Origin of the sequence: Pseudomonas sp. SWI44, assembly GCF_002947915.1 — a bacterium.
Taxonomy (GTDB): domain Bacteria; phylum Pseudomonadota; class Gammaproteobacteria; order Pseudomonadales; family Pseudomonadaceae; genus Aquipseudomonas; species Aquipseudomonas taiwanensis.
In genome coordinates this window covers 4,955,231-5,011,806 of the sequence record NZ_CP026674.1, presented here as the reverse complement: position 1 = coordinate 5,011,806, position 56,576 = coordinate 4,955,231, and the positions used below count along the sequence as shown (strand labels likewise).

Below are 56,576 nucleotides of genomic sequence, written 5' to 3'. Positions count from 1 at the left end.
GCGCCCGCGCCCTCGCCGAAACTCAATACCGTGGAGGTGGTATTGCGGTAGCCCATCTTGTGCAGCAGGCCGGCCAGGGCCACGTCATTGCGGGTGCCCAGCGCGCCATCGGCGTCGACGTTGAACTTGGGCACCACGAACAGCGAAATGCCTTTCACCCCCGCCGGGGCGCCTTCGATACGGGCCAGCACCAAATGCACGATGTTCTCGGTGAGTTCATGGTCACCGCCGGAGATGAACATTTTCTGCCCGAACACCCGGTAGGTGCCGTCTTCAGCCGGCACGGCGCGGGTGCGCAGGTCGCCCAGCGCCGAGCCTTGGCCAGGTTCGGTCAACGCCATGGTGCCGCTGAAGCGCCCGGCGAACATCGCCGGCAGGAAGCGCTGCTGCACTTCAGGCGCCGCAAAGCTTTTGATCAGGTTGGCCGCGCCAATGCTCAGGAACGGGTAACCGGTGGTGGCGATGTTGGCCGCGTTGAAATATGCCATGCAGGCGCGCAGCAGCACTTCGGGCAGTTGCAGGCCGCCGTCGGCAAAGTCATGGTGTGCCGCCAGGAACCCGGCATCGGCGAAGGCATCCCAGGCGTGCCGGGTTTCCGGGATAAGTGTCACCCGCTCGCCATCGAAGGTGGGTTCGTGCTGATCGGCCTTGTGGTTGTGCGGGGCGAAAAATTCCGCCGCTACCTGGCGGGCCGTGGCCAGGGTGGCGTCGAAGACCGACCGGTCGTGCTCGGCGTACCGCTCACGCTCCAGCAAGGCCTGGGTGTCGAGGAATTCGTAGAGCAGAAAGCTCAGATCGCGTTCGTTGAGCAACATAAAGGTAAGTCCCGCCGAGAAAAGTCATGAGCGAAAACGACCATCATGTTGTAACAGCGCCCGCCCCCGGCTGCGTCGAACCGGGGGTGGAGTTTGGGATGGATTCTGCCTGCAAGGTGGGTGGAGTACCCTGCCCCGTCAGCTCAACAGGCCGACACTGCGAGCCTTGCGCAGGGCTTCGTCGCGGTCGTTGACCTCAAGCTTGCGGAACAGGTTGTTGATGTGGGTCTTGACCGTGCTCAGGCTGACGAACAGCGACTCGGCGATTTGCGCGTTGCCTTGGCCGCGTGCCATGCGCTGTAGCACTTCGCGCTCGCGACGAGTCACGGGTTCGATTAGGCGCTGGGCGCTCTGCAACGGGTTCACCAGTGAAGGCAGCCATTGCTGCAACTGCCGGGCATCGGGCAACGCGCGCTGCAGCTCATACTGTTTGCGAGCCTCCGGGGCCAGCAGTTGCTGAAACAGGTCGCTCAGGGCCGCGCCTTCGTAATGCAGCAGGTGGCCGAACTGGTGCTCGCAGGCCAGGGCCACCGCCTCGTCCAGCAGGTGCATGGCCTGTGGCTGGTCGTGCTGGTCCAGGGCCACGCTGGCCTGCAGCAGCACAATGTCCAGGCGCAGCCGGTGGTGTTGGTGCTCCCGCGCCAGCTCACCGAGCGCCTGCACGCGCTGGTTCACCACAGCCCGCTGGCCCAGGTGGCGTTGCACCCAGGCGTAGGCCAGCAACTCGTCGGGTTGCAGGTCTTCCCCATACTGCCGGTTGCACCAGTGCCACTCGTGCAGCCAGCTCAGCAAGAAGGCCTGGTCGCCATGACGCACCGCGTGGCGTACCCGCCATGCCCCGGCCAGGCGGTACACCCGCCATTGGCCAAAGTCCTGTGCAAGGCGCCGCGCCTGGTCCCACTTGGCCACGGCCCGCGGTGCGTCCCCCAGCGCATCGAACAGGCAGGCCTGGTAATGGAAAATCTGCGCCAGCGCCGCGCCGTGGGGGAAGTCCATGGCGATCTTTTCGGCCCGAGCCAGGCTCAGGGCGGCGGCGCTCAGGGCGTTGCGCTGCATCAGCACCAGGCCTTGCCCCAGGTGCAGGAAGGCATCGTAGAAGTTGCCCGCGCCAGGCGCGAGCCCGCCTTCGAAAAAGCGCTGGCGCGCCTGCTCAGTCTTGCCTTGGGCCAACTCGATCAGCCCTGCCTGCAGGTGCAGCCGGTGGGTATAGCCTTTGAAGCCCAGCGCCGACAGCTGCTGCAGGGCCTGGTCATTCTGCAGCCGGGCATCTTCCAGGCGCCCCAGCGCTGCCAGGCAAGCGGCGCTGTTGGCATGCAGGATGGCGGTGGCCGCGTTGGCCTGCGGGTACCGCTCCAAGGCTATGCGCGCCACGTCCACGCCATGGCGCAGGTTGCCGCCCAGCCAGGCCAGGTGGCTGCGCAGGAAAGCGATGGTTTGCATGACCCGCTCGACCGAGGGGCCGCCCAACCGCTTCAACACGCCGATACAGGCGCGGGTGCGTTGGATGTCATTGGTGACAATCAGCGCCGAGGCCTCGGTCATGGCCAGGTTGAGGTGGTCAGTTTCGCTGTCGCGCAGGGCGTGGCCGAGGAAGTCGACGATGGCGTTGATCTCGCCCTCGCGCAGCAGGTCGAAGGTGTGCTGCTCCACGGTACGCATCAGCGCCTCGGTGTTTTTCGCCCGGCCATACTGCGAGACCGCCTGGGCATAAAAGGCATTGGCCAGCAGCCAGTCGGCTGCACGCTGATGCAGCTGCAGCAGCCGCTCGGGGCGCCGCCGGCGCAACCGTTGCAGCACCGTCAGGCGCAAGGCCGGGTGGTATTGATAGCGCAGACGCTCGCCCATCCGCTCCTCGATGAACAGGTCCAGTTGCAGCAGCTTGCGCAGCGGCGCTTCAACCTGGGTATCCTCGGTCAGCACCGTGGCCAGCTCCAGGTCGAACGCGCTGACCACCGAGGTGTGTTCGATGAAACGCACCAGTGCCTGGGGCAAACAGCGCAGCACGTCTTCCTCGATAAATTCGCCGATGTGCTGGTAGGAGCCCTGCACGGCCAGTTCCAAGTGCTCAGCCGACGGGTCGAGCAAGGGCAATTCCCGATACGCCGAACACCAGAACAGCACGCCGCTGATCCAGCCTTCACTGCCCGCCTGCAAGCGATACACGAAGGCCGGCTGCAAGCTAACGCCCTGGGCCAATAGCACCTGTTGGGTTTCTTCACCGTCCAGGGCCAGTTCCCGCGGCCCCAGCAGCCGCAGACGGTTGTCGCGCCGCAGGTGGCTGAGGCCCAGCGCCGGTGCGCCCTCGCTGGCGGCGACGAGGTGCAGGTACGGGGGCGGCTGGTGCAGCAACGCCTCCAGGTAGCCCACCACCCGCGCCGAGCGCAGCAGGTGCAGGTCATCCAGGCACAGGGTGAAGGGCGCGACCAGGCCGTCGAGGTGGCTGCGAATGGCGGCCCAGGCCTGGTCTTTGTCCATGTCCACGGGCACCGCGCGCTTGAGCAGCAGGTGGTACAGGTGGCCGATGAAATGCACGGGGTCATTGTCTGCGCGGTCGATGCGCAGGAACCCCAGGGCGGCGCCGCGTTGCTCGGCCAGTTGGCTGAGCAGCAGCGACTTGCCATAGCCCAGGGGCGCGCGCAGCAGTACCAAGGTGGCGTCGCCCTGCAACGCCGCAGCAATCTGGGCCATGGCCCGGGGCCTTGGGATCAGCGTGCGCGGCATGGGCGCGGGGCGGAACTTGCTGGTATCGATGGGTAACTTCACAGCGACTGCCTTGTACCACGGGTGGTGTTGAAACGATCTTACCCCGAAGGGTCAGAATTGCGCGCGAATCAGTTTCTTGTCCAGTTTGCCGACGCTGGTGCGCGGGATCGCGGCCACCACCCGCACCTCCGTGGGAATGGCCCATTTGGACAAGGCACCCTGGGCGACGAAGCCGGTCAAGTGCACCTTGAGCGCTTCGGCATCCAGGGGCGGCGATGCGGCGGCCTGCACCAGCAGCGCCACCGGCCGCTCGCCCCAGCGCGCATCGGGTACGCCCACCACCGCGCATTCGCTGACATGGGGGTGACGGCTGATCAGGCTTTCGATGTCCAGGGACGAAATCCATTCGCCACCCGTTTTGATCAGGTCCTTGAGGCGATCATGGATATGCACCAGGCCACGGGCGTCGATGCTGGCCACATCGCCGGTGTGCAGCCAGCCATCTTCCCAAAGCCTTTCGCTGTTGATCGGGTCTTTAAAGTAGCCGGGGGTCAGCCAGGGGCTGCGGATCAGCAACTGGCCCACCTGCTGACCGTCCTGGGCCACTGGCTGCTGGTGTTCGTCCACCAGTTTCATCTGCACCAGGGGCGCGATCACCCCGGCACTGCAACGCCAATGCAGCTGCTGCTCGGCCTGCAACTCGGAAAACTCGGCCGGCAGGCAGGTGAGGGAAACGATGGGGCAAGTCTCGGACATGCCATACGCGCCGCGCACGTCCACGTTCATGCCCTGCGCCCTGCGGGCCAGGCCTGCGGACAGCGCCGCACCACCGATCAGCACGTGCCAGCCGGACAGGTCGGCGCCGCTGGCTTGGGCAGCATCCAGCACCATGGCCAGCAAGGTCGGTACGCAATGGGAGTAGTCGACCCGTTCATCGACAATCAAGGACGCCAGCAGCCCAGCCTCGTAACGGCCGGGGTACACCTGCTGGCAACCCATCATGGTCGCAATGTAGGGCACGCCCCAGGCGTGCACATGGAACATTGGCGTGATAGGCAAGTAGACCTTGTCGCGGTTGAGCAATGCCGCCCCGGCACTGGCATGGGCACTGGCCCCCGCCAGGGTGTGCAGCACCAGTTGCCGGTGGGTGAAATAGACGCCCTTGGGGTTGCCCGTGGTGCCGGTGGTGTAGAACAGCGTGGCCACGGCGTTCTCGTCGAACTCGGGGAATGGGTAGTGGCCGGGCTGGGCGGCCAGCAGCGCTTCATATTCACCCAGCACAGGTAACGAGGTGGGCACGGCGCCGCCATCGTCCTCGCACAGCAGGTAGCCACGAACCATGGGCAACTGACCGGCGATGGTCTCCAGCAGGGGGATGAAATCGCGGTGGGCCAGCACCAGAGTGTCTTCGGCGTGGGCCATGGTGAACTGCACCTGCTCGGGCGCCAGGCGCACGTTCACGGTATGCAGCACCGCGCCCAGCATGGGGATGGCGAAGAAGCATTCCAGGTAGCGATGGCTGTCCCAGTCCAGCACCGCCACCGTGTCGCCGGCCACAACGCCCAGCGCGCTGAGGGCATGGGCCAGCTGATGCACCCGGCGATGGAAGGTGGTGTAGTCGTGGCGCACCTGATTGCGGTACACGATCTGGTTGTCGCCGGCGGCGCGCAGGCCGGTCTCCAGCAGCCCGCCAATCAGTAGCGGTGACGGTTTGCAGCTCGCGGTGGCGGGCAGAAACTTGGGTTGATGAGGCAGAGTCATCGGTCCTCCAGTGGCATCGGGTCTTGTAGTTATTGGCGATGTGTATAGCGCGTTGCCGTGGGGGCCATCTTCAACCTGCGGGTGGATATGCAACAGGTGCCGGGTGGACATTTTGCCGCAGCGGCATTTTGCCCAACCCGCGTTCTCCACCCCGCGCCCCTGCAAATTCCACCCGCAGGTTGAAGCCCCGCCACCGCCACTCCCCTCTAATAGCTCCACACCCCTTGTAGCCGCTGCCGCGAGGCGGCCCTGCGCATTTTCAGTGAAGCAAAGGGCCCGCGCAGCCTGGCGGCAGCGGCTACACACCTCAGGAGCCGTACCCATGAGCATCTTCAAGCCCTTCACCTTTGACACCGTCGGCTCGATCGTCGCCGAATGGGGCGCCGCGCGTCGTCTGGGCGAACTGCTGGGCGCCTGGACCGAGCAACGCAACCTGCTGATCGTCACCGACAAGTTCCTGCACACCGCCGGCCTGCTCGATGCGGCCAAGGCCTCGCTGCAAGCAGCAGGCTTCAGCATCAGCGTGTTCGATGACGTGGTGGCCGATCCGCCCGAGGCGGTGCTGCACGATTGCGTGGGCCAGGCCCGCGCAGCGGGCGTGAACCTGGTGCTGGGCCTGGGCGGCGGCTCATCGATGGACATCGCCAAACTGGCCGCGGTGCTGATCCCCTCCCAACAAGCATTGGCCGACCTGTACGGTATCGGCAAGGTCAAGGGCACACGCTTGCCACTGGTGCAGATCCCCACTACCGCAGGCACTGGCTCGGAGGTGACCAACATCACCATCCTGACCACCGGCGAGACGACCAAAATGGGCGTCGTGTCCAACCAGCTGTATGCCGACAAGGTCATCCTCGATGCCGAGCTGACCACCGGCCTGCCACCTTTGATCACTGCCGCCACCGGCATCGACGCCATGGTGCACGCCATCGAGGCCTACACCAGCCGTCACCGCAAGAACCCAGTATCGGATGCGCTCGCTCGCGAGGCCTTGAGGTTGCTGGCAGGCAATCTGGTTACCGCCTGCGAAGACGGCAAGAATCGCCTGGCTCGGGAAGCCATGCTGCTCGGCGCGACCCTGGCCGGACAGGCGTTCGCCAACGCCCCTGTGGCTGCCGTGCACGCCCTGGCGTATCCGCTGGGCGGCCACTACCACATCCCCCACGGGCTCTCCAATGCATTGATGCTGGGCCCGGTGCTGCGCTTCAACTTGAGCGCCGCAGCACCGCTGTATGCCGAGTTGGGTGATGTCTTGCTCGGCCCGAGCACGACAACGATTACTAGCCGTGCCACCCGTTTCGTCGAGTTCATGGAGAACCTGATGAACCAGTCCGGCGCCCCACGTCGCCTGCGTGATGTGAAGGTCACTGAGGACAGCCTGGCGCTGTTGGCCCACGACGCCATGAAGCAAGAACGCCTGTTGATGAACAACCCCGTCGAGGTACGCGAAGCCGACGCCCTGGCCCTTTACAAGAAAGCCTTTTGAGCTGACCGCCCCCTTCTCGCCTTTCTACAAGGAATCGATTCATGTTGAACACAGCACAGAAACCCTACGACATCGTTATCCTCGGCGCAGGCTTCGGCGGCCTGGGCATGGGCGCCCAATTGAAGATGCAAGGCATAGACAACTTCATCATTCTTGAGCGGGGTGCACGCATTGGTGGTGTGTGGCGCGACAACGCCTACCCAGGCGCCGCTTGCGACACCGAATCGCACCTGTACTGCTACAGCTTTCACCCGCACCTGCGCGTCAGCAAGATGTACGCTGACCGCGACGAGCTGCTGAACTACATGGATTCCTTGGCCAACCGTTATGCGTTGATGCAGCACGTCAAGCTCAACAGTGAGCTGAGCCAGGCCAACTGGGACGAGCAGACCAACACCTGGGCCTTCGAACTAGCCGACGGCACGCAAGTGCAGGGCCGTTTCTTCGTACCCGCCTGGGGGCAACTCAACAAGCCTGCCATTCCGGCGTTCAAAGGGCTGGACAGCTTTGCCGGCGACTACTTCCACTCAGCCCAATGGCCGGAAGGACTGGACCTCACGGGCAAGAAAGTCGCCAGCATCGGGGCAGCGGCCAGCGCCGTGCAGTACGTGCCGGAGGTGGCCAAACAAGCAAGCCATCTGACCGTGTTCCAGCGCAGCGCCAACTGGATCATGCCGCGCAACCAGATCGTCTTTACCCCAGAGCAGCTGGACGCCTACGCCGCAGACCCTTCGCTGTTCGAGGAAAGCCGCCGCAACCTGCACGCGTTCCGCGAAAACGGCTTTGCGCGGACCCGCCACGGCACCGAGGCGCAACAGGAAGGCATCGCCATGGCCACCGGTCACCTGGCCGCCCAAGTACCGGATGCAGCGCTGCGTGCCAAGCTGACTCCAGATTATGAGTTCGCGTGCAAACGCATCCTGCGTTCCGATGACTATTATCCCGCGCTGATGCGTAGCAACGTCAGCCTGGAAACCGCCGCCGTCGACCATTTCGTGCCAGAAGGCATCGTCGACAAGAACGGCCTACTGCACGAGCTGGACACCGTGATCTTCGGCACCGGATTTGAAAGCCAGGCCTTCCAAGGTGATCTGCAAGTGACAGGTGCCCAAGGGCAAACCCTGCACCAACGCTGGGAACAAGGCGCCGAAGCCTACCTGGGAATGACCGTGCCGGGCTTCCCGAACATGTTCATGATCTATGGGCCTAACACCAACCTGAACCACAACTCGATCATTACCATGCTCGAGATCCAGCAGCGTTACATCATCCAGGCCGTACAAGGGCTCGCTGACAACCCGCACACCGCGTTGGACGTCAAGGTCGATAACTTCAACACCTACAATGATTCGCTGCAGACCAACATGCAGTCCTCGGCGTTCTCCTCGGATTGCTCCAGTTGGTACAAGAACGCGGCTGGCAAGGTCATCAATAACTGGTCGGGCACCGTGGATGAATACAAGGCCCTGGCCGCCGACTGGAACCTGGATGATTACCACCTGCTGTCGGCCAAGGAGACCGCGCATCCATGAGCGACCTGATAGCCCAGGCTATCCCTCTGGAGCAGGTGGCCGCCGATGCGGTCGGCCTGGTCCAGGCCTTCAGGGATGGTGGTGAAATCTCCTTCCAGGATGTGCCTTTGGCACAGGCGCGAGACAACTATCTGAAAGCCTGCGCCGTCAACGGCCTGGCAGCAGAGCGCGTCGCCGAGGTCCGCACGCTGGACTATCCGGTGACGGGCGGTACAGCAAGCCTTCGTGTATACCGCCCCCTGGGTATCCCCACTGCGGCAGTGACGCCTGTGGTGGTGTTCATTCATGGCGGCGGCTGGGTGATCGGAAACCTGGACAGCCACGACAGCATTTGCCGTTCGCTGGCCAATCGGACCCACGCCACCGTGATCGCAGTGCAGTACCGCCTGGCGCCAGAGCATCGCTTCCCTGTGCCACTGGACGACTGCTTCGCCGCCATTGAGTACATCACCGACAAGGCCTGCGAGCTTGGGGTCGACCCCAAGCGTACGCTACTTGCAGGTGACAGCGCGGGCGGGAACATGGCCACGGTGTTGGCCAATGATCCGGCCTGCCAGGCGCTGGGCATGACCTTCAAGGGGCAGGCGTTGTTCTATCCGGTCACTGACCTTACCGCCAGTCAGCCTTCGTACCAGCGCATCACCCGGGGATTTCCACTGACCGCCGCGTCCATGCACTGGTTCAGGGCGCAGTACACCGCCCCTGGTGAGGATTGGCACGATGCGCGCCTGTCTCCGCTGCTACACGCTGAAGGTCGCCGGCAACCTCCCCTGTTCATCCTCACCGTGGGCCATGACCCGCTGGCGGATGAGGGGATTGCCTACGCATCCGCTGCCGCACGGGCGGGAACCGAAGTGGAGCACCAGCACTTGCCATGGCATGCCCATGGGGTACTGACCAGCGCTGGCAAGATAGCGACCGGCCACCGGATACTCACGCAGGCTGCACGATTTATTGCCCGTAAGCTGGGTACTGACAACTGAAAAAACCGGCGTGCGCAGGCACTCGGGAGCGTGAGATTACGCACCATCAAGGGCAGCGACGAGCTGTCCTTTTTGAACCTGTTTTCGCCTGCGCGCGCTTCATACACTCACCTTGCAGTTGCAAAACCGAGGGCAGTTCCCTCGACCGACGACCGTTTTTGCCGATGGAGGCGATTCAATGCGATTCAACAAAAAAGTAGCCATTGTGACCGGTTCAAGCTCAGGCAACGGCCGCGCAATCGCCCTGGCACTCGCTGCAGAAGGTGCTCAACTGGTGTGCTCGGACCTCTCCAAGAGCGCCCGCCCTGAAGGCTTCGAAAAAGACCTGCACATCGATACCGACGACCTGATTCGCCAAAACGGTGGCGAAGCGATTTTCGTCAAGGCCAACGTGTCCAGCTACACCGACATGGACAACCTGGTTCAAGAAGCCGTCAAACGTTTTGGCCGGCTGGACATCATGATCAACAACGCTGGCGTCGCCGTCGAGCTCAAGACCATCGTTGAGGAAACCGAGGCCGATTACGACCTGACCATGAACGTCAACACCAAAGGCACCTGGCTAGGCTGCAAGTTCGCGATTACCCAAATGATGAAACAGGAAGTCAGCGACTCTGGCACCCGCGGCAAGATCGTCAATATCTCGTCCATCGGCGGACTGGTCGGCTTGGCTCAAGAGGCGTCTTACTGCGCCTCCAAAGGGGCCGTGAACAATCTGACCCGGCAGTTGGCCGTGGACTTCGCCCAGCACAAGATCAATGTCAATGCCGTTTGCCCAGGGTTCCTCGCCACGGCCATGGTCCGCCAGGAGCTGAACGACCCCGAGATCAAGACCCTGCTGGAAGACCTGACGCCCTGGCCGCGCATCGGCAACGTCGAAGACGTATCCAAGGCTGTGACATTCCTCGCCTCCGAGGACGCGCAGTGGATGACCGGTTCGTTGCTGACCGTTGACGGTGCTTATACCGCTCAATGACTCCATCGGCGGTACTCAAAACAAGGAGGCGTCCATTGGGCGCCTCCTTTTTTATTGTAGTTATTTGACCGCCCTATTTGGCCACCCAGGCATTGAACCGTTGTTCAAGTGTCTCGCCATAGTCAGCCCAGAACGGCGTACTATTCTGCACCTGTTGGCTAATGTGATCTTCAGCGGTGGGCAGGCCCTCCAGAATGGACTTGTCAAGCTGTGAAATAGCCTCAAGGTTGGCTGGACCGTAGGCGATAGCCTGGGCAAAACGCTGTTGCTGTGCTGGCTCCAACGTGAAGTTAATGAACCGCTTGGCCGCCTCCACGTTTTTAGAGCCTTTCGGGATGGCCCGGGCATCGAAATCGTAGATACCCCCCGCCCACACCACCTTCAGGCTGCTTTCCTTCTGCGCTGCACTGATACGTCCGTTATAGGCCGCACTCATTACCACATCGCCCGACATCAGGTATTGAGCAGGCTGCGCGCCCGCCTCCCACCACTCAATGAAGGGCTTGATCTGGTCAAGCTTAACGAAGGCCCTATCCTGGCCAGCCTTGGTGGCTAGAATCTGATACACCTCGGCAGGCCGCACGCCATCGGCCATCCAAGCAAACTCCAAAGTGAACTTCGCGGTTTTACGAAGACCTCGCTTGCCGGGGTATTTGCGCAAGTCCCAGAAGTCGGCCCAACCGGTGGGAGCGACGGTAAGCTTGTCGGCGTTATAGGCCAGCACTGTCGACCAGATGAAAAAGGCGACGCCACAAGGCTGTATTGCTCCCGAAACATAGTGCGAGGGCGAGCCGAACAGTTCCTCAGGCAAGCTTTCAAACAGGCCTTCATCACACCCTCTGGCCAACTCCGGCAGTTCGACCTCGACCACATCCCAGCCAACGCTGCGGCTGTCGACCATCACCTTCAAACGGGCCATTTCACCGTTGTACTCACCCGCAATCACTTTGCTTGAGGAATGCTGCTCCCAGGGTGCATAGAAAGCCTTTATCTGTGCGACCTTGTTGGCACCGCCGAATGAAACAACGGTCAGATCATCAGCCGCCACTGCCTGAGCGGCAATCAGTCCTGCCAGAGCAGCGGTGGTGGTTTTCAAGAGAATATGCCTTTAACGCTCCCGACATTCCTTCGTAAGTGCACCACTATCGATTCCTTGCACACACAGTAACAGGTGGCTGGTGGCCACCTCGATGTCCATTTCAGCCTCGTGCAGTCCGCTATGCCTGCAACAAAAAAGGGGCAATCACAGCGTGATGCCCCCTTGGTCAAGCGCGTGGTCCGTCTACCGCATCAGCGTTGTGCCACCGCCAACTTTGCTGCGCGCTCAGTGGCCTCGATAAAGCCATCGACATCCTCGACGGTCATGACCGTCGAGAGGAAAGCCTTACCCGTCTTGGCAATGTGATAGCCCTCAAGCACCAGGTTGCGCTGCAGCGCGCTCACCCACTTCATCTCTTCCTTGCTGGAGTAACCGGAGCGGTAATCTTGGACCTGACGCTGATGACCAAATACCATGAACATGGACGAGAATCCTGTCACCTGACCTGGGAAGCCCGCATTGGCAAAGGCCCGGGTGACGCCTGCTCGCAAGCGATCGCCGAGCACGTCCATGCGATCGGACTCGGCCTGGGTGTAGAGATCCAAGGCAATCTTGCCGGCGGTCATAGTGATCGGGTTGGCCGTGAAGGTCCCGCTCCAGGGCAACAGCGGCTTGCCTTCACGGTGGTCGAACACCTGCATGAACTTGCGCGAGCCGGCCACTGCCCCCACCGGGAAACCACCACCAATGATCTTCGCTAACACGGTCAGGTCAGGCTTGATGTTGAAACGGGTTTGCGCGCCACCGCTGTGAACGCGGAAGGTGATGACTTCATCCAAAATGAACACCGCGCCGATCTCGGTCGAGACGCGGCGAATCATTTCGATGAAGGCTTGACTGACTGGAACGAAACCGAAGTAGCTGGGCGCGGGGTCGATGATGATTGCCGCAATGTCGTCGCGGTTGGCGAGAATGATCCGCTCAGCGGCTTCTGCATCATTGAACGGAATCACCACGACGTCGTTCTTGACGCCGTCAGGCACGCCCTTGGAATAACCCGTGGAGGTAGGGTCAACGCCCCAGTTCTCGGGCGAGGAGTCCAGGCTCACTTCGGCGTAGTCGTAGGAGCCGTGGTACACGCCTTCGCACTTGACGATCTTTGAACGCCCGGTGAGTGCACGCGCCGCCTTGATGGCGCACATCACCGCTTCGGTACCGGAGTTGGAGAAGCGAATCCATTCAAAGCTTTCGGCGCGGGAGCAGATGGTCTCGGCCAGCACCACTTCAGGTTCGGTAGGCAGGGTGAATGCCGTGCCCTTGGTGACCTGTTCCTGAATGGCGGCAACGATGGCCGGGTGCGCATGGCCGTGAATCAGCGAAGCAAAGTTGTTCAGCAGGTCCAGCCGACGAGTGCCATCGACGTCAGTCACATAGGCTCCCGAGCCGCTGCCGGCGTAGACCGGAAACGGTTCCTGCCATGGCAGGATTCGGGTGATGCCGCCGGGCATGACCTTGCTCGCGCGGTCGTACAGGGTTTTGGATTGACTGTGGTTTTCGGGCCATTTGGCAGACATGGGTAGTTCCTTGAAAAGGCAGTAGGCGGAAATCAGAGGTGGCGCTTGAACCATTCGACGGCAGCCGTGCTGGAGGCCTCGAACTCGCTCAGGTAGGGGTCGAAGTGGCCGCACTTCAGCAGCACCAGGTTTTTCGGCTGCAAGGCAGACTCGTAGGCCTTGAGGGCCGCGTCCGGCACAGTGACAGTGTCTTTCAGCGCCACGATCATCTGCAGCGGCGTAGGGCTGATGCGATCTACGGCGTAGCCAGGTTCATACTCGTTGAGCATCTCGATACTCTTGAGCGTGACTTCGTTGCGCCAGGCCGGCGCCACACTGCGCTGGCTACCGGTGAAGAAGTCAAAGCAATCCTGGCCGGGCAAGGCACAGTCGGATTTCGGGTCTTCGTTGACCACTTCCATCACCAGCGCATGGTCGCCGGCATAGCGCGCGGCGCGATCGGCCTCGAAGGCCTCGATCAGGCCAGGCATCAGGTCTGGGCGCACGGCCATGCGCACATCGGCCGAGCCGCTGATGGCCGGTACCTGGGACGACACGCATTTGACCCGACGGTCGAAGGCCGCCACTTGCAGCACGTGGCCGCCGCTGTAACTGGAGCCCCAGATACCGATACGCGCGGCGTCCACGTCATCCAGGCTGCTGACATAGGTGATCGCGTCGCGGTAGTCACGCACCTGCAGCAGCGGGTCGGCTTCCTGACGCGGCTGGCCTTCACTGGCGCCGAAGTTGCGGTTGTCGTACACCAGTACGGCAAAGCCCTGGGCGGCGAACACTTCGGCGTAGCGGTCCAGGTACTGTTCCTTCACCGCGGTGAAGCCGTGGGCCATGACGATGGCGGGGTGTCGGCTTGCGCCGTTCTGCGGAGTAAACAACCAGCCCTTCAGGGTCAGGCCATCGGTGGTCTTGAAGCTGATATCAGTGCGCATGTCGTCCTCCTGCCAAACCAGATTCCTGCCGCACCTGCGGCTCGTTGGGCAGATAGTGAAGGCGCGCTCGCCAGGCGCACAGGTGCACAGTGGCCAAACTCCTGTGGTTGGAAGCCACGCCAAGGGTTGGCCGCGAAAGAACCGCTAGTTGGCCGCCAGCCACCTGTTTCCAGGCCTCAACGCTGCCTACCATCTGGCCATGCTCCCTCCCTTAGCAGGAGCACGTTCTGCCTTTAACGACCGTAGAAGACCATGTCAGCCACTGAAGTCCAGGCACCTGCCAAAATGCGCGAAGTTCCCAGCGGTACCTCACCCGAAATCGTCAAACGCATCATCGATGAAGACGGTGGCGTCATCATCAAGGGTCTGTTCAAGGATCAGGTCGACCGCTTCAACGCCGACATGGACCCGATCGTTGCCGGCTGGGCAGCAGGCTACGACGGCCCGGACTGGATGGCTGAATTCGCCGGCAAGAAGACCAAGCGCATCACCCAGCTGATTCGTCGCAGCAAAACTTTCCGTGAAGAAATGCTGGACCATGAAGTGATGCTGTCCTACATCGACACCCTGATGCTGGAAACCAGTGACGCCTACTGGATGAACGCTGCGCAGATCATCGAGATCCAGCCTGGCGAGAAAGCCCAGTTTCTGCACCGCGACCTGGAAAATTACCCGGTGTTTCGCAACTACGGGCCATCGGGTCCGGAAGTGATGTGCAACTGCATCATCGCCATCTCCGACTACACCGAGGAGATGGGTGCCACCCGCGTGATCCCTGGCAGCCACAAATGGCCGGACTACAACGACCGTGAGCGCATGGACAACACCCCAAGCATTGCCGCGGTGATGGAAAAAGGCGACGCCATGGTGTTCTCTGGCAAGGTGGTGCACGGTGGTGGCGCCAACGTCTCCGACCGTCCGCGCCGTGCATTGACCCTGGCTTTCTGCCCGGGCTGGCTGGTACCGGAGGAAGCCTACCCGTTCGCCGTGCCGATGGAGATGGCGCGTACCCTGAGCAAACGCGCGCAGCAAATGATCGGCTTCCGCTCCATGCACAACCAGAAACTGGGCGGCGGCACCTTGTGGAGCCTGGACTACGTCGAACTGGCCAAAGTCCTGGAACTGGACAAGTAACCTGCAGCCGCTGCCGCCAGGCTGCGCAGGGCCCTGAGCACACTGGAAATTCTCAGCGAGGCACAGGGCCTGCGCAGCCTGCGGCAGCGGCTACGGACCGTTGTAGCCGCTGCCGTCAGGCTGCGCGGGGCTCTGAGTACACTGGAAATCTTCAGCGAGGCACAGGGCCTGAGCAGCCTGCGGCAGCGGCTACGGTGTCGTACCTGACGTAGGGATGCCCTGTCATGCCGCTCAATCCGCTGGCCCAGAAAGACATCGACTACCACCTGCACTCGTACACCGACGCCCGCGCCCACCAGGAAAAAGGCCCGCTGATCATCGAACGCGGCGAGGGCGTGTTTGTCATCGACGACCAAGGCAATCGCTACCTTGAAGCCATGGCGGGATTATGGAGCACCGCCCTGGGCTTCAGCGAACAGCGCCTGGTGGACGCGGCCCACCGGCAGTTGCAAACCCTGCCCTTCTATCACACCTTCAGCCACAAATCGCACCCGGCCAGCATCGCCCTGGCCGAGAAGCTGATTGCTCTGGCGCCGGTACCGATGAGCAAGGTGTATTTCACCAACTCAGGCTCCGAGGCAAACGATGTGTTGGTCAAACTGGTGTGGTACCGCAACAACGCCATTGGCCAGCCGCTGCGCAAGACATTCATCAGCCGCCAGGGCGCTTATCACGGCGTCACAGGCCTGAGCGCCAGCCTCACAGGCTTGGCCTCGGTACACCAGGGTTTCGACCTGCCCCTGCCCGGCTTCCTGCACGTCAGCACCCCGCATTTCTACCGTCACGGCCTACCTGGGGAAACCGAGGAGCAGTTCGCCGACCGCCTGGCCGACGAGCTTGAGGCGCTGATCAGCCGCGAAGGTGCTCACACCATCGCCGCCTTCGTCGCGGAACCGCTGATGGGCGCCGGCGGCGTCATTGTGCCGCCGCGCACTTACTGGGAAAAAATCCAACAGGTGTGCCGCCGGCATGACGTGCTGGTCATCGCCGACGAGGTCATCTGTGGTTTCGGCCGCACGGGTAAGCTGTTCGGCTGTGAGACCTTTGGCATTCAACCGGACGCTATGGTGCTGTCCAAGCAACTGTCGTCGTCCTACCAGCCCATTGCGGCGGTGCTGATCAACGATGCCCTCTACCAGGGCATTGCCGACCAAAGCCACGCGCAGGGCGCGTTGGGCACAGGGTTCACCGCCAGCGGCCACCCGGTGGCGGCTGCGGTGGCATTGGAGAACGTGCGCATCATTGAGACAGACCAGTTGGTGGCGCATGCCGCCCGCATGGGCACATTACTGCATGCAGGCCTGGCAGCCCTGCGCGCACACCCGCTGGTGGGCGACGTGCGCGGTTGTGGCCTGATCGCTGGCGTGGAACTGGTGCGCGACCCCGCCAGCAAGGTCGCGGTCGAATCGGTTGGACGCCTGGGCAAGTTCTTCACTGCCCAGGCCCAGGTCAACGGCCTGATCGTACGGGGTATTGGCGATACCGTCGCGTTGTGTCCGCCGCTGATTATTAATGAGGCTGAAATCGCCCTGCTGCTGGAACGCTTCACACTCACGCTTGAGCAAACGCAGGCCTCGGCCGCGATGGCGTAATCGATCCTGAGGTCATTGGGGCCAGCGCCGTGGCCGCCTGGGGGACACGTATGCGAAGTGCGGGGATGACTTGGCGTAACCGATCGCCGTCAGCGCTATAGTTCACTTGATGGTGTGCTCAGGAAAGGTGAGGCCGCCTAGGCTTATTTCATCGAAGGAATAACAATGACTCAGGAATTTGCAGGCAAAGTGGTAGTGATTTCGGGTGGTAGCCGCGGGATCGGTTTTGGGATCGCCGCCGCGTTCGCCGAGCGCGGAGCCCAAACAGTGCTGGCAGCATCCAGCGAGGACAATCTGCGCGCCGCCGCCGATAAAATCGAGAAAAGCGGTGGCCTGCGCCCCGATACCTGCGCGGCAGACTTGCGCACGGATACCGGTTGCCAACAGGTGTATGAAGGGGTGGCGGCACGCTTCGGGCGCTGCGACATCCTTGTCAATTCGGCGGGTGCAACGCGTGCCGGCGCTTTTCTCGAATTACCCACGGACGCCTGGCAGGATGGCTTTGCGCTGAAGTTTTTCGGCTGCGTGAATCTGTGCCGCCTGTTCTGGCCGCTGCTGCGTACTGCGGGCGGTCATGTGGTCAACATCATCGGCGGTGCGGCACGTACGCCCGATCCTGGATTCCTGATCGGAGGCTCAGTCAACGCTGCGATGCACAACTTCACGAAGGGGCTGTCCGGGCAAGGCAAGCTGGAGGGGGTGAACGTGAACGCCATTCATCCTGGTTTGACCGAAACCGACCGGGTTGAACAGCTTTTCAAGCAACGGGCCGCCACCAGCGGCAAAACGGTCGATCAAGAACGCACCGCACAGGTCGAGCGCGAAGGCCTGGTGCGCCTGGGTAAGCCCGAGGACGTGGCGCAGTTGGCGGTATTCCTTTGCGGTGAACAGGCACGCCACATTCAAGGCACTGCGATCGCCGTCGACGGTGGCGGCACCCCAGGTGTTTATTAAATCCGGACGGCGCCTAACGCCTTGCGAGATAAGCCGGCTGAGACCGTACTACCTGTCATCCCCCAGGTTTTCAGGACGGCCTAACTGACTTCATTTCCCAAGCCGTACCATAGCCTCGCAATGATCCCCAGGGGAGCTTGCACGCCAGCTCCCTTGCCTAAACCGACCTCCCCTGAGTGCTACACAGAATTCAATACACCGTGAGGGAGTGTCCGCACCAGAAAATGCATTACATGATTTTCCGGGTATTTGTAGCCAACCGACACGCAGTTGATCGCCTGGCACCTCTGGAATTCTGCTTCGGGGGATAACTCAGTAGCCTGCTAATTGAATTCTATTCATAAACTGGATCCCATGCGCGTGACGCGTACAATGCGCACCAGAATGGCTCACTCGCTGTGTCCGTTCTTCAACGGGCCTCACAATTTTCAACCCGAGGTTGAGTTGCCTGGCATCGGCCACACGGATGTACAGACGGACTCGTCTTCAGACCTGATCCGCGCCGAAATTGAAAATGCCGAGCCCATCTTGAAAGCGTTGGACGCAAGACTGGAAGCGGTTGAATTCGACCCGCTTTTGGCATCATGCGTGGATGCCGCCTCTGCTGAGGTCGTTCAGGCCACGAGCCATGGGGCTCGGGGGCGATGAGATCTTTAATTACCCGCCCTTTCTCGTATTTTTTTGGAGCCACTGTAGCCCTGCGTTGGTCGAACCATCAGTGCCGGAGAGATGCCACCGGCTGTATTGTTTTGATGAGGAGGTTCATATGGATCTTGGAATAACAGGGCGTGTCGCGCTGATAACGGGCGCCAGTGGCGGGATAGGCCAGGCAACAGCGCGACTGTTGAGCGAAGAAGGTGTCCTGCTGGTACTGACCGATCGTGATGAAGGTGCCCTGCAGGCTGCGTTCGCCAACCTGCCCGGTGAACGGCTGTTGGTGGCGGCAGATGTCACAAACCAGCAAGCCGTAAACCAGGTGGTGGCTGATGGCGAATCACTCTTCGGTAAAATCGATATCGTCGTACACACTGCCGGGGTTACCGGTGCCAAAGGCGATCCTCTCGAGCTTTCTGACGCTGACTACGAAGAGGCTTGGCAAACTGACTTCTTCTCCTCGGTGCGCGTAGCACGGGCCACCATTCCGCGCATGCGCTCACGCGGATGGGGGCGGTTTGTGTGTATCACCTCGGAAAACGCCGCGCAGCCGTACTACGATGAGGCCGTGTACAACGTTGCCAAGGCTGCCCTCGCTGCGTGGGTGAAGAACCTCTCGTACAAGGAAGCTGAGCATGGCGTGCTATGCAACACCGTGGCTCCCGCGTTCATCGAAACTGGAATGACCAATGACATGATGCGCAAGCGAGCCGAGAAGCTCGGCGTCTCTTTTGAGCAAGCGGTTGAGAGTTTTCTTAAGGAAGAGCGGCCCGGCATCGTGCAGCAGCGCCGAGGTCAGCCTGAGGAAGTTGCGGCGGTGATCGCGCTGCTGGTCTCGCACCGTGGGTCTTTCATAAACGGCAGCAATGTTCGCGTGGATGGCGGGTCAGTACAAGCGGTGCAGCAATAGCCATTTATAGAAAGCTGCAAATAGGCCTGCACTTTGCTATCGCTGAATTGGGAACGTCCCGCTGCCGAAACAGTCTAATGGGTGTCCAGCTATTTGGCAGATCGCGGCCACAGCCTTAGGACTACTGAGCTCCGGCAATCAAGGCCCATGATGAACAGCAGCCTGAATTCATTTCGCCTGGAGGGCGATATCGTCGTGGTCGAGGACGATCCATTGCTCAGAAGGCTCATGGGGGACATCCTTGCCGATCTCAGCGACACTTGTCACAGCTTCCAGAACTGTGACGATGCGCTGGTTTATCTTTTGCAATCGGGGGGTTGCGCTGCTGTGGTGGCTGATCACGATGTTCCGGGGCAGCTCCACGGCGCGGAATTTCTGGGCATGGTCGCGGAAAAACGGCCGGGGACGGCGACGGTTTTGATGAGTGGCTTCGCTCTGGAGGACATTCCGGTGAAACCTGGAATCGTCTGCCTGGCCAAACCATGGTCAGCCGAGAGCCTGATCAGGGCGCTCGAATCGTTTGCAGAACCGGTCACTGATACTTGAGTGTCAGGAGGCGACTGTGGATCAGTGGCACCGAAAATACCTTGGTAGTGGTGCTCAGGTTTACGCTTCTTTACGCAAACTGCGCGAGCTTCGATACCAACTTGACCGCCAAGTGCCACCCGACCGTAGTTTCATTCAGGCGGTTCTCGCACGCCTGTCCAGCGCCTCACTCGTCCTCCGGCTCATCATCAGCATCGTCGTCGGAAGGCTCAGCGCGGCCTTTCCGATTCTTGGCGGGGTCGTTGACGAAAGGCACGCGATCAGGACCTTGTTCTTCCAAACCTTCTGTTTGTGGTTGCATAGTTGTTGCTCCTGATCAAGACGGCATGAGGAGATCAGCCGAAGCATCGTTTAGCGTTTCCGCTGCTTCACGCATGAATATCTCCACGGTTTTGGGCCCTACCCCTTCAAAGCTTAGTAGCCACTGCTCGAAGTCGGCGACCCGGTGAACCCCAGTGCCCAACGCACGGAGTTGTGGTTGCAGTTCCTCGCTAACGCGTTGGCCCAATACCCGCAAACGCCTCGCGGTGGATTCGTCGTATCGCGCATAGCCGGCCTCGCCCAACCACCTGACGAGCTGGGCATGACTGCGCTTGGCTAATTGTTCAGGCGTGCCCACCCTCTCCTGGTCGACCAGCCGATGAAAAGCCTTCACCGCCACGGAGGTGCGAATCCGCTTGCCGATCAGAAAACTGGCCAGCAGCCATTTAAACAGGCCGTTGCCCCCAGGCTCGTTGATATCGATGCCCAAGTCCGCGGCAGTGATGGCGATCATGTTTGCCCCTGCATGAGAAAGCGGGTCAGGCACTTTGCACAGGCCTCTATACCTGCCGGCAACACTACCTCGAAGCCATGGGTGTTCTCGGTGGGGATGGCGATACAACCCGCCCGGCCAAGGGCACCTACTGCCAATATCGCACTGGCGTCAGAGGTGAAATCCACCAGCAACGCCGATTGCGGCGTGTAGCAAGCCTGTTGCGTGGCGGCAATCAATGCATCGGTGACCGAACGGGTGTAATGACCTTTTTCATCACCAACGACGACGATGGGGTTTTCCGATAGCTCGGTGCCATACTCCGTTGCAATTGGGCCGACTTCCACCGCAACGGCGGTGCGACATGGCAAATGGTGTGCTGCAAACAGTGCCCCTGCGTTGGTTTCCTCTTCCATGGTGGTGAAAGCAAAGTAAGTGTCCTGGGGCAAGCGGCTTCGCGTTCGGGCAACCATGGCAGCCGCTTGCAGGACTGCTGTCACGGGTGCGCGGTCATCCATGAAGTGCGCGCCAATGGCATCCTGAAAGTAAAACGGCTTGCGCCAGTGCTGACTGAGCACCACTCGGGTGCCAGCTCGAATGCCTTGTTCCTCCAATTGCCTGCGGCTTTGACGGGTGACCACGTGCACGTCCCGCCAGTGCACATTGCCATCCTGAACGTCGGCGCCCTGAGGCGATTGCCGAGTCAAATGCATGCTGCCAAACGACAGCACGCCGGGCAGCACGGCGGCGCCGCCCAGAATATCGACCGGGCACATGCCGAAGTTGACCGGGTTGGCGCCGCCCAGTGCGGTGACCTGCAATGAACCATCGACGTTGATGGTGCGGACTGCCATGGCGATTTCGTCCAGATGCGCCATGATCAGCATGCCGGATCGCGCGGCCTGGGCCTGTTCGGTGGGAGCGTTGTCCGCGCGAATCAGCCCGATCAGGTTTCCTGCATCATCGACCCAGGTTTCATCGCAATACTCGCGCAGTTCGCGCTCGCATATCACCCGCACCTCTTCCTCTTCGCCCCCGGGGGCTCTGGCGTGCAGCAGTTCTTCAAGCAGTTGCGTAGGATGCATCATGGCTCCTTGAGTTGCCTTTACCTTCCGGAAAGCGAGCCCGCCACCGGCAATTGGGTACTCAGGGCTGCCCGGCTCCCCCTGAGGCACCGAACACCTGACCGGTCACATAGGTGGACTGATCCGACGCCAGTTGCACGTACAGCAAGGCGATTTCCGTCGGCTGGCCTGGCCGTTTGGGCGGTGTGTCACTAGCAAACTTGAAGGCGCGGCAAATCCGACTGCGGCGGTTATGGCAGCACCTTGAAGCAGGTAGCGGCGCGAGGGCTTGAAGTCTTCCATGAAAGTGCTCCTGACATTTCGGAGTTACTGGTTGGCTTTGCCTGGCTCGCCAGCCGGGGTGGCCTCACCAGTGGGCGCATTCGGCTTTTGCATTTGCACGGAAGCCTTGCCGCGGTCAGCGCCCTGGGCAGGATGATCGGTTTCATTGAAGCAGCCATGCAGCATGAACACGCAGCAGGCCAGACCGATCAGTCGAGTGGTTTTCATGATGGGGTCTCCTTGGTAAGCCGTTACCAAAAGGGAGAGCCGCACGGGCTTGAAAGTTCAGCTCAATTGCAGTGCGTGGTTGGCCCTGGCCCCTGCGCGCCCAACGGCCCGCTGGTCGAGGTAGACCAAGATCCGACTCAACTTTTGCCTCGCTTCAGGGTTCTCAAGCGCATACCCGCTGCAAGTTCCAGGAGACCCGAAGTATGCGCAACTATTCAAAACCGCCTTTCCCCAGCCAGCCTCGAGCAGTACCGGGATCGCAACGCAAAATGGACCCGGTGCCCGGCTGCGGCGTGGCGGTCGCTTTTGCGCGTAAGGGCGCGGACGTTGCTGTCGCTTATCTGGACGAACATGAAGACGCGCGAGAGACCGCGCGTTGGGTGGAAGTCGCGCCGATTGATGTCCAGCTGGTCTCGGAACAAGGTACCTGTATCTCCGGCACCGGCTACGGTATTACCGGCGGCAAGCCGATCCTATGATCGACTGGGTGCAGTGGCCGGCGATGGCGGTCACCATTTTTGCCGCCTGGTTCACCGGTTCTACTCAAGCCAGGCGGCGGATCATCGGTTTTTGGTGTTTCATACTCAGCAATGCACTCTGGGTGATTTGGGGCTGGCATGATCATGCCTACGCGCTGATCGCGCTGGAGGTGGCGCTGGGAGCAATGAACTTACGAGGGTTCAAGAAAAATCTGGGCATGCGCCAGGATGGGGATAAAGACGCAAGCCGACGCTAAGTATGCCTTTCAAACAACGGTATATCCCCGCTGGTAGAGTCGAAGTCCGGGCTGGGAGCGGGATTGCCAACACTCCCTTTTTCGGGAGGTTAGGTGGATCATCCTTGGGCCAGTTGCTGCCTGTCGCTTCTGGCCGCTATCGGCCGAAAGTGGCCTGTTTTCGAACCTGATTGCCACACTGCCCCGGCACATCGGTGAAACCCGGGCCGCCGCCCACGGCCTGCGCGTGCACAATTGCCCGGTGGCCATAGAAGGCTTTTCAGTCAAACAGAACTGGCATGCCCGCTATTACCTGGACACCGGAAACCGCTGGCTGCGCACAGTGCTGGTGAAGGTGTTCAAAACGCACGCCTGAAGCTGCTCAACGTTTATTGAATGGCCGCCAGCGCGTCCGCCACCACCTTCAAATCAAGCTCGCCATCGGGCGTGCTGACGGCCACCGAACCAATCACCACGCCGTTGTAACGAATAGGCTCGCCCCCCGGCAGAGGCGCCATGCCGGGTACTGCCACGGTCACCAGCTTGTTCTGGTTGAGCATCTTGTAGAAGGTGTTGGTGGTCTCCTGGAACCGAGCCGCGGTCCTCACCTTGGCTTCGGCGGACTCCAGGCAATCAGGGGCCGAGCCTTCTTGACGCTGCATGAACAGCAATTGGCCGTCGGCGTCGGCCACGGCAATGCAGCCCTTGGTGTGGTTCAGCGCCATGGACTTCTTCGCCGCGTCGACGATCTTCTGCACGTCGCTGTCCTGCAGCACCGGTACGGTGGTGATGGCGCTGGCCTCAGTGGCAAAGCCGGTGAGCAGGAGCGCTGCTGCCACGGCTGCGGCGGTTTTTTTACACAGAGTTTTCATTGGTCATCTCTTTCTAATCGATACAGTGGCGTGTCGCGGGTGCAACGTCGCGGGATCGTAAAGCAGCCACATCTGGGTGCATTTAAATAATTGACGGGTTCACGTCAGCGCGGCGCGGTTGGTGCAGCAGCGCACCAGCCATCCAGGCAGCACGCCTTTGGACAACAGCCAACCATCGATGGAAAACTTCCCTGCCCCCGTCATCATCACGGAGCCAAACACCACCAGCAGCATCATCACGTATTCCCAGCCACCGCCGCCTGGCGATGCCCAGGCGTAACCGCGCGTCCACTCGCCGCCAAAGCCTAGGGTGGCCACCAGGAAATAGACCACGCTGAGCAGTGCACCCAGCCGGGCGAACAGGCCCAAGCCAACGCTGATGGCTGAGGCCAGCTCGATCAGCCCGCCCAGCACCACAAACAGTCCGGCGCCGTGGGTAATGCCGAACCCTTGGAAGCCGTGCTCCAGGGTGTGGAACGAGCCCAGCCCGGCAAACAGTTTTTCCGTGGCATGGCCCAATTCGTTCAGGCCGAAGCAGAGCCGCACCAGGGTCATCTGCCACAGCAACGTGGCCAGCCAGGCGCCTTGTCGGGCTTGATTGCGACGCCAGTCGCTAGCCATGCAGTCAATGAACTGCAGCACCAGCACCACGGCGGCCAGGCTGGCCACCCCCATCAATATCAGCGCACCATTCATGGCCGCCACCCGCCAGGCGATGAGAAAGCTGAGCAGGGAAATCAGGTAGCCCAGGGTGAACACCCGTGGCGTCAGCCACAGCGCCGACACCAGTGCCAGCCCTGACCACAGGGCGGCCGACCAGGCGGCAAAATCGGGCAACGAGCCGTTGCCCCAACCGCAGTACAGCGCCGCTAGCCAGGTGGCCGCCAGGGCCAGCCGAGCCAGGGCCAACGGCACATGCGACGGCGCGAGCAGGCGGTAATCGCCAGCGCTGACGCCGTCGACGAAGCCGGCGAAGAATAGAGGTTTGTTCATGACTGCACCTGCTTGAAAAAGACAGCCGACAATGGCCGCCCGACACCGTTGTCGGGCGGCCTCTGGCTCAGTTGAAAGTGGCAGATACGTCTTCGGCGAGCTTCTGCTCGGTCAGGTCGGTGTCACCGCTGATGCCGACACTGCCCACTACCCCGCCGCCGTGCTTGAGCACCACCCCGCCCACCGCCGGCAGGATGCCGGGAATGGTGCCGATGGCCAGGTTTTCCTTGCGGGCCAGGTCATAGAAGGTAATGGTGTTGATGGCAAAACGTGCGGCCGAGGTGGCCTTGGCAATCGAGGCGTCCACACAGCCCGCGTAGGCCCCTTGCATGCGCGTGAAGGCCAGCAGGTGGCCGTCGGCGTCGGTGACTGCGATGCAGATTTTCATGTGCCGTTCAGCAGCCAGTTGGGTGGCTTTCTCCGCCAGTTGCAGGGCCGCAGCGGTGGAGACGTTGGGTTGGGAGACCACCGACTCGACCGTCGCCGCGTGGGCGAATGCTGGAAACAGCAGAGCAAGGGACATGGCAGCACAAGGTACGAAGGTTTTCATCATGAAGCATCTCTATGGGTTGAGATCAATCTGTAGCCACTGCCACTAGGCTGCGCAGGCCCTTGAGTACACTGGAACTCTCCAGCGAGGCACAGGGCCGGCGCAGCCTGGCGGCAGCGGCTACAGGGATAGCGCAGCGCCTGTAAGGGCAGGCACTTTTTCTTGCCCGCCCAAGCCGGCAGGCAACGGTACTTTGAAAATTTTGAACGGCAGTTGCAGCGCGCTTTTGCCGCCTGGCCCGCGGTTGGCGGCCATGCGCGCGCTTTGCGGCACAGGGATGTACAGCTCGCGCTGGTGGGAGATAAACAGCGCATCCGGATTCCACAGCCGCGGGTCCTCGACCACCACGCGCAGGGTGCCGTCGGGCGCCAGCACGGTCACCCGCGGTTTGTCGTATTCGGCCAGGTACAGGTTGCCGGCACTGTCGATGCCCGTGCCCGTCAACGGGCCTGTGTCGTAGACGAACTGCACCTGCGCGCCCAGGGCTTGCTCGCTTAGCCGGGCGTCACGCAGGCCAGCGGTGGGCACGCGCCACAACGGGCCGCTCAGCGCCTGGTAATACAGCCATTTGCCGTCGGGGCTGATCTCGATGGGGTCCGAGTGCACCTGGTGGTCGCTGCCATCGGGCATCAGCAGCGGCTGGCCGTCCTCGCCGAAAGGGCGGCGCTCGGGCAGCATCTTGGTGGAAGGGTGATCGGCCAGGCGGCGCAACGAAGCGCCCGTGCGCAGGTTGATGACAATGATCGCCCCCAACCCCGAATCGGTGACGTAGGCATGCTCGCTGTCCAGGCGCAGGTCATTGAGGTTGGCACCGGCCGGCAGCACATGCTCGGGCAGCGTGATGCTGCGCAACAGCTTGCCGTTGCGGGAGTCGAACTGCAGGATCTTCTGCGCCGGGTTGATGCCCTTGGGGCCGGCGTCCTCACCCTGGTCAATGGCCCACAGGGTGTCGTCGTCGAAGATATGAATGGTGTTGATCTTCACCAGCGCCTGGGCACTGGGCTTGCCCGGCGCCCAGGCGTTCCAGTCGCCACCGGGGAACGGCTTGAGGCTGCCATCCTTTAGCACCTCGGCGATGGACGGGGTGCGCTCGAAGCCGGGCCAGCGCGGCAGGCCCACGAATAGGCGCCCGTCGGAGGTCAGCGCCACGGCATTGCACAGCCAGTCCAGGCTGGCTACTTCGGTCAGCGGCTGGCCAGCCCGCAGCAACGCAGCGGCCTGGGCCAAGGGGCCATCGGCCAGGGCAAAGGCGCCGCCGGCGAGCAGCGAGGCACGGCAGAAATGTCGTCGATTCAGCATCTTTTTTATTTTCCTTGTGGGATGAAACGTGAAATCAGCGTGCCGGCGCCGCCTGCAGCCTCTCCTCGGGCACGGTGGACGCAGGCTCGTCGGGCCGCTGCAACGGGCCGACGATAAACAGGTAACTGACCAACGCCCCCGCCGCGTTCAGCGCCACGTAGATCAACGCGCCGTTGAACGAGCCCATGGCCTGCACCATGTAGCCGATCACCACCGGGGTGACGATGCCGGCCAGGCTGCCGAAGGTGTTGAAGATGGCGCCGTTCATGCCCGCGCTGCGCTTGGGCGAGACGTCGGCGATAATTGCCCAGCCCAGGGCGCCCATGCCCTTGCCGAAGAACGCCAGGGCCATGAACACCACAACCAGCAGGTCGGTCTGCACGTAGTTGCAGAGGATCATGCTCATGGACAGGGCCATGCCGATGAAGATCGGCAGCTTACGAGCCAAGGTCAGCGACAGGCCCTTGCGCAGCATCCAGTCCGAGACCAGCCCACCGCTGATGCCACCGATGAAGCCGAAGATCGCCGGCACCGCCGCCAACAGCCCGGCGTTGAGGATCGACAGGCCACGCTGCTGCACCAGGTACACCGGGAACCAGGTCAGGAAGAAGAACGTCAGGGTGCTGATACAGAACTGCGCCAGGTAAATGCCCAGGAACATGCGCTGGCCCAACAATGCCCGGGCGCTGGCCCAGGTCTGGCGCCAACCGTCCGCCTTGCCGGCCTGCGCAGGCTTTTCCCGCAGGCTGGCGCCGCCGTTGCGCAAGGTGTCCAGCTCCACCGCGCTCAAGGCCGGGTGCTCAACGGGCGCCTTGATGCGGGCAATGAACACGATGCCAATGGCCACCCCGGCCACGCCCATCACATAAAAAATCCACGGCCACCCCCAACGGGTAGAGATCCACGCCAGCAGCGGCGTGAACACCACGGCGGCGAAGTACTGCGAGGCGTTGAAGATCGACGTCGCCGTGCCGCGCTCGGCGGGCGGGAACCACATCGAGACGATCTTGCTGTTGGCCGGAAAGCACGGCGCCTCGGCCACCCCGACCAGGAAACGCAGAGCAAACACCGCGAAGAACGCCACGGCCACCGGCATCACCGCGACACTGCCGATGGCGGCGGTCAGCACGGACCAGGCGATGATCGCCACGCCCAGTACTTTGATGCTGCCGAAGCGGTCGATGGCCAGGCCACCCGGCAACTGCAGCAGCATGTAGGCCCAGGCGAAGGCCGAGAACAGCCAGCCCATCTCGCCGTGGCTCAGGCCCAGTTCCTGGGACACGCTGGCCCCGGCCACCGACAGCGTGGCGCGGTCGCCCTGGTTGACCAGCATCATGATGAACAGCAGCGCGATCACTTCGTAGCGGCGGTGCTGGGCGATGAAACGGCGAAGAGAATCTATTTTTTTCATTGTGTTCTCGATCCCGGAAAGTAGTGGTCAGGTCAGCGGCGTGTTTCCCGGATGATGGCGTCGGGACGCTGCTTGACCTCGGGGCGCAGCGCGGTGCCCAACCCCGGCCGGGTGGGCGCGGCGGCGAAACCGGCGGTGATCTGCGGCAAATGGGTGACCAACTCGCCGTACCAGGTGGACAGCGACGCCCGCACCACTTCCTGCAGCACCGCCGTGGGCGCATGCAGGCCCAGTTGCAGGCCGGCGAACAGCGCGACCGGGCCCGTGCAGTCGTGGGGTGCCAACGGCTTGTTGTAGGCCTGGGCCAGGGCGGCGATCTTGCGTGCTTCGGTGAAGCCGCCGCACCACACCAGGTCCAGCATCAGGTAATCCAGGCTGCCGGCGTTGAGCAGGTCGCGGTAGGCCACGCTGCCGCCCAGGGTTTCGCTGGCGCAGATCGGCACCTGGGTACGGTTGCGCAGGTCGGCCAAGGCTTGGGCGTCGTCCATCTTGCACAGCGGGTCTTCGACCCAGTACACGTCGAATGCCTCCAGCGCCTGGCAAATGCGCAAGGCCGCCGTGCTGTCCCACAGGCTGTGCAGCTCGCACATGATCTCGATGCGGTCACCCACTGCCTCGCGTATCTGGCGGAAGGCTTCGCAGCCCTGGCGTACCTCGGCCAGGCTGATGCTGTTGGCGCCGGCCTGGCGGGCAAAGCGGTCGAACGGCCAGATTTTCATGGCCGTGTAGCCCTCTTCCACCAGGCTCGCCGCCAGGGCACCGGCGTCGCGGCTGAAGGCCAACTGATCGTCATACGGGCCTTGGGCGCAATCCGCTGCACTGATCTCGCGGCGCGCGCCCTGCTGGGTGTTGAACTCGTAACCGGCGCAGGTGTTGTAGACACGGATGCTGTCGCGGCAGGCGCCGCCCAGGGCTTCGTGGATGGGAATGCCATGGCGCTGGCCCTTGAGGTCCCACAGGGCAATATCCACCGCGCTGGCTGCTCGGATCTCGGCGCTGGCGCTGTGATAGCCGACATAGGGGGTAGTTAGTTCCAGCGAGATGGCTTCGATCTGGCGTGAATTACGACCGATCAGTCCAGGGGCGATCAGTTCATGCATAGCCGCTTCCACGGTGGCGGCGCCACGAAAGGTTTCGCCGAGGCCGATCAGGCCTTCGTCGGTTTCGATCTCAAGCCAGATCAGCTTGGGGCGTTGGGGCAGGCGTAGCGTTCTTACACAGGTGATGGTCGACATTTGTTGTTATCCCAAGACTGCTTCAGGGGTAATGGTATCGTTACCATTTGTGCTTTAAACGCTAGGGCGCGCGGATTTCAAATACAAGCGCAGAATTCGAAAGTGACGGGAAAACGTCAAAATGATGGTGGTGGGACCCTGTAGCCGCTGCCGTCAGGCTGCGCTGGCCCGAGTGAACACCCCAGATCTGAGGCGTGGCATAGGGCCTGCGCAGCCTGGCGGCAGCGGCTACAGGCGTCGGTTGCGGTTACGCGGTGGTGGTGTCGCGCTGTATCAGGGTGAAGCCGATGTCGGTTACCTGACCACCGCTGCCCTGCCCCTGCAAGCGATCCAGCAGCATCTGCGCCGCCGTCTCGCCCATCAGCGCGCCATCGATGCGCACCGTGGAGAGCGCCGGAAAGGTGTGGGCAGCAAAGCTCATGTCGCCAAACCCCATGACCGCAAGTTGCTCCGGCACCCGGATGCCGCGCGCCGCTGCTTCGGTGAGCACGCCGTGGGCGATGGTGTCCGAGGTGCACACCACCGCCAGCGGCGCGCCGGGCTCGGTTTGCTGCTGCCACAACGCACCCAGGCCCATCCGCCCCATGGCCAGGGTCGGCGAACCGGGGTAGATCTGCCGCCGCACCGCGCCCACGCCCTGCTCCGCCAGCGTGCGGGTGAAGCTTTCGGCGCGGCGCAGCCCGCGAGGATCGTCCACCGCCAGCAGGGCGAACTGCCGGTAGCCCTGGGCGAACAACTGCAGCGCCACCGCCCGGCCCGCCTGCTCGTGGGAAAAGCCCACCAGCATGTCGATGGGCTCGGGAGTCAGGTCCCAGGTCTCCACCACCGGCACCCGCGCCGCACGCAGGCGATTGCGGCTGGCCGGTGTGTGCAGCGTGCCGGTCAGGATGATGCCGTCGGGCCGGCGACTGAGGATCACCTCCAGCAGTTCCTGTTCGTGCTCGCGCTCATACCCCGATACCCCCAGCAGCACCTGGTAACCGGCCTGGGCGAGGCGGTCGTTGATGGCCTGGAACGTGTCGGAAAAGATCGGGTTGGTGACCATCGGCATCACCACCGCCACCAGCCGGCTGCGGTTGGAGCGCAGTGCGCCGGCCAGGCGGTTCTGCACATAGCCGGTCTGTTCGATGGCGCGCTGCACCTTCAGGCGCGTGGCGCTGCGCACGGTGTCGGGTTGATTGAGGCAGCGCGACACGGTCATGGGCGCCACCCCCGCCAGCCGCGCCACGTCGCTGAGCGTCACCGCACCGCGAGGGGTGTCGTTATTGTCGGGTGGCAGGCCGGCCATGGTGTCCTCTCAGCAAGGGTCGTGGGCCGGATGCTACCAGTGTGCCTGCCCCAGGGCGAGGCTGGTGGCGCACGCAGGCCTTGAGGGGAAAGCGTCAAAGAGTTAGTGGCGTGGTGATATGCCGCACCCCTAGACTCGCCCGCCGTGGCTGTTCCAACCCGTCTAGGACGGGCCTTGCGCGCAGCCCGACCTGCAGCGGCGTACTGCACCGTGAGACCTGAGGATAGAGCACATGAAACGAAGAGAGGCCTTGATATCGCTCGTGCAGCTGACTGCCCTGGGCGTGGCCGGCAGCGCAGGCGCCAGCGTCATCAGTTCCCGCACTCCGATGCCGGTAGGCACCCAGGCCGATGCCTTGCCCAGATTGCCGCGCAAAGGCGGCCTGGCCTACCTGACGCCTGAGGAGGCCAGAGAGGTGGCGGCCATTTTCGACCGCTTGATCCCTGAGGACGAGCTTGGCATTGGCGCCAGCCACGCGGGCTGCGTGGAATTTATCGACCGCGAGCTGGCCGGCGCCTTCGGCCAGGCGGCCAGTGTCTACCGCCTGGGGCCGATCGTGCCCGGCACCCCCGAACAAGGCCCGCAGTTCAAGCAGACGCCGGCCGAGCGCTACCGCAGCGGGCTCAAGGACCTGGGCGGGTACTGCCAGGCCCGCTACGGCAAGCCCTTCAGCGGCCTGGACGGCGATAGCCAGGACAGCCTTCTGCGCGATATGGAGAGCGGCGCGCTGAAGCTGCCCAACACCGGCACAGCCGACTTCTTCGCCCTGTTGCTGCAGAACGTGCGCGAAGGCTACCTCGCCGACCCGATGTACGGCGGCAACCGCGGCATGGTGGGCTGGAAGCTGATCGGCTTCCCCGGCGCGCGCTATGACTATCGCCCCTACATCCAGAAAAAAGGCGTGGCCCTGAACCTGGAACCGGTGAGCCTGCTCGACCGCGCCTGACCAGTAGCCGCTGCCGAAGGCTGCGCTGGCCAGTGTGAACCCTGAGGATCTTCAGCGAGGCTCAGGGCCAGCGCAGCCTGGCGGCACCGGCTACAACCCCTCATTTTTGCCAGCCGGGCACGGCGCCCGGCTGCGCGCGACAAAGGATTGACCCATGGCAAACGCAAGACCCAAAGCAGACGTGGTAGTGATCGGCCTGGGCTGGTCCGGCTCGGTCATCGCCGAAGAGTTGGCCCGGGCGGGCCTCAAGGTCGTCGCCATCGAGCGCGGCGCCTGGCGCGACACCGCCACCGACTTCCCGCCGTCGGTGGACACCGACGAACTGCGCTGGTCCACCCGCAAGGAAATCCTCCAGCCGCCGAAGCTGGAAACCTACACCTTTCGCAACAACGCCTCGCAGCAGGCATTGCCGGTGCGCGAGTGGAGCAACCTGACCCTGGGCTACAACGTCGGCGGCGCCGGCACCCACTGGGCGGCAGCCTCCTGGCGCTTCAACCCGTTCGACTTCCAGCCCTACAGCAAGACCGTGGAGCGTTACGGCAAGCAGCAACTGGTGCCCGGCCTGCAGGTGCAGGACTGGGGCATCACCTATGACGAACTGGAACCCTTTTACGACCGCTTCGAGCGCATTGCCGGCACCAGCGGCCAGGCCGGCGTGATCAACGGCAAGGTCATTCCCGGCGGCAACCCCTTCGAAGGCTCGCGCAGCCGCGACTTCCCCACCCCGCCCCTGGTGCCCAGCCGCTGGAACGACATTTTCACCCAGAAGACCACCGAGATGGGCCTGCACCCCTTCCCCGTGCCGGCGGGCACCATTTCGCGTGCCTACGTCAACGCCCTGGGTGTGCACATGGGCCCGTGCACCTACTGCGGTTACTGCCAGCTGTTTGGCTGCGGCAACTGGTCCAAGAGCAGCCCCAATGCTTGCGTGGTGCCGGCGCTGATGCGTCAGCCCACCTTCGAGGTGATGACCGACACCGAAGTGCTGCACATCAATAAGGCCGCCGACGGCAAGACCGCCACCGGCGTCAGCTTCGTGGGCAAGGACGGCGTGGTCGGCGAACAGCCGGCCGATATCGTCATTGTCGCCGCTTATCAGCTGGACAACGTGCGGCTGATGCTGCTGTCGGGCATCGGCCAGCCCTACGACCCGCGCACCAAACAAGGCGTGATCGGCCGCAACTACAGTTTCCAGACCCTGTCCTACGCCTACCTGTGGTTCGAGAACGAGCACCTCAACCCGTTCATCAACACCGGCTGCCTGGCCATCCAGGTCGACGACTTCAACGCCGACAACTTTGACCACTCGGGCCTTGGTTTCATCGGCGGCGCGGGCATCCAGTCGCTGTCCAACAACGGCCTGCCCATCGGCATGGCCGGGGTACTGCCCAAGGGCGCGCCGGGCTGGGGCAAGGGTTGGAAAAAAGCCTTCCAGCACAGCTACCAGAACTGGGCCATGGTGCAGGGCCAGGGCACCAGTTATTCCCACGAAGACGCGTATTTCGACCTCGACCCGGTGTACAAGGACAACTTCGGCCGCCCGCTGATGCGCATGACGTTCGACTACAACCTCAACGACAAGCGCTCCGGCGAGTTCGTGCGGCAAAAGTGTGAAACCATCGCCAAAGCGGTGGGCGGCACCCAGATCGAGTCGTACAACTTCGCCGCCGACCACTACACACCGTTCCGCGCCAACGACTCGTCGCACACCATCGGCGGCGTGGTGATGGGCACCGATCCGAAAACCAGCGCCTTGAACCGCTACCAGCAGAGCTGGGACGTGCACAACGTGTTCGTGCTGGGCGCCTCGTCGTTCCCCAACAACGGCGGCTTCAACCCCACCGTGACCATCGGCGCCCTGGCGCTGTGGACGGCCAAGGCGATCAAGGAACAGTACCTGCAAAACCCCGGCCCCCTGGTTCAGGCATAAGGACGCTCACCGATGAAAACCAAGATCATTGCAGGGCTGGTGATAGTCGCCGTGGCCGGTGTCGGCACGGCGCTGTACCTGAACGGCAGCACCCGTGCCGACGATGTCGCCGACAACCAGTTGCAAGCGGCTGACAGCGCCAAACCCGAGCTGCCCAGGTCAAGCACGGCGCCTACATTGCCGTGCAGGGCGACTGCGCGGCCTGCCACACCGCCCCCGGCGGCCAGGCATTTGCCGGTGGCTACGGCCTGCAGACACCGTTCGGCACCATCAACTCCACCAACATCACCCCCGACCGCGAGACCGGTATCGGCAACTGGACCGAGCGCGACTTCTTCCGCGCCGTGCGCCACGGCAAACGCCAGGACGGCGCCCTGCTGTACCCGGCCATGCCCTACAACGCCTACGTGCAGATGAGCGATAGCGACGTGCACGACCTATGGGCGTACATGCGCTCGCTGGCGCCCGTGCACCAGCCGGCGCAGCCAAATACCCTGGGTTTCCCCTACAACATTCGCCTGGCCATGCTGGGCTGGAACCTGCTGTTCTTCAAGAATCAAGGCTACGTGCCGGTGGTAGCGCAATCGGCGCAATGGAACCGGGGCCGTTACCTGGTCGAGGGCGCGGGCCACTGCGCCGCCTGCCACACGCCGAAGAACGCCTTGGGCGGCGACACCGGCGCCTATCTGCAAGGGGCCGATCTGCTGGGGGGGCATGCCCCGGAAATCACCAATGATCACCATCTGGGCCTGGGTAGCTGGAGTGCAGAGCAGATCCAGAGTTACCTCAAGGTCGGCAGCAACGACAAGGCTGTGGCCGCCGGTGCCATGGGCGAAGCCGTCGAGCATTCCACCCAGCACCTGAATGACGCTGACCTGGCCGATATCGCCCTGTACCTCAAGTCCCTGCAGGGGTCTGGCACCCAGGCACCGGCGGCACTGTCGGCGAAGGCCCCGTTGATGCAGCGTGGCGCCCAGGTGTACGAAAATAACTGCATGGCCTGTCACAACGTCCACGGCGAAGGCATCAATGGCATGGTGCCGGCGTTTGCCGACAACCCGGGCATGCGTGCAACCGGCGGTGCCAACCTGATCAGCGCAGTGCTCAAGGGCGGGCGCGCGGCGGCCACCGAAGGCAACATCACGGCGGCAGGCATGCCGTCCTTTGACTGGAAGCTCAACGACGACGACATCGCCGCCGTGCTGACGTACGTGCGCAACAGCTGGGGCAACGCCGCACCGGGCATCACGGCCGCACAGGTCGCCAAGGCCCGCACAGCGCAACCACTGGCCGCCGAGTAACCCGTAGCCGCTGCCGCCAGGCTGCGCTGGCCCCTGAGTACACTGGAAATCTCCAGCGACGCACAGGGCCCGCGTAGCCTGCGGCAGCGGCTACAGGTCACGACGTGCTAGATTCCCCCCGCACATCCCTCACGGAAACGTTTTCGTTGGACAGCCTCAATCAAAAGAAACGCCTGGCCCACGTTGCCGAACTGGCCGGCGTCAGCCTCAGCACCGTCGACCGGGTGCTCAACGAGCGTGGCAGCGTCTCCGACGCCAAACGCCGCAAGGTACTCAACGCCGCCCGCGCCCTGGACCTGCGCCGTGTGCTGCCCTCGCCGGTGCATGGCCTGCTGCGCTTCGACCTGCTGATGGTGGAAAGCAGCACCGACCACTATCGCCGGGTCGCCGCCGCCTTCACTCGCCAGGCGCAACTGCTGCGCTCACGGCTGGTGCTGCAACGCCAAACCTGGGACGAACGCGACCCGCAGCAATTGCTCGACTTCATCGCCAAGCCCCGCACCGCGCGCCAGGGCCTGATCGTGGTGGCTCACGACCTGCCGGTGATCCGCGCAGCGTTGCAGGCGCAGATCGACCAGGGCGTGCCCGTGGTACTGCTCACCAGCAGCTTGTCCGGGCTGACCGGCGCCACCTTCATCGGCATCGACAATCACATGGCCGGGCGCAGTGCCGGGCGCCTGCTGGCCCAGTGGGTGCTACCCGAGCGTGGCCAGGTGCTGCTGATCACCAACTCCCTGCTCTACCACGCCCACCAGGCGCGGGTGGGCGGTTTCCTGCAAGTGCTGCGCGAGCGCGCCCCGCACCTCGCCATCAGCCACCCGGTGGAATGCCACGACAACGACTACATGACCGCCCAGGCCGTGCGCGACGCCGTTGAAGACGGGCAACCACTGGCGGCCATCTACAACACCGGCAGCGGTTCGGCCGGCATTCGCAAGGCCCTGCTGGAACTGGACCTGCGCCCGGTATGGATCACCCACGAGGCCAGCCAGCAGCACGCCGACTTTCTGCGCGAGGGCCTGCTGTCCCTGGTGTTGGACCAGGATCCCGAGTGCCAGGCCGAGGCCGCCATCCAGCACCTGCTGTACGCCAACGGTGACCTGCAAAGCCCGGCCCAGGCGGCCCCCCAGTTGCGTATCGTGATTGACGAGACCCTGCCCGACTGAATGGTTTTTGACGTAAAAACGTCAAATAGTTAGTGGCGTGGTGACATGTCGCACCCCTAGACTCGCCCGCCGTGACCGCCTGGTCGCGCGCGTTCTGGCGCGCTTGCCCAGGGGTCCGACCTTCCTCATCGCCCACAGGACACATCCATGCAGCGCAGAGATTTTCTTTCATCGGCCCTGGCCCTGGCGGCCGCGTCCACGTTGCCCGCTGCGCGCGCCGAAGTCGTCAGCGGCGGCCAGCCCTGGGAACCTGGCAAGGTCAGCCTGCCGGCGTTACCCGCCCCGCGCCAGGGTGGCCTGGCATTCTTCACCCAAGCCGAATTCGACACTGCCGGCGCCCTGGCTGACCGGCTGATCCCGGCGGACGAGCTAAGCATTGGCGGCAAGGAAGCCGGTTGCGCGGTGTTCATCGACCGGCAGTTGGCGGGTGACTACGGCAAGGGCGCCACGCTCTACCGCTTGGGCCGCTTCGTCAAAGGCACCTTCGAGCAAGGCACGCAATCCCCTCTCACTCCCGCCGAGCGCTGGCGCAAGGGCCTGGCGGCCATCGACGGGCACTGCCAGAAAGCGTTTTCCAAATCCTTCGTGCAACTGGACGGCACCCAGCAGGACAGCCTGCTGCGCAGCATGGAAGCGGGCCAGCTGGACCTGGGCCAGGACGTGGAAACCAAGGAGCTGTTCGAGCAGATCTTGGCCAACGTGCGTGAAGGCTTCTTCGCCGACCCACTCTACGGCGGCAACAAGAACATGGCCAGTTGGAAAATGATCGGTTTCCCCGGTGCCCGCTACGACTTCCGCGACCTGATCGCGAAGAAGGGCCAGAAGCTGCACATCATCCCCACCAGCCTGATCGACAACACCCTTTAAACCAGAAAAATCGAGCAGTACAGCCCGCCTGATACCTGCCTTGTTTGCGTGATTACGCTGTATTGAAGAGGACCTGATTCATGGCCAATGTACGCCCCAAAGTCGACGCAGTGATCGTCGGCCTCGGTTGGTGCGGCTCCCTGATGGCTGAAGAGCTGACGCGCGCCGGCCTCAACGTGGTAGCGATCGAACGCGGCCCGTGGGTCGAGACCGCCACCGACTTCCCGCCGTCGGTGGACACCGATGAACTGCGCTGGGACACCCGCCGCAGCCTGCTGCTGCCACCGGCCATCGAGACCACCACCTTTCGCAACAACCGCAGCCAGACCGCCCTGCCCACCCGTGACTGGAGCCTGAACGAGCTGGGCTACAACGTCGGCGGCTCGGGCACCCACTGGGCCGGCATGGCCTGGCGCTTCCTGCCGTTCGACTTCGAGCCCTACAGCTTCACGATGAAGCGCTACGGCAAGCAGCAGCTCACCGAAGGCCTGATCGTGCAGGACTGGGGCGTGAGCTACGAGGACCTGGAACCCTTCTACGAGCGCTTCGAGAAAATCGCCGGCGTATCGGGCAAGGCCGGGGTACTCAATGGCGAGAAGATCGACGGCGCCAACATCTTTGAAGGCAACCGCAAAAGCGAATTCCCCCTGCCGCCGCTGGCCACCACGCGCCTCACCGACCTGTTCACCGAGGGCAGCAAGAAGCTGGGCCTGCACCCGTTCATGGTGCCTGCAGGGCAAGCCTCCCAGGCCTACACCAACCCGCTGGGCGTGCGCATGGGCCCCTGCACCTACTGCGGCTACTGCCTGTACTACGGCTGCGGCAACTTCTCCAAGTCCAGCCCCAACGCCTGCGTGATTCCGGCGCTGATGCAGCGCAGCAACTTCACCGTGTTGACCGAGTCGGCGGTACTGCGCGCCAACCTGGCCGAAGACGGCAAGACCGCCACCGGTGTGACCTACCTGGACCGCAACAAGCAGGAGTGGGAACAGCCGGCCGACCTAGTGATTTTCTCCGCCTTCCAGATGCAGAACGTGCGCCTGCTGTTGCTGTCGAAGATCGGCACGCCGTACAACCCCGAGACCCGCCAAGGCGTGGTGGGCCGCGCCTACAGTTTCCAGACCGTGTCGGGCGCCAACATCTTCTTCAAGGACGAACAGCTCAACCAGTACATCGGCGCCGGCGCCCTTTCCGCCCAGGTCGATGATTACAACGGCGACAACTTCGACCACAAGGGCCTGGGCTTCATCGGCGGCGCCGGCATTCTGGTGGTAGCCCGTGGCGCCCGCCCGATCGGCAACGCCGATGCCGTGCCGCCGGGCACCCCGCGTTGGGGCAGCGACTGGAAGAAGGCCTACACCCACGCCTTCCAGAACGGCACCTTCATCTTCAACCAGGGCACCAGCTTCTCCCACGACGAGTGCTACCTGGACCTGGACCCCGAGTACAAGGACGCCAACGGCGACCCGCTGATCCGCGTGACCTTCGACTACAACGAAAACGACAGGCGCATGGCCAGGTTCACCGAAGACAAGGCGGTGGAAATCGGCAAGGCCATGGGCGCGGAAATAGTCAACGGTTTCGACTCGGCCGCCGTCAACTACGGCCCGTACCTGCCCGGCAGTGACCACACCATCGGTGGCGCAGTGATGGGCAAAGATCCGAAAACCAGCGTACTCAACCGCTACCAGCAAAGCTGGGACGTGCACAACGTGTTCGTACTGGGTGCCTCGTCGTTCCCCAACAACGCCGGCTACAACCCCACGTCCACCATCGGCGCCCTGAGCCTGTGGACGGCAAAGGCAATCATTGAACAGTACCTGGGTAAACGTGGCCCCCTGGTGGAGGTGCCAGCATGAAGCGCCGTCATAAACTTGCCAGCATGACGCTGGGCGGCTTGGCGCTGGGCGGCGTCGTGGGGCTGGTGTTCGCGGCCCAGACCCTGGTCGCCCCCGGCCAGCAGACCGACAGCGCCCAAGGCGTCAAGGCCCCGGTCACCACTACCGAAGATCCGGCCGTGACCCGCGGTCGCTACGTGGCCATCGCCGGCGACTGCGCCGCGTGCCACACCGACCCGCACGGCGGCAAGCCGTTCGCCGGTGGCTACGCCCTGCAAACGCCGTTCGGCAAACTGCTGGCCAGCAACATTACCTCGGACAAGACCACCGGCATCGGCGCCTGGACCGAGGCCGAGTTCACCCGTGCCGTGCGCGAAGGCAAGGGCCGCGAGGGAGAAAACCTTTACCCGGCCATGCCCTACAACGCCTATGTGAAGGTCAGCGACCAGGACATGCACGACCTCTGGGCCTACATGCAGACGGTACCGGCGGTGGACAACAAGGTGGTGTCCAACCAACTGCCCTTCCCGTTCAACATTCGCCTGATGATGATGGGCTGGAACCTGCTGTTCTTCGACAAGACGCCGTTCGTGCCGGTGGCCAGCGCCACTACGCAGATCAACCGTGGCGCCTACCTGGTGCAGGGCCTGGGCCACTGCGCGGCCTGCCACACGGCCAAGAACTTCCTGGGTGGCGACAAGGGTGGCGCCTTCCTGCAGGGCGGCGACCTGGCCGGCTGGCATGCACCGGAGATCACCAGCAACCCTTACGTGGGCATCGGTGGCTGGACCCAGGCGCAGGTCGTGCAATACCTGAAGACCGGCAGCAATGACGTGGCCGTGGCATCAGGCCCGATGGCCGAAGCGGTGACCAACTCCACCCAGCACATGAGTGATGACGACCTGGTGGCCATCGCCACCTACCTGCAAAGCATCCCCGGCTCCTCGGCCACCAAGCCACAGCCGTTGACCGCCACGCAAAGCGCCATGAAACAGGGCGCCAATGTGTACGCGGCCAACTGCTCGGCGTGCCACAACAGCGACGGCAAGGGTATCAGCGGCATCGCCGCGGGCCTGGCCAACAACCCGGCGCTGCAGTCGGCCAACGCCCAGACCTTGCTGACCACCGTGCTGCAGGGCGGCCGCGGCGCGGTCACGCAAAGCAATCCCACCAGCGGCGCCATGCCCAGCTTTGCCTGGAAGCTGTCGGACTCGCAGGTCGCCTCCCTGGCCACCTACATCCGCAACACCTGGGGCAATGCCGCGCCCGCAGTGAATGCCGATCAGGTTGCACAGGTGCGCAAGGACCTGAGCCTGCCCGCACAGCTGGGTTCAAGCAGCGCAGCCAACTAAAAAAGTCAGGCGGCGGGGCCCTCCCGCCGCCGTTCAATGACACACAAAGGACTGAACACCATGCCGCACTCCAAACAAGGCCGCGCCCGCAAGCGCCAGGCCGTCACCCTACTCGTCTCCGCCTGCGCGGCCTCTGGCTGGGGCATCAGCGCCCAGGCGGCCGACGCCTTCGCCGTCGATTCACCCTGGATGACCGGCGACTGGGGCGGCCTGCGCACCGAACTGCTGAACAAGGGCGTCGACATCCAGATGGGCTACACCGGCGAGTCAGCCTCCAACGTGCGAGGCGGCTACAGCCACGACCGCGTGACCCGCTATGCCGACCAGTTCAACCTGGGCGCCAACATCGACCTGCAGAAACTGCTGGGCTGGAATGACGCGGCGTTCAGCCTGTCCATCACCAACCGCAACGGCAGCAACATCAATGAAAAAATCGACGACCCACGCGCCACCAGCCTGGGTTCCACCCAGGAAATCCAGGGTCGCGGCAGCGTCACCCGGCTCAGCGAACTGTGGCTGAGCAAAGGCTGGTTCGACGATAAGCTCAATATCAAGGCCGGCCGCTTCGCCGTCAGCGACGACTTCGCCGTGGAAGACTGCTCGTTCCAGGGCCTGGCGTTCTGTGGCTCGCAGCCTGGCAACTACGTGGATACCATCTACAACGGCCCCATCAGCCAATGGGCGGCACGGGTGCGCTACCGCGTGACCAGCAACGTGTACGCGCAGATCGGCGCGTTCAACATCAACCCCTCGGACCTGGAAAACGACAACGGCTTCAAGCTCAACGGCGCGGGCACCACCGGTACCTTCGTCCCGGTAGAACTGGTGTGGGCGCCAACGGTGAACAAGCTGCCAGGCGAATACCGCGTGGGCTACTACCACAGCAGCGCCAACGGCACAGATGTCTACCGGGACGACAACGGCCAGCCAGCGGCCCTGACCGGCAACCCCTACCGCAGCGACAACAGCCGGCACGGCTTTTGGGTGGTGGGCAAGCAGCAACTGACCTCGGTAAACGGCGACACCTCGCGTGGCCTGACCATGACCGCCAGCGCCACCTTCCAGGACCGCGCCACCACGCCGGTGGACAGCTATCAGAAGGTCAGCTTCGTCTACAAAGGCCTGTTCGATGCCCGCCCCACCGATACACTGGGCTTCGGCGTGGCGCGCATTCACGCCAGCTCGCTGTTCCTGCGCAACGCCAAGACCGCCAACGAACAGAGCGGCTTGAGCTACGACGATGCAGGCTACGTGCCCGAGCAGCACACCGAGTATGCGTCGGAACTGAACTACGGCATCCAGGCCACCCAATGGCTGAACATCATGCCCAACATTCAGTACATCAAGCATCCGGATGGCGTACGCCAGGTGGACAACGCCCTGGTGCTGGGACTGCAGGTGCAGTCGCAGTTCTGACCGACGCCATAAAACGCAATCCCTGTAGCCGCTGCCGAAGGCTGCGCCGGCCCTGAAGTACGCTGAAGATTTACAGCGAAACCGAGGGCCAGCGCAGCCTGGCGGCAGCGGCTACAGGGAGGGTTTATTACCGGTCCTGGAAAACACCCTTTCATTATGTTAGCTAGCTAACCATTCGCCACACCTGCTACCGTTTGCCGCACCTGAGCCGCTGGTCCAGCCGGCCCGAAACGCCCGGTCTACAGGGCGCCTGACGTGATGAGGTGGATATGGAACCTGGCAGTTACCAACTGAGCATGAGCGTGCTCATGACCCCCGACAAAGCCAACTTCTCTGGCAACGTGCATGGCGGCGCCCTGCTGAAAATGCTCGATGAAGTGGCCTTTGCCTGCGCCAAACGCTACGCCGGCCGCTACGTGGTCACCCTGTCGGTGGACCAGGTGATTTTCAAGGAGCCCATCCACGTGGGCGAGCTGGTCACCTTCCTGGCCTCGGTCAACTACACCGGGCGCACCTCGCTGGAAGTGGGCGTGAAGGTCATGACCGAAAACATCCACGAACGCACCGTGCGTCACACCAACAGCTGTTACTTCACCATGGTGGCGGTCGACACCGATGGCCGACCCTGCCCAGTGCGCCCTTTGCTGCCTGACACCATCACCGAGCGCCGGCGCTATGCTCAGGGGCAGTTGCGCAAGCAACAGCGTCAGGAGTTGCAGGCCAAGTACGCGCAGATCCGCGAAGTGGGTGCCGTGTAGCGGCGCCGTTACCGTTAGCCCTCAATCACGAATCGCAGGCCCGCGTGTGCGCTCAACCGCGCCATCAAGGCCGTGTTCAGCGCAGCCGCCGGCGTCCAGCAGCCACCCGGGGTCTGGTCGCGGTCGACGTCATAAGCCAAGGCCAACGCCGCCTCCGAGAGCATTTTCGAAGTGGACAGGTAGCCAGGGTCTTCATCGCAGCTGACCGAGGTCTTCACCACCTGGCCATCGCCCAATTCGGCGATGAACACCACATCGTAGAACCCTGCCTCCATCTCCGCTTGCGTAGGCCCCTGCCCCGGCTGGGGCTGTCCGCCTTCGTTGAACGAGAAACCGGCAAGGCTGGGGGCATCATCAGCGGACGGCGCAGCTGCCAGCATCAGCATTTCGTCATACTGGAAGTGCTCACCCCAGGCATGCCCTTGCAGGTAGTTGGTGCGGTGCACGGCTTTGGTGTTGATCGGCGACATGATGAAAGGCCCCACCCAACTGCCGGCCAACGCATCCACGTAAGGCGTCTGCCCGTCTGGCTGCTCGACGCCCTTGAAGCCGGGGGTGTAAGCAAAGGGATCGTTCACCACCGCGGCCAGTGACGGGTCCTTGGCCGCCGCAGCCTCGACGGCGCCCACGCTGGCGAAGGTGCCTCCCGACAGCACGCCCTGCATTGTGCGCATGCGCGCCCGCACGCGGGGGGCGTAACGGCCATGTTCGCGCATGGCCTGTTGCTGGGTGAACCACACGCCCAGGTCAAAGGGTACCGAATCGAAGCCGCAGGAAAAGACCAGTCGGGCGCCCGAAGCGTACGCCGTGGCCTGATGCTGGTTGATCATCTGGGCGATCCAGGGGATCTCCCCGCACAGGTCGACGTAATCGGTGCCCAGTTCGGCGCACGCCGCCACCAGGTCAGAGCCGTACAGCGAGAACGGCCCCGCCGTGCTGATCATCACCCGGGTGGCCGCCGCCATATCACGCACGGTGGCCGGCTGCGCGGCATCGGCCAGGATCAGCGGCAACGCGGCAGCGTTTGCCCAGCTGTCACGAATGGCTTGCAGCTTGCCCAGGTTGCGGCCGGCCAGCGCCCACTTCACCGGCCCGTCGACCCCGTGGGTGGCGTAGAAATATTCGGCGACCAGGCGTCCGGTGTAACCGGTGGCGCCGAAAATAATCACATCAAAGGGCGGATTGCTCATGTGGCGGTGTACTCCATAGATGATTGAAAACGAGGAAGCCACTCTAGCAACGCCGAACAATGATGATTAGCGGGTATTATAGGAATGGACCTATAACCTAAAGGCATCAATCATGCGCGACACCGTCACCGACCTGGTGGCCTTCCTGCGGGTGGCACGTGAGGGCAGCTTCACCAAGGCCGCAGCGCAATTGGGGGTATCGCAACCCGCCCTGAGCCGCACCATTAGAAAGCTGGAAGAGCGGCTTGGCGTACAGTTGCTTACCCGGAGCACCCGCAGCGTCGCCCCCACCGAGACCGGGGTACGCCTGATGGACACCATCGGCCCGCACTTCGACGGTATCGAAGCGGGTCTCGGAGAGCTGAGCGAGTTTAGTGGCCGGCCCACGGGCCATCTGCGTATCACCTCCCTGGAGCACGCCAGCCCCTGGGCTCTGGCCCCGGCCGTCAGCCAACTGATGGCCGAACACCCGGGCATCACGATCGAGATAAACGACAGCTATGCGCTGGTGGACATCGTGGCCGAACGCTTTGATGCCGGTATCCGCATGGGCGAACAACTGGCCAAGGACATGATCAGCGTGCGCATCGGCCCGCCATTTCGCCTGGCGCTGGTGGGCGCCCCGGCCTACTTCGAACAGCGGGCGCAACCCGTGGCGCCTGAAGACCTTACCCACCACACCTGCCTCAGCCTACGCCTGCCCACCTCAGGGGGCCTGTGGGCCTGGCCGTTCGCCAACAAGGGGCGCGACATCAAGGTGCGCGGTGACGGGCATCTGGTGTGCAACACCCTGGGGCTGATGCTGGATTTCGCTCGAGCCGGTTGCGGGCTGGCTTACGTGCCGGAGCATGTCGTCGAGCAGGACCTGGCACAAGGCCGACTGCTGCGGGTAATGGCCGACTGGTGCGACACGCCTCTGCAATATCACCTGTACTACCCTGGCCGTCGCCAGCACAAGCCGGCCTTCCGGCTGTTACTGGACGTATTGCGACAGCCGCAAACACTCGGCAGCCCCGGGCAATCCACTTGAACTAAAGCCGTCGCGAGGCTCTCCATCAATACATTCAATGCATGCTTGCCGTCAGCATAGGATGAATCTGATGAACCTCAAACACAGTGCCGGACAGGAAATAATCGCCGTCGACAAACAGGGTCAGCAGGTCCTGTTCCTGAACCCCGGGGACCTCTCAGTCCTCGACGCCATCACCGACCTACCATCGCGCCCCCACGAGTTGCTCGTGCTTGAGCACCTACGCAAGGCCTACGTACCCATCTACGGCGATGGCATCCACGGCGACAACCCGCACCCCAACCACCAGGTCGCCGTGATCGACCTTGATACCCGCCGCCTGAGCGGGTTCATCGACACCCTGCCCTACGTGTCACCCCATACCGGGCGCCCGGGCCGTGATGGCCGGGTGTACCTGTGCTGTGAAAACAGCGCGACGATCATCGTCATAGACCCTGCTCAGGACAAAATCGTGGGCCATATCCACGTCCCCTCGAAGAATGTGCACCGCCTAACGCCACTACAGCACGCAGACCAGCTATGGGCTGAAAGCGAAGAGGATGGCCAACTCTATGCCGTCGACCTGCGCGAGCCCAGCCGGGGTCCCGCAACCCTGGCTATGCCAGGCCCATTAAATGGTATCGACGCATCGCCTTTGCATCCCTGGGTGGTAGCCACCGCGCAGGATAGGCCGGTGCTGTACGTCGTGGACACCGAGCAGCACCGCTTGCTGGACACCGTCGAACTGCCCGGGCACCAGCGCCCCGGACAGGTAGTGCGCTTCAGTCCCGATGGCCGAATACTGGCAGTGATGGGTGACTTTGAACCGGTGGTGAGTTTTTTCGATGAGAATCTGCAATGGCTGTTCAATGCTGAACTAGGTGACAAGCCGTTGGACGGGTGTTTTAGCCCGGCGCAGGATTACTTGTTCGTGGCCAATGAAAACGACGCCACTGTCAGTGTGGTGGACATTGGCAAGCGCAGAACGGTTGGGCATGTGCCGGTGGGCGATGGTTGTGAAATTCTTGCTTACTTCCAGCGCTAGGGCCAGGGACGAGGGAGCGGTTGGGCTGGATCAAGGTGGCTGGCAGGTGCAGATCGCGCTGATTTCTTTAGTCTCCGGAGGACGTTCGACTTGCCGAGTGACGTCGAGATCATGCGCGTGGCTGGCCGCCCCCCATAGAGGCGAACATTGCCTTTCACCGATTACCGTCGCCCCTCCACTTGAGTGGCAGTCGATAGGCGGGGACTTTAGATAAACAAGGTCACGAGCGCTCCCGCAATCATGCCCTCCTCTCCATCAACGCCGCGTCAGGAGTACACTGGAGACCACCCACTGCCCAACAAGCGTTCTGTCAGAAATCGCCATTCTCGATCCCGGATGCACGCGGTGGTATTGGGGGTACAAGTGGGGGTATATTTTTGATTTTTCGCGCCGAAACACGCGTGCTAGAACCCTGTCAAAATGTTCTTCGGCGACCCTGACAGTCTCTAGGGGCTTCGCGCACGCTTGTTAGCTGATCATTTCTGCCTTTTCCTAGATCATGTCCCTGGAAGTGGTGTAACTCACCCTGTGGCGCTACTAAGCGTCCTCCCCGCCTGTGCTTGATCAGCAGAAAACCAAGATTGACCACGCAAGGATTATTCCTTACCACTCAATTAACAGATCCGGGAGAACGCTCATGCCTGCCATCCACGAAATCGCCACGTTGACCTCGAAGGGGCAGCTCACACTGCCCAAATCCGTTCGCCAGCTGTTGGGCATAGACACTGGAGGCAAGATCGCATTCGACGTACGCGGGGGTGAAATCGTGGTCGGCGCGGCAATCCTCCTGATGACTGGGATGCGCTGACTGCTGCGACGCGTAGCGACGGGGTCGAGTTCAAAGCATAAGTTGCGCAAATGGGTGAGGGTTTGCAGGTTCTGCGCCCGCCCCGCCCCCGGTGCGTCCACTGTAATCCACTCGTAGCTGCTGTCAAAAGGGGTGCATCTGGGGGTACAAAACCAGTTCCCCATTCATAACCAATGGATTTCCATGAATGGCCAAATGCTCCTCCGCGACCCGGATAGTCTCCAAGACCCCGTCTGGAAAACACCCTGGAAGCCCTTGAACACGGGGTTTCATCCACCATTGAGCCCAGGATTGGGGCACGCGCGAGTTACCAATCCCTCATTGTTCATGCCCCCCTCCAGCCGCGTCGCCACTGCCATCGCCACCTCGATGAAAACCCGCACTGCGGCACTCTGATAGGCCCCCTTGCGACGCACCAGCGCAGCGGTGCGCTGTAAGCGCACTGGCTCGAGCGCGATGGCCACCAAACCCTCATGGGCCAGTGCAATGTTGGCGGGAAGCAAGGTCGACAGTGTGGTCCGACGGACGATCTCGATGACCGCGCTGATGGTGTTGGCCTCCATCCGTACCTGCGGCTGAATGACGTGTTGCTGGCAGAATCGGTCGATCTGCTCACGAGTAGCGAACTCCGGACTGAGCAGCACCAGCGACTGCGCGCTCAGTGCCTCCAGCCCGATGGAACGCGCCGTGGCCAGCGAGTGCCGCTCGTTGACCACCAGCGCCAGCGTCTCGACCAGCAGCGGACGGGCTTCGACATCGTGGGCCTGTACGTCCTCGAACGCGATCCCCACATCCAGCAGATCCGCGACCAGCAGCTCCTCCATGCGCTCCTGGGAGAGTTCACGTACGTCCAAGGTGATAGACGGGTAACGGCTGTGAAAGGCTTCGACCAAGGGGCCCACGAGGTAGGTGGTGAAGGTTGGCGTGACCGCCACCCGCAGCGAACCCCGGCTGAGGTCGCTGACATCGTGTATGGCGCGCTTGGCCTCCTGCAGCTCTTGAGCTGCCCGGCGTGCATAGCGCAGGTAGACCTCACCCGCATCGGTCAGCCGCGTCGTACGCCCCGACCGGTCGAACAGCTGTGCGCCAAGGCTTTCCTCCAACTGCCTGACCTGCTGCGACAGGGCCGGCTGGGATACATGCAAGGCCGCCGCGGCCCGCGTGAAGCTCAGATGCTCCGCCACGGCGAGGAAGTACTGGATGTGTCGGGCAAGCATGACCACTCACATAAGATTATCTGATCCATTCGATAATAAATGAGACTTTTACCTTATGCCATCTGCTCCGTAACCTTTGCCTCACACACCGCGAGACCGAGGCAACAGCCATGAAAGACATCATTGATGGGTTCCTGAAGTTCCAGCGAAACGCCTTCCCGCAGCGGGTCAAACTGTTCAAGGACCTGGCCACCCAGCAAAACCCACGAGCGCTGTTCATCTCCTGCTCCGACAGCCGTCTGGTGCCGGAACTGGTGACCCAGCGTGAGCCAGGCGACCTCTTCGTCATCCGCAATGCCGGCAATATCGTGCCGTCCTACGGACCTGAACCAGGCGGTGTATCCGCCTCGGTCGAGTATGCGGTGGCGGCGCTCAAGGTCGCGGACATCGTGATCTGTGGCCACTCTGACTGCGGCGCCATGACCGCCATCGCCACCTGCAAATGCCTGGACCACATGCCCGCCGTCGCCGGTTGGCTGCGCTATGCCGACTCCGCCCGGGTGGTCAATGAAGCCCGTCACCATGAAGACCAGCACGGCAAGGTCAGGGCCATGGTGCGTGAAAACGTCATCGCGCAACTCGCCAACATCCAAACCCATCCGTCGGTCCGCCTCGCCCTCGAAGAGGGCCGCGTCACCCTGCACGGCTGGATCTACGACATCGAGAGCGGCCTTATCGACGCATTCGATGGCAGCACCGGCAAATTCGTGCCCCTCGCGGATAACCCGCAGGTACACGCTGTTTCCCATCCACCCAAGCACGTTGCCTGAATACGGCTATCCACCCTAGGAGAAAACGCCATGATCCAGACCCAAGCCACCCAAAGTGTTCGCCAGGCCCTGACCGAAGTCATCCTTATGGCCAAGGCCCGCAAAGACCTGTCGTATGCCCAGATCACCGAGGGCACCGGCCTGTCCGAAGCGTTCGTCACCGCCGCGCTACTGGGCCAGCACCCGCTGCCCGCCAGCGCAGCGCAAGTGGTCGGCGACAAGCTCGGCCTTGACGCCGATGGCATTGCCCTGTTGCAGACCATACCGGTGCGCGGCTGCATGGAACGCGGTGTACCCACCGACCCTACCATCTACCGCTTCTACGAGATGCTCCAGGTCTACGGCACCACACTCAAGGCGTTGGTACACGAGAAGTTCGGTGACGGCATCATCAGCGCCATCAACTTCAAGCTGGACGTCAAGAAGGTCGAAGATCCGGAAGGCGGCTCCCGCGCGGTGATCACGCTCGATGGCAAGTACCTGCCGACCAAACCGTTCTAATTCCACGGTAAACGGCCCGACGCCGGGCGGCGTCTGGGCCCCTCCTCCAGGACAGGTAAACATCGATGAAAGCATTACTGACTCTGCTTCTTTGCGGCCTTTGCTCCCTGGCGATGGCAGAGGAGCCGTCGGCCGACACCGGGCATATCCCAGTCGAGCCATACAGCTATTCCCACCCCCTGGATATTGCCCGGGTCGTCTCCCTCAGCAGTGTCCCAGATGTCTGCGAAGTCGTGCCCGCGCGCATGACTTATGACGACTCCCATGGCCATCGACACATTGTTGAGTACCGCGTCTTGGGCAATGGGTGCTCCAACAACTGATGCACAACTGATCGCGGCTCTCGCTGACAACTTCCGTCAGTTGCAGCGCCAGCCCCTCTTCCCCGCGCTGACCTGCTGGAGAAAGTCAGCGATACCGGCGGAGCGAAAAAATCGTCTCATGCCAACTGGATGAATACCGCATAGGCGCCGAGGATCACCCAGAACACCAGAAATATCCATGGCGTGCGCAGAGAGAACAACAGCGACTTACGGTGCCCGACCTGTGAGGTTTCCGCCTCGCTGAACAGCGGCGATTCGTCATAGGCCAGACCCATCAATGGCTCGCTGCGCAGCAGATTGCTCTGTTTCAATTGCCAGTGTTCGATGATCTTGTAGGCCGCGCGAATACCCGGCCAGGCATTGAGCGAGCTCAATACGCCCAGCAGGGCGAGAAATGGAGGGACGAGCAAGGTGAACATCTCGCCCCAGCTTTGATTGAGGTTGCCCATCGACGATACGAAGGCGATCACCAGAAACGACTGGGCGGCAAGATAGGCGTCAGTGCGGTTGGCGAGAATGCTGGTCTCGTATTGGATTTCGCAACGATAGAAATCCAACCGTTCCTTGGGTGACCCGAACATGCGGGCGTTGTGCTCACTGATTTCGTGTTCAGGAGTGGTCGGGGTGATGATTCGCGGCACGCGCTGGCTCCTGGGCATTGACCGTTCGTGTCCGGTAGATGCGGCTGAAGCAACAAAGATTCAGTGCAATCGAGTCAGGTCATCAACGACGAACCCATACCGCAGCCAGTACACCCAATAGCCGGTGCGCTGATCATCCGCATTGAACCTTGCCGCTTGCGCCCTGCTCCACTGCTGGCAGCCGTAACTTTTCCCAGCCGTGAAGAGGTGCCCCATGAACGCAATCGAATTGTTGATCCAAGACCATCAACTGGTGAAGAAACTGCTTGAAGAGTTGTCCTCGACGACCGAGCGCGCGGTGAAGAAGCGTGCCGAACTGCTTGCGCGGATCAAGCAGGAGGTCAGCATCCATACGACCCTCGAGGAGCAGATCCTGTACCCGGCGATCAAGCAGGCAGGCGGCAAGGAAGAAGCAAAGATGTACTACGAAGCCAAGGAGGAGCACCGCACCGTCGACTCATTGGTCCTCCCCGACCTGTTGCAGACCGACACCGGCACGGTTGAATTCGCCGGTCGGGTAAAGGTGATGAAGGAATTGCTGGAGCATCATATCGAGGAAGAAGAAAGCGACCTCTTCCCGACAGCCCGAAAGCTGCTGGGCAAGACGGCGCTGGAAGAAATGGGCCAGGCCATGGAGGCGCAGAAAAAACTACTCAAGGGCGAGCTACGCGCCGCCTGATAAAGCAACCTGCGCGCCTCCCCGGCGCGCAGGTTTGACCGTCGGGGAAGCCCCAAGGAAGACGCGATGGCCCAATGGCGTCCGTCCGTCGATCGCGATGCACCCTTGCCCAAGCCAGCAGGACCAACAGAAGGTGAACATACCCAAAAAAGGACCATCACCATGAACGTCATGAAGCCCCATTCACTGATGCTCGCCCTGTACCTGGGCGCCTGCACACCCTGGGCCCTTGCTGCCCCTGACAGCCAAGATCAACCGCGCACGCACAGCCAGGACCACAGGCAAATGGACGACCGGGGACGAGCCACAGGGTCCGGCACCCCTGCGGATGGCATGGGCACCGGGTCGGGTGGAACCGACAGTAATGACACCGACCGCACTGGCGGCGACGGCACCACCCACGACTCAAGCCAGGGGTCTGGCACCGATGGTTCTAGAAGCAATGACACAGGGACTGACAAAGATAACGGCGCAGGTTCCGGCAGCGGCGGTACGGGTGGTAACGGTGGCTAAAGAATCGCCATGACGACCCAGGCATTGCAGCGGCCAAGCGGTGATTCGAGCCAAGAGCGCTTCTACGGTACTGTTCTCCATCATCTTGTGCCCGTACATTGGCGCCACGGCGCCAACTGCGTTGTCGTGCCGCCTGTGCAGCTGCTTGCGATTGCGCCTCCCCACCAGCGCCGGCATTGCCGGTGAATACACAGGCATCACTCCGCCGCTCAGGAGTTCACCCCAGCACGCTAACGGGGTTAGGTCGACCTGACCATCGATAGCTCGCTCTGGATTGGCGCAGCGCTGGGCGCGATGGGCGCAGTGGTCCTTGGCCTTGGTACTCACCGACGTTGTGGGTGTCGCAGCCGACCGGCGCTCGCTCAAGCACATCGCCCCGGCCGCTTCGCAGGTCAGCGACAATTGAGCGGTGCCGCGCCGGCGGTGGGTTTTTCCTGGGGCTGAACCAATGGCTGGGCGAGCAAGCGCATCGGTTGCGCAGGCTCGCCCCACCGCATCACCAAAGCGCAATATCGTAGGTCAGGTAAATCCGATTACTGTCGCGACCGCGCGAGAAATCAGAACGGTAGACATAGTTGCGCAGCTTCACGCCCAACCCTTTGATAGGCCCGGATTGCACCACGTAGGCAAGCTCTACGTCTCGCTCCCATTCGCTGATCCCTGCGTCAGCGGAGCGACCATTGTCGCCGCTCAGGTAGCGTGCCATGAAGGTGAGGCCCGGGATACCGGCCGCCGCAAAGTTGTAGGCATAGCTCGCCATCCAGGTTTTCTCTTCCTCCTCGATGAACTTGCCAATACCAACGTTACTGAACGAGTAGACCGTCGCACCGCTGATGTACGGCAATCCCGCGTCGCCATCGAGGACCTGGTACCCGGCACCAACGGTATGCCCGCTGTGGGCGTAGGAAACCTGACCGCTGAACATGTCGTTGTCGATCTTGCCACCGTAGGCGGCCCCGCTGTCGCGGCTCTTGAAATAGCGCAGGTCGGTGGTGAACACACCGCCGGCCAACGGCAGGTCGTGTACCAGCCCGGCATAGTCCTGGCGGTAGAAGTCCTCGAGCTGCCCATGGAAATAGCTCACGCGCAGCTGCTTGCTGATGGCGTAGTCGGCACCTGCGAAGCTGAAATCGCCAGACTCGTCGCCACCATAGCCATCGAGGTACAGGCCTGTACTGTCGGAGGAGTCGCGCTGCTTGAAGCGGTCCAGGTGGCCGGCAGTCAGGGTCAGGCCGTCGATGTCGTTGCTGGTCAGTTGCGTGCCCTGGTAGGTCTGCGGCAGCAACCGCGCGTCGTTATAGACCAGCACCGGCGTCTTGGGCAGCAAGGTGCCATGCTTGACCACGGTCTGGCCCAGGCGCGCCTTGGCGGTCACCCCGGCACTGGCGAACTCGTCGGCGGCGCGACCATCGTCATGCACCGGCAGCAAGCCCGTACCGCTGCGTCCGCGCCCCGAATCGAGCCGTACACCGACAAGCCCCAGGGCATCGAGCCCCAGGCCGAGCGGGCCTTGAGTGAACCCTGATTGGTAGTCGAGCAGGAACCCCTGCGCCCATTCCACCCGCTCGCTCTTGGCGTTCGCGGCAGCACGGGCGCTCATGCCCTGCTCGTCGCGGAAGTTTTCGTTGAAATAGACGTTGCGCAGCTGCAGTTTGAGCTTGCTGTCGTCGATGAATCCGGAAGCGCCGGCAACAGGCAGCCAGCCGCAGAGCAGGCCACAGGTGGCCCCACGGAAAACAGCTCGGGACATGATCGGTACTCTTTTGTTGTTCTTGGATAGAGTTGGGCGCCACGGGCGCCCGGTGCAGATCAGACGAAGAAGGACAAGGCTCCGGTGAGCAATGCCAGCGCGGTGATGACCAACGACGTCAGCACCGCCCATTTCACGGTGGCTTTCTGGAAGTCGCCGATATCGCGATCGACCATGCCCACCAACAGCAGGGTCGAGGCCACCAATGGGCTCATCAGGTGCACCGGCTGCCCCAGCACCGAGGCGCGGGCAATTTCAACCGGGTCGATGCCATAGGCCGCGGCCGCGTTGGCAAGGATCGGCACCACGCCGAAGTAGTAGGCGTCGTTGGACAGCACGAAGGTCAACGGCATGCTGGTCACCGCCACCACCAGCGGGAACCAGTGGCTCCAGGCCTCGGGAATCCAGTCGACCAGGGTCTGCGCCAGGGCATCGACCATCTTGGTACCGGAGAAGATGCCAGCGAAGATCCCCGCGGCGAAAACCAGCAGGACCACGGTCATGGCGTTGCCTGAGTGGGCAAGGATGCGCTCTTTCTGAAGTTCCAGCTGCGGATAGTTGATCATCAGCGCCGCAACGAAACCGATCATGAACAGCAGCGCGGAATGCATGACGCCCAACACCAGGGCGGTCATCACCGCAATCACCAGCGCCAGGTTCACATACGCCAGCCGAGGACGCTTGTGCGGGTTGTCGCCGAGGATTTCCTTGATATAGCAGTTGCCACCACCGGACTCCAGGGCAATGTTGCCGATCCGGCGACGCTCGGCACGACCGAGCAGGTAGGCGGTGAACACCACCCAGACAGCGCCACCGATCACGGTCGGCAGCATTGGAATGAAGTATTCGGTCGCATCCAGTCCGAGCGCAGCGATGGCTCGAGTAGCCGGGCCTCCCCAAGGGCTCATGCCACTCATGATGCTCAACGACAGCATCGACACCGTGGCCAGGATCATCGGATTCATGCCAATGCGCTTGTACAACGGCAGCATTGCCGCGCAGGTGATCATGTAAGTGGTGGTGCCGTCGCCATCGAGTGCTACCAGCAACGACAACAGCGCGGTACCAATGGCGATCTTGATCGGGTCGCCATTGACGCGCTTGAGAATCTTGCGGATCAGCGGGTCGAAAAGACCGGCATCGATCATCAGGCCGAAGAACAGAATCGCGAACAGCAACAGTGCTGCCGATGGCGCCACCATCTTCAAGCCATCGAGCATCATCTTGCCCAGTTCGGGGGCAAAGCCACCGATCACCGCGAAAACGATGGGTACCACGGTGAGCGCAACGATCGGCGACAGGCGTTTACTCATGATCAGGTAGGTGAAGGTCACCACCATGATCAGGCCCAGGAGTGCGAGCATGGTTTTTTCTCTTGTTTTTATTCTATTGCGGCCATCGCCAAGGCAGACGGCCCCCTACCCCACTCGACATCACTGGGATGTTGAGTGGGATTCTAAGTCAACGATGGGAAGTGGAAGCGACTTTCAGCCGTGACGCCGAGGCTCGGCAGACCATTCGACCTCTTCGGCTCCCGTTTCTGCCTGCGCTACCGGAACGCCATTCAGGCGGCGCAGCAGGGTTTCCCGTTCACAGGCGTTTTCCGACAACGAGATGACCACGGTCGCCACGGCGTTACTTGCCAGGCTGGTCAGCGCGCGCGCTTCCGACATGAAGCGGTCGATGCCGATCAGTAAGGCCAAGCCGGCCAGCGGGATGTCGTGGATGACCGTCAGGGTCGAGGCCAGCGCCACGAAACCACTGCCGGTCACACCCGCAGCGCCCTTGGACGACAACAGCATGATTGCCAGCATCGTCACCGTCTGCCCCAGGGTCAGGTCGATGTTGCAGGCCTGGGCGATGAACACCGCCGCCAGCGACAGGTAGATGGCGGTGCCGTCGAGGTTGAAGGAATAGCCGGTTGGCAACACCAGCCCCACCACACCCTTCTTACAGCCAAGTTTCTCCAGTTTCTCCAGCATGCGCGGCAGAACGGGCTCGGTGGACGATGTGCCGAGCACCACCAGGAACTCCTCCCGGAAGTATCGCAGCAGCTTCCACAGGCTGAAGCCATGCGCACGGCAGATACCACCGAGCACCACCAGCACGAAGAACGCGCAGGCGATGTACAGCGTCCCGACCAGCTTGGCCAATGCCCCCAGGGACGTCACCCCGTACTGTCCGACGGTGAACGCCAGCGCACCGAAGGCGCCGACAGGGGCAAAGCGCATCAGGTAACCGAAGATGCGAAAGACCATGGTCGAGACGGACTCCAGCACATCGAGCACCGGCTTGCCCTTCTCGCCCATCGATGACAGGGCGAAACCGCTGAGCACCGCAATGAACAGCACCGGCAGCACTTCACCCTTGTTGAATGCACCGATGAAGGTGTCAGGGATGATGTGCATGAAGAAATCGACCACGCTGAGCTTCGCCGCAGAGGCGGCGTACTGGCCAAGCCCCTCGGTGCTGAGCGTGGCGGGGTCGATGTTCATGCCGACACCTGGGCGCAACAGATGCACCGCTGCCAGGCCGATCACCAGGCTGACGACAGTCAGTACCAGGAACAGCAGCAACGTCTTGCTCATCAACCGCCCCAGGGAGCGCTTGTCGGTCATGCCGGCAATACCGGTGACGATGGTGCAGAAAACCACGGGGGCGATCATCATCTTGATCAGCTTGATGAACGCATCACCCAGTGGTTTGAGCGCAACGGCCTGTTGCGCCCAGAAGTGGCCGACCACCACGCCCAGCAGGACGGCGCAGAGGATCTGGAAATACAGTGACTTCGCGAGTTTCATGAGGCATCACCCATTGTTGAAATTGTGCGGATGTGCTGGTTGCCGATGTGATCGGCCTGTTGCCTACCCTGCCAGCCTGCGCAAGGTTGGGGCGTAGACGAAACCTGAGAACAGCCGGCGGGCGGTTCGTACCACAGAGGCCTGGAGCGTCTTGCCGTCGGCACCGCTGCGCGAGAGCGCCACGTCGATACCGCCGCTCGGATGTTCCAGACGGACTTCTTCCAAGTGCTGGGCTTGCTCGCCGAGCATGTCCATGATCACGGTGCCAGGGCTGACGCAGGCAGTCGCCAAGCCAATAGCACCGGTGATGGCCAAGGCCCGGTGGCAGTTATGAGGCATGAAGTAACGCACCTGGAGCGTGCCGTCATGACGCGGCGGAGAAACCAGGACAGGCTTCGGGATCACCATGCCGCTGACATCGCCCAGCCCCATCGCCTTGCCGGCCTTCAGGCGCAGGGCCTCCAGCCGTTGCAGCAGGCGGGTATCGGCATCCAGCTGCGCCGGGGTCTCTGAACCGGTCATGCCCAATTCGCTGGCATGGACGATCATCATCGGCATGGCCATGTCGATGCAGGTGACCGGTACACCGTCGATCACATCCTGGGCCTGGCCAGTGGGGAACAGTTTACCTGTCTTGCTACCGACCGCATCGAGGAAGGTCAGGTGCACCGGGGCGGCAGTCCCTGGTACGCCGTCGATTGCCGTGCGGCCTTCGTATCGCACGATGCCACCTGGTGTTTCCACCAGCGAGTTGACGAAGGTGTTGGTGTTGAGGTTGCGGATGCGAACCAAGGTCTTGCCATCCTGAGGCTTGACCAGGCCTTGCTCGATGGCGAACGGGCCAACGGCGCAGAGCATGTTGCCGCAGTTGGGCGCGGTATCGACCCGGCGCTGGGCAACCATGACCTGAACGAAGAGGTAGTCGACGTCTGCGTCGGCATGCAGCGAAGGGCTGATGATCGCCACCTTGCTGGTTTGCGGGCTACCACCACCGATACCGTCGATTTCCAGTTCGTGCCCGGAACCCATCAGGTTGATCAGCAATTCGTCGCGTTCGACCACATTGGCAGGAAGATCCCATGCGTGGAAAAAAGGCCCCTTGGAGGTGCCACCGCGCATGAGTACGCAAGGAATTCGTTGCATGATTTCGCACTCTTGTTGATCAATGGACATCATTGATGTTGTGGACACAAGATTGACAGGGATGGATAAATCAATCCAATGCAAATATCGTAGGCATTATTGCGAATCGTGGATTAATTCACCGCTAAGGCCGGGGAGCGAAATCAGATGGAATATGAGCTGCAAGATATACGATCGTTCGTGAAAATCGCCGAACTTGGCAGTTTCCATGAGGCTGCGGAAGCGCTGCATTTGTCGCAGCCGGCCCTGAGTCGGCGGATAAAGAAACTCGAGGAAGGCTTGGGCACCTCGCTGCTCGAACGCACCACCCGTCGCGTCAGCCTCACCAGTGTCGGG

At 62.5% G+C, this 56,576-nt stretch carries 51 protein-coding genes and 4 pseudogenes (2 of these 55 running past the window's edge); 30 read left to right on the top strand and 25 right to left on the bottom strand.

Features of this window, described 5'->3' with window-relative positions:
- The 3 genes from C4Q26_RS23715 to C4Q26_RS23705 all read right to left on the bottom strand — a co-directional run.
- Positions 1-815: the 5' portion of an acyl-CoA dehydrogenase gene (locus tag C4Q26_RS23715; protein WP_104883660.1), read on the bottom strand. It extends 979 nt beyond the left edge of the window; only the first 815 of its 1,794 coding nucleotides appear in the window; its start codon is at positions 813-815; its stop codon lies off the left edge, out of view.
- 138 nt (positions 816-953) lie between these two features.
- Positions 954-3,578: a LuxR C-terminal-related transcriptional regulator gene (locus C4Q26_RS23710; RefSeq protein ID WP_158664909.1), complete on the bottom strand. Its 2,625-nt coding sequence runs from the start codon at positions 3,576-3,578 to the stop codon at positions 954-956.
- A 51-nt stretch (positions 3,579-3,629) separates the two neighbouring features.
- Entirely contained in the window at positions 3,630-5,279 is a 1,650-nt protein-coding gene (locus C4Q26_RS23705; RefSeq protein WP_104883658.1) for a fatty acid--CoA ligase, read from the bottom strand.
- A gap of 322 nt (positions 5,280-5,601) precedes the next feature.
- Here C4Q26_RS23705 and C4Q26_RS23700 point away from each other — a divergent pair, with 322 nt between their 5' ends.
- From C4Q26_RS23700 to C4Q26_RS23685, 4 genes are all read left to right on the top strand, one after another.
- Positions 5,602-6,765, top strand: coding sequence for an iron-containing alcohol dehydrogenase (locus C4Q26_RS23700; protein ID WP_104883657.1), 1,164 nt, complete (start codon positions 5,602-5,604; stop codon positions 6,763-6,765).
- A 41-nt stretch (positions 6,766-6,806) separates the two neighbouring features.
- The gene (locus C4Q26_RS23695) at positions 6,807-8,297 is read left to right on the top strand and encodes an NAD(P)/FAD-dependent oxidoreductase (RefSeq protein ID WP_104883656.1); all 1,491 of its coding nucleotides are present in this window, start codon (positions 6,807-6,809) and stop codon (positions 8,295-8,297) included.
- Positions 8,294-9,280, top strand: coding sequence for an alpha/beta hydrolase (locus C4Q26_RS23690; RefSeq protein WP_104883655.1), 987 nt, complete (start codon positions 8,294-8,296; stop codon positions 9,278-9,280). Before C4Q26_RS23695 ends, C4Q26_RS23690 begins: the two co-directional genes overlap by 4 nt.
- A gap of 178 nt (positions 9,281-9,458) precedes the next feature.
- Positions 9,459-10,256, top strand: a complete 798-nt coding sequence (locus tag C4Q26_RS23685) for an SDR family NAD(P)-dependent oxidoreductase (RefSeq protein WP_047604795.1) — start codon at positions 9,459-9,461, stop codon at positions 10,254-10,256.
- 73 nt (positions 10,257-10,329) lie between these two features.
- Here the strand turns inward: C4Q26_RS23685 and C4Q26_RS23680 are convergent, their stop codons facing one another.
- From C4Q26_RS23680 to C4Q26_RS23670, 3 genes are all read right to left on the bottom strand, one after another.
- Positions 10,330-11,358 (bottom strand): polyamine ABC transporter substrate-binding protein, encoded by a 1,029-nt coding sequence (locus C4Q26_RS23680; RefSeq protein ID WP_104883654.1) that lies wholly within the window; start codon positions 11,356-11,358, stop codon positions 10,330-10,332.
- Positions 11,359-11,546: 188 nt separating this feature from the next.
- Positions 11,547-12,869, bottom strand: coding sequence for an aspartate aminotransferase family protein (locus tag C4Q26_RS23675; protein WP_104883653.1), 1,323 nt, complete (start codon positions 12,867-12,869; stop codon positions 11,547-11,549).
- A 32-nt stretch (positions 12,870-12,901) separates the two neighbouring features.
- A complete protein-coding gene (locus C4Q26_RS23670) occupies positions 12,902-13,795 on the bottom strand; it encodes an alpha/beta hydrolase (RefSeq protein ID WP_104883652.1) in 894 nt (297 codons plus the stop codon).
- Positions 13,796-14,080: 285 nt separating this feature from the next.
- On the opposite strand from C4Q26_RS23670, the gene C4Q26_RS23665 reads away from it, so the two are divergent.
- From C4Q26_RS23665 to C4Q26_RS23640, 5 genes are all read left to right on the top strand, one after another.
- Positions 14,081-14,929 (top strand): phytanoyl-CoA dioxygenase family protein, encoded by an 849-nt coding sequence (locus C4Q26_RS23665; protein ID WP_218274781.1) that lies wholly within the window; start codon positions 14,081-14,083, stop codon positions 14,927-14,929.
- A gap of 224 nt (positions 14,930-15,153) precedes the next feature.
- On the top strand, positions 15,154-16,521 hold the full coding sequence (locus C4Q26_RS23660) for an aspartate aminotransferase family protein (RefSeq protein WP_104883650.1): 1,368 nt from the start codon (positions 15,154-15,156) through the stop codon (positions 16,519-16,521).
- Positions 16,522-16,686: 165 nt separating this feature from the next.
- A complete protein-coding gene (locus C4Q26_RS23655) occupies positions 16,687-17,475 on the top strand; it encodes an SDR family NAD(P)-dependent oxidoreductase (protein WP_104883649.1) in 789 nt (262 codons plus the stop codon).
- Between the two features lie 766 nt (positions 17,476-18,241).
- The gene (locus C4Q26_RS23645) at positions 18,242-19,039 is read left to right on the top strand and encodes an SDR family NAD(P)-dependent oxidoreductase (RefSeq protein ID WP_104883647.1); all 798 of its coding nucleotides are present in this window, start codon (positions 18,242-18,244) and stop codon (positions 19,037-19,039) included.
- 147 nt (positions 19,040-19,186) lie between these two features.
- Positions 19,187-19,585, top strand: a complete 399-nt coding sequence (locus C4Q26_RS23640) for a response regulator (RefSeq protein ID WP_104883646.1) — start codon at positions 19,187-19,189, stop codon at positions 19,583-19,585.
- A gap of 166 nt (positions 19,586-19,751) precedes the next feature.
- Here the strand turns inward: C4Q26_RS23640 and C4Q26_RS28470 are convergent, their stop codons facing one another.
- From C4Q26_RS28470 to C4Q26_RS23625, 5 genes and pseudogenes are all read right to left on the bottom strand, one after another.
- Positions 19,752-19,886, bottom strand: a complete 135-nt coding sequence (locus C4Q26_RS28470) for a hypothetical protein (RefSeq protein WP_256583312.1) — start codon at positions 19,884-19,886, stop codon at positions 19,752-19,754.
- A gap of 15 nt (positions 19,887-19,901) precedes the next feature.
- Positions 19,902-20,360, bottom strand: a complete 459-nt coding sequence (locus tag C4Q26_RS23635; RefSeq protein ID WP_104883645.1) for a DNA methylase — start codon at positions 20,358-20,360, stop codon at positions 19,902-19,904.
- Positions 20,357-21,424 (bottom strand): peptidase M42, encoded by a 1,068-nt coding sequence (locus C4Q26_RS23630; RefSeq protein WP_104883644.1) that lies wholly within the window; start codon positions 21,422-21,424, stop codon positions 20,357-20,359. The genes C4Q26_RS23635 and C4Q26_RS23630 overlap by 4 nt, the downstream gene beginning before the upstream one ends.
- A gap of 61 nt (positions 21,425-21,485) precedes the next feature.
- Positions 21,486-21,626 (bottom strand): annotated as a pseudogene (locus C4Q26_RS27960) (SDR family oxidoreductase); the annotation flags it as partial.
- A 104-nt stretch (positions 21,627-21,730) separates the two neighbouring features.
- Positions 21,731-21,913, bottom strand: coding sequence for a hypothetical protein (locus C4Q26_RS23625; protein WP_104883643.1), 183 nt, complete (start codon positions 21,911-21,913; stop codon positions 21,731-21,733).
- Between the two features lie 203 nt (positions 21,914-22,116).
- Here C4Q26_RS23625 and C4Q26_RS23620 point away from each other — a divergent pair.
- From C4Q26_RS23620 to C4Q26_RS28465, 3 genes and pseudogenes are all read left to right on the top strand, one after another.
- A pseudogene (locus tag C4Q26_RS23620) lies at positions 22,117-22,305 on the top strand (NAD(P)-dependent oxidoreductase); the annotation flags it as partial.
- Positions 22,306-22,388: 83 nt separating this feature from the next.
- On the top strand, positions 22,389-22,649 hold the full coding sequence (locus C4Q26_RS23615; RefSeq protein ID WP_104883642.1) for a hypothetical protein: 261 nt from the start codon (positions 22,389-22,391) through the stop codon (positions 22,647-22,649).
- Positions 22,650-22,809: 160 nt separating this feature from the next.
- Positions 22,810-23,004, top strand: a pseudogene (locus tag C4Q26_RS28465) (LysR family transcriptional regulator); the annotation flags it as partial.
- A gap of 13 nt (positions 23,005-23,017) precedes the next feature.
- Here C4Q26_RS28465 and C4Q26_RS23605 read toward each other — a convergent pair.
- The 7 genes from C4Q26_RS23605 to C4Q26_RS23575 form a co-directional block, all read right to left on the bottom strand.
- Positions 23,018-23,500, bottom strand: coding sequence for a heme-binding protein (locus C4Q26_RS23605; RefSeq protein ID WP_104883641.1), 483 nt, complete (start codon positions 23,498-23,500; stop codon positions 23,018-23,020).
- A gap of 99 nt (positions 23,501-23,599) precedes the next feature.
- Positions 23,600-24,493, bottom strand: a complete 894-nt coding sequence (locus tag C4Q26_RS23600) for a DoxX family protein (RefSeq protein ID WP_104883640.1) — start codon at positions 24,491-24,493, stop codon at positions 23,600-23,602.
- Between the two features lie 67 nt (positions 24,494-24,560).
- A complete protein-coding gene (locus tag C4Q26_RS23595) occupies positions 24,561-25,016 on the bottom strand; it encodes a heme-binding protein (protein ID WP_256583307.1) in 456 nt (151 codons plus the stop codon).
- 147 nt (positions 25,017-25,163) lie between these two features.
- Positions 25,164-26,342: an SMP-30/gluconolactonase/LRE family protein gene (locus C4Q26_RS23590; protein WP_104883639.1), complete on the bottom strand. Its 1,179-nt coding sequence runs from the start codon at positions 26,340-26,342 to the stop codon at positions 25,164-25,166.
- Positions 26,343-26,376: 34 nt separating this feature from the next.
- On the bottom strand, positions 26,377-27,753 hold the full coding sequence (locus C4Q26_RS23585; protein ID WP_104883638.1) for an MFS transporter: 1,377 nt from the start codon (positions 27,751-27,753) through the stop codon (positions 26,377-26,379).
- A 32-nt stretch (positions 27,754-27,785) separates the two neighbouring features.
- On the bottom strand, positions 27,786-28,988 hold the full coding sequence (locus C4Q26_RS23580; RefSeq protein ID WP_104883637.1) for a mandelate racemase/muconate lactonizing enzyme family protein: 1,203 nt from the start codon (positions 28,986-28,988) through the stop codon (positions 27,786-27,788).
- A 247-nt stretch (positions 28,989-29,235) separates the two neighbouring features.
- Positions 29,236-30,276 carry a LacI family DNA-binding transcriptional regulator gene (locus C4Q26_RS23575; RefSeq protein ID WP_104883636.1) on the bottom strand — a complete coding sequence of 347 codons (1,041 nt, stop codon included), beginning with the start codon at positions 30,274-30,276 and terminating at the stop codon, positions 29,236-29,238.
- 232 nt (positions 30,277-30,508) lie between these two features.
- Here C4Q26_RS23575 and C4Q26_RS23570 point away from each other — a divergent pair, with 232 nt between their 5' ends.
- The 9 genes from C4Q26_RS23570 (at position 30,509) to C4Q26_RS23530 (ending at position 41,850) form a co-directional block, all read left to right on the top strand.
- Entirely contained in the window at positions 30,509-31,222 is a 714-nt protein-coding gene (locus C4Q26_RS23570) for a gluconate 2-dehydrogenase subunit 3 family protein (protein WP_104883635.1), read from the top strand.
- A 154-nt stretch (positions 31,223-31,376) separates the two neighbouring features.
- The gene (locus C4Q26_RS23565; protein ID WP_104883634.1) at positions 31,377-33,152 is read left to right on the top strand and encodes a GMC family oxidoreductase; all 1,776 of its coding nucleotides are present in this window, start codon (positions 31,377-31,379) and stop codon (positions 33,150-33,152) included.
- Between the two features lie 182 nt (positions 33,153-33,334).
- Positions 33,335-34,453, top strand: coding sequence for a cytochrome c (locus C4Q26_RS23560; RefSeq protein WP_218274780.1), 1,119 nt, complete (start codon positions 33,335-33,337; stop codon positions 34,451-34,453).
- A gap of 146 nt (positions 34,454-34,599) precedes the next feature.
- The gene (locus C4Q26_RS23555; RefSeq protein WP_158664908.1) at positions 34,600-35,619 is read left to right on the top strand and encodes a LacI family DNA-binding transcriptional regulator; all 1,020 of its coding nucleotides are present in this window, start codon (positions 34,600-34,602) and stop codon (positions 35,617-35,619) included.
- Between the two features lie 147 nt (positions 35,620-35,766).
- Entirely contained in the window at positions 35,767-36,486 is a 720-nt protein-coding gene (locus C4Q26_RS23550) for a gluconate 2-dehydrogenase subunit 3 family protein (protein WP_104883632.1), read from the top strand.
- Positions 36,487-36,566: 80 nt separating this feature from the next.
- A complete protein-coding gene (locus C4Q26_RS23545; RefSeq protein ID WP_104883631.1) occupies positions 36,567-38,345 on the top strand; it encodes a GMC family oxidoreductase in 1,779 nt (592 codons plus the stop codon).
- Positions 38,342-39,676, top strand: coding sequence for a c-type cytochrome (locus C4Q26_RS23540; RefSeq protein WP_104883630.1), 1,335 nt, complete (start codon positions 38,342-38,344; stop codon positions 39,674-39,676). Before C4Q26_RS23545 ends, C4Q26_RS23540 begins: the two co-directional genes overlap by 4 nt.
- 60 nt (positions 39,677-39,736) lie before the next feature.
- Positions 39,737-41,092: a carbohydrate porin gene (locus C4Q26_RS23535; protein ID WP_104883629.1), complete on the top strand. Its 1,356-nt coding sequence runs from the start codon at positions 39,737-39,739 to the stop codon at positions 41,090-41,092.
- A gap of 269 nt (positions 41,093-41,361) precedes the next feature.
- Positions 41,362-41,850 (top strand): acyl-CoA thioesterase, encoded by a 489-nt coding sequence (locus C4Q26_RS23530; RefSeq protein ID WP_104883628.1) that lies wholly within the window; start codon positions 41,362-41,364, stop codon positions 41,848-41,850.
- A gap of 14 nt (positions 41,851-41,864) precedes the next feature.
- Here C4Q26_RS23530 and C4Q26_RS23525 read toward each other — a convergent pair whose 3' ends face one another.
- On the bottom strand, positions 41,865-43,040 hold the full coding sequence (locus C4Q26_RS23525) for a trans-acting enoyl reductase family protein (protein WP_104883627.1): 1,176 nt from the start codon (positions 43,038-43,040) through the stop codon (positions 41,865-41,867).
- A gap of 112 nt (positions 43,041-43,152) precedes the next feature.
- On the opposite strand from C4Q26_RS23525, the gene C4Q26_RS23520 reads away from it, so the two are divergent.
- The 3 genes and pseudogenes from C4Q26_RS23520 to C4Q26_RS23510 form a co-directional block, all read left to right on the top strand.
- Positions 43,153-44,070, top strand: coding sequence for a LysR family transcriptional regulator (locus C4Q26_RS23520; protein WP_218274779.1), 918 nt, complete (start codon positions 43,153-43,155; stop codon positions 44,068-44,070).
- A 70-nt stretch (positions 44,071-44,140) separates the two neighbouring features.
- Positions 44,141-45,094: a hypothetical protein gene (locus C4Q26_RS23515; RefSeq protein WP_104883625.1), complete on the top strand. Its 954-nt coding sequence runs from the start codon at positions 44,141-44,143 to the stop codon at positions 45,092-45,094.
- A 637-nt stretch (positions 45,095-45,731) separates the two neighbouring features.
- A pseudogene (locus C4Q26_RS23510) lies at positions 45,732-45,875 on the top strand (AbrB/MazE/SpoVT family DNA-binding domain-containing protein); the annotation flags it as partial.
- 296 nt (positions 45,876-46,171) lie between these two features.
- Here C4Q26_RS23510 and cynR read toward each other — a convergent pair.
- Positions 46,172-47,119, bottom strand: a complete 948-nt coding sequence (gene cynR / locus C4Q26_RS23500) for a transcriptional regulator CynR (RefSeq protein ID WP_104881673.1) — start codon at positions 47,117-47,119, stop codon at positions 46,172-46,174.
- Positions 47,120-47,229: 110 nt separating this feature from the next.
- On the opposite strand from cynR, the gene C4Q26_RS23495 reads away from it, so the two are divergent.
- The 3 genes from C4Q26_RS23495 to C4Q26_RS23485 all read left to right on the top strand — a co-directional run bounded on the left by C4Q26_RS23495 (position 47,230) and on the right by C4Q26_RS23485 (position 48,713).
- Positions 47,230-47,889, top strand: a complete 660-nt coding sequence (locus tag C4Q26_RS23495; RefSeq protein WP_104883624.1) for a carbonic anhydrase — start codon at positions 47,230-47,232, stop codon at positions 47,887-47,889.
- Between the two features lie 30 nt (positions 47,890-47,919).
- Positions 47,920-48,390 carry a cyanase gene (cynS, locus tag C4Q26_RS23490; RefSeq protein WP_023380892.1) on the top strand — a complete coding sequence of 157 codons (471 nt, stop codon included), beginning with the start codon at positions 47,920-47,922 and terminating at the stop codon, positions 48,388-48,390.
- A gap of 65 nt (positions 48,391-48,455) precedes the next feature.
- On the top strand, positions 48,456-48,713 hold the full coding sequence (locus tag C4Q26_RS23485) for a DUF2790 domain-containing protein (RefSeq protein WP_081669618.1): 258 nt from the start codon (positions 48,456-48,458) through the stop codon (positions 48,711-48,713).
- Positions 48,714-48,829: 116 nt separating this feature from the next.
- Here the strand turns inward: C4Q26_RS23485 and C4Q26_RS23480 are convergent, their stop codons facing one another.
- Positions 48,830-49,354 (bottom strand): hypothetical protein, encoded by a 525-nt coding sequence (locus tag C4Q26_RS23480; RefSeq protein ID WP_023380894.1) that lies wholly within the window; start codon positions 49,352-49,354, stop codon positions 48,830-48,832.
- Between the two features lie 214 nt (positions 49,355-49,568).
- Here C4Q26_RS23480 and C4Q26_RS23475 point away from each other — a divergent pair, with 214 nt between their 5' ends.
- Together C4Q26_RS23475 and C4Q26_RS23470 are read left to right on the top strand one after the other, a co-directional pair.
- Complete coding sequence (locus C4Q26_RS23475) at positions 49,569-50,033, top strand: hemerythrin domain-containing protein (protein WP_023380895.1); 465 nt, start codon at positions 49,569-49,571, stop codon at positions 50,031-50,033.
- A gap of 162 nt (positions 50,034-50,195) precedes the next feature.
- Positions 50,196-50,546 carry a hypothetical protein gene (locus C4Q26_RS23470; protein WP_104883623.1) on the top strand — a complete coding sequence of 117 codons (351 nt, stop codon included), beginning with the start codon at positions 50,196-50,198 and terminating at the stop codon, positions 50,544-50,546.
- Between the two features lie 496 nt (positions 50,547-51,042).
- Here C4Q26_RS23470 and C4Q26_RS23465 read toward each other — a convergent pair whose 3' ends face one another.
- From C4Q26_RS23465 to C4Q26_RS23450, 4 genes are all read right to left on the bottom strand, one after another.
- Positions 51,043-52,296, bottom strand: a complete 1,254-nt coding sequence (locus tag C4Q26_RS23465; RefSeq protein ID WP_023380897.1) for an OprD family porin — start codon at positions 52,294-52,296, stop codon at positions 51,043-51,045.
- 59 nt (positions 52,297-52,355) lie between these two features.
- Positions 52,356-53,660, bottom strand: coding sequence for a CitMHS family transporter (locus tag C4Q26_RS23460; RefSeq protein ID WP_023380898.1), 1,305 nt, complete (start codon positions 53,658-53,660; stop codon positions 52,356-52,358).
- 123 nt (positions 53,661-53,783) lie between these two features.
- On the bottom strand, positions 53,784-55,097 hold the full coding sequence (gene dctA, locus C4Q26_RS23455; RefSeq protein WP_023380899.1) for a C4-dicarboxylate transporter DctA: 1,314 nt from the start codon (positions 55,095-55,097) through the stop codon (positions 53,784-53,786).
- 63 nt (positions 55,098-55,160) lie between these two features.
- Entirely contained in the window at positions 55,161-56,240 is a 1,080-nt protein-coding gene (locus C4Q26_RS23450; protein WP_023380900.1) for a 4-oxalomesaconate tautomerase, read from the bottom strand.
- Between the two features lie 147 nt (positions 56,241-56,387).
- Here C4Q26_RS23450 and C4Q26_RS23445 point away from each other — a divergent pair, with 147 nt between their 5' ends.
- A protein-coding gene (locus tag C4Q26_RS23445; RefSeq protein WP_023380901.1) for a LysR family transcriptional regulator crosses the window boundary here: on the top strand, positions 56,388-56,576 show its start. The gene runs 705 nt beyond the window's last position; only the first 189 of its 894 coding nucleotides appear in the window; the start codon lies at positions 56,388-56,390; its stop codon lies off the right edge, out of view.

What these genes read in the sequence shown, in the direction of transcription:
- C4Q26_RS23585 (WP_104883638.1), bottom strand. Translation starts at nt 27,753, where the DNA reads ATGAAAAAAATAGATTCTCTTCGCCGTTTCATCGCCCAGCACCGCCGC.
- C4Q26_RS23655 (WP_104883649.1), top strand. Translation starts at nt 16,687, where the DNA reads ATGACTCAGGAATTTGCAGGCAAAGTGGTAGTGATTTCGGGTGGTAGC.
- C4Q26_RS23460 (WP_023380898.1), bottom strand. Translation starts at nt 53,660, where the DNA reads ATGCTCGCACTCCTGGGCCTGATCATGGTGGTGACCTTCACCTACCTG.
- C4Q26_RS23485 (WP_081669618.1), top strand. Translation starts at nt 48,456, where the DNA reads ATGAAAGCATTACTGACTCTGCTTCTTTGCGGCCTTTGCTCCCTGGCG.
- C4Q26_RS23470 (WP_104883623.1), top strand. Translation starts at nt 50,196, where the DNA reads ATGAACGTCATGAAGCCCCATTCACTGATGCTCGCCCTGTACCTGGGC.
- C4Q26_RS23675 (WP_104883653.1), bottom strand. Translation starts at nt 12,869, where the DNA reads ATGTCTGCCAAATGGCCCGAAAACCACAGTCAATCCAAAACCCTGTAC.
- C4Q26_RS23520 (WP_218274779.1), top strand. Translation starts at nt 43,153, where the DNA reads ATGCGCGACACCGTCACCGACCTGGTGGCCTTCCTGCGGGTGGCACGT.
- C4Q26_RS23630 (WP_104883644.1), bottom strand. Translation starts at nt 21,424, where the DNA reads ATGCATCCTACGCAACTGCTTGAAGAACTGCTGCACGCCAGAGCCCCC.
- C4Q26_RS23575 (WP_104883636.1), bottom strand. Translation starts at nt 30,276, where the DNA reads ATGGCCGGCCTGCCACCCGACAATAACGACACCCCTCGCGGTGCGGTG.
- C4Q26_RS23625 (WP_104883643.1), bottom strand. Translation starts at nt 21,913, where the DNA reads ATGAAAACCACTCGACTGATCGGTCTGGCCTGCTGCGTGTTCATGCTG.
- C4Q26_RS23595 (WP_256583307.1), bottom strand. Translation starts at nt 25,016, where the DNA reads ATGTCCCTTGCTCTGCTGTTTCCAGCATTCGCCCACGCGGCGACGGTC.
- C4Q26_RS23690 (WP_104883655.1), top strand. Translation starts at nt 8,294, where the DNA reads ATGAGCGACCTGATAGCCCAGGCTATCCCTCTGGAGCAGGTGGCCGCC.
- cynS (WP_023380892.1), top strand. Translation starts at nt 47,920, where the DNA reads ATGATCCAGACCCAAGCCACCCAAAGTGTTCGCCAGGCCCTGACCGAA.
- C4Q26_RS23540 (WP_104883630.1), top strand. Translation starts at nt 38,342, where the DNA reads ATGAAGCGCCGTCATAAACTTGCCAGCATGACGCTGGGCGGCTTGGCG.
- C4Q26_RS23535 (WP_104883629.1), top strand. Translation starts at nt 39,737, where the DNA reads ATGCCGCACTCCAAACAAGGCCGCGCCCGCAAGCGCCAGGCCGTCACC.
- C4Q26_RS23475 (WP_023380895.1), top strand. Translation starts at nt 49,569, where the DNA reads ATGAACGCAATCGAATTGTTGATCCAAGACCATCAACTGGTGAAGAAA.
- C4Q26_RS23600 (WP_104883640.1), bottom strand. Translation starts at nt 24,493, where the DNA reads ATGAACAAACCTCTATTCTTCGCCGGCTTCGTCGACGGCGTCAGCGCT.
- C4Q26_RS23660 (WP_104883650.1), top strand. Translation starts at nt 15,154, where the DNA reads ATGCCGCTCAATCCGCTGGCCCAGAAAGACATCGACTACCACCTGCAC.
- C4Q26_RS23580 (WP_104883637.1), bottom strand. Translation starts at nt 28,988, where the DNA reads ATGTCGACCATCACCTGTGTAAGAACGCTACGCCTGCCCCAACGCCCC.
- C4Q26_RS23565 (WP_104883634.1), top strand. Translation starts at nt 31,377, where the DNA reads ATGGCAAACGCAAGACCCAAAGCAGACGTGGTAGTGATCGGCCTGGGC.
- C4Q26_RS23450 (WP_023380900.1), bottom strand. Translation starts at nt 56,240, where the DNA reads ATGCAACGAATTCCTTGCGTACTCATGCGCGGTGGCACCTCCAAGGGG.
- C4Q26_RS23590 (WP_104883639.1), bottom strand. Translation starts at nt 26,342, where the DNA reads ATGCTGAATCGACGACATTTCTGCCGTGCCTCGCTGCTCGCCGGCGGC.
- C4Q26_RS23545 (WP_104883631.1), top strand. Translation starts at nt 36,567, where the DNA reads ATGGCCAATGTACGCCCCAAAGTCGACGCAGTGATCGTCGGCCTCGGT.
- C4Q26_RS23665 (WP_218274781.1), top strand. Translation starts at nt 14,081, where the DNA reads ATGCGCGAAGTTCCCAGCGGTACCTCACCCGAAATCGTCAAACGCATC.
- C4Q26_RS23615 (WP_104883642.1), top strand. Translation starts at nt 22,389, where the DNA reads ATGATCGACTGGGTGCAGTGGCCGGCGATGGCGGTCACCATTTTTGCC.
- C4Q26_RS23695 (WP_104883656.1), top strand. Translation starts at nt 6,807, where the DNA reads ATGTTGAACACAGCACAGAAACCCTACGACATCGTTATCCTCGGCGCA.
- C4Q26_RS23640 (WP_104883646.1), top strand. Translation starts at nt 19,187, where the DNA reads ATGATGAACAGCAGCCTGAATTCATTTCGCCTGGAGGGCGATATCGTC.
- cynR (WP_104881673.1), bottom strand. Translation starts at nt 47,119, where the DNA reads ATGCTTGCCCGACACATCCAGTACTTCCTCGCCGTGGCGGAGCATCTG.
- C4Q26_RS23495 (WP_104883624.1), top strand. Translation starts at nt 47,230, where the DNA reads ATGAAAGACATCATTGATGGGTTCCTGAAGTTCCAGCGAAACGCCTTC.
- dctA (WP_023380899.1), bottom strand. Translation starts at nt 55,097, where the DNA reads ATGAAACTCGCGAAGTCACTGTATTTCCAGATCCTCTGCGCCGTCCTG.
- C4Q26_RS23705 (WP_104883658.1), bottom strand. Translation starts at nt 5,279, where the DNA reads ATGACTCTGCCTCATCAACCCAAGTTTCTGCCCGCCACCGCGAGCTGC.
- C4Q26_RS23550 (WP_104883632.1), top strand. Translation starts at nt 35,767, where the DNA reads ATGCAGCGCAGAGATTTTCTTTCATCGGCCCTGGCCCTGGCGGCCGCG.
- C4Q26_RS23605 (WP_104883641.1), bottom strand. Translation starts at nt 23,500, where the DNA reads ATGAAAACTCTGTGTAAAAAAACCGCCGCAGCCGTGGCAGCAGCGCTC.
- C4Q26_RS23515 (WP_104883625.1), top strand. Translation starts at nt 44,141, where the DNA reads ATGAACCTCAAACACAGTGCCGGACAGGAAATAATCGCCGTCGACAAA.
- C4Q26_RS23570 (WP_104883635.1), top strand. Translation starts at nt 30,509, where the DNA reads ATGAAACGAAGAGAGGCCTTGATATCGCTCGTGCAGCTGACTGCCCTG.
- C4Q26_RS23465 (WP_023380897.1), bottom strand. Translation starts at nt 52,296, where the DNA reads ATGTCCCGAGCTGTTTTCCGTGGGGCCACCTGTGGCCTGCTCTGCGGC.
- C4Q26_RS23635 (WP_104883645.1), bottom strand. Translation starts at nt 20,360, where the DNA reads ATGATCGCCATCACTGCCGCGGACTTGGGCATCGATATCAACGAGCCT.
- C4Q26_RS23685 (WP_047604795.1), top strand. Translation starts at nt 9,459, where the DNA reads ATGCGATTCAACAAAAAAGTAGCCATTGTGACCGGTTCAAGCTCAGGC.
- C4Q26_RS28470 (WP_256583312.1), bottom strand. Translation starts at nt 19,886, where the DNA reads ATGCAACCACAAACAGAAGGTTTGGAAGAACAAGGTCCTGATCGCGTG.
- C4Q26_RS23645 (WP_104883647.1), top strand. Translation starts at nt 18,242, where the DNA reads ATGGATCTTGGAATAACAGGGCGTGTCGCGCTGATAACGGGCGCCAGT.
- C4Q26_RS23525 (WP_104883627.1), bottom strand. Translation starts at nt 43,040, where the DNA reads ATGAGCAATCCGCCCTTTGATGTGATTATTTTCGGCGCCACCGGTTAC.
- C4Q26_RS23700 (WP_104883657.1), top strand. Translation starts at nt 5,602, where the DNA reads ATGAGCATCTTCAAGCCCTTCACCTTTGACACCGTCGGCTCGATCGTC.
- C4Q26_RS23670 (WP_104883652.1), bottom strand. Translation starts at nt 13,795, where the DNA reads ATGCGCACTGATATCAGCTTCAAGACCACCGATGGCCTGACCCTGAAG.
- C4Q26_RS23530 (WP_104883628.1), top strand. Translation starts at nt 41,362, where the DNA reads ATGGAACCTGGCAGTTACCAACTGAGCATGAGCGTGCTCATGACCCCC.